Raw genomic sequence first — 55893 nt, forward strand, 5'->3', positions numbered from 1 at the left:
GTCGCCGAAACAGGAGACCATGTTGACCGCGTTCGGCAGGGGTTCGGCCGACCGGCCGGTCACGTCTTTCACCTCGTAGAAACCCAGATCGAACTCGGCCCACTCGACCTCCTCCGCGTTGCGCGTGACGACCCCGTACATGACCTGCGGTACGTGTCGGTCGTGGGTAAGTGGTGCGGTCTCGGCGCTCTGTCGGTGGTGTGGGACCCGGCGGTGTTCTCGGTGCTGTCGCTCTCCGGTGCGACCGTCACGGAAAACGGGAAGGGCGGCGGGTACCCGCCGTGGTTCGGTTACTCTTCGACTTCGACTTCGATGGCGTCGTTGCCACCGGAGACGGCGATGTAGGCGACTGCGACGAGGGCCAGTACGAGCAGGAGTTTCGCTTTACCGGACATATCAGTCAACTACGCCCAGCAGGTACAAAGTGATTTCGACGGACTTCGGTCGGCGGTAGCCGAGTGTGGTCGGCGGGATCGGCGTTCGGCGGTCTGGCGCGAGAGTCCCCCGCGCTCACTGACTCTCGATGTGCTCGGCGATCTGCTCGCGGACGATGGTGCCACAGTACTCACAGCGCACGCCGTCGGGGAGGACCTCGAAGCGTGACTCGACCGGTTCACTGCCGCTCGTGATGCAGTTCGTGTTCGGACACGCGAGGATGCCCGTCACCACGTCGGGGCGCTCGACGCGGAGTTTCTCGACGACCTCGTAGTCCCGGATGATGTTGATCGTCGCCTCGGGCGCGATCAGCGAGAGGACGTCCACCTCGGACTGGCTGAGTTCCCGGTCCTCGACCTTCACCACGTCCTTCCGGCCGAGTCGTCCGGAGGGGACGTTCATCCCCACGGAGACCTGCTCGCCGGCCGAGCCGTCGATGTCGAGGATGGTCAGGACGTTCAGTGCCTGCCCGCCCGTGACGTGGTCGATGACGGTTCCGTTGCGGATCTTGGAGACGCGGAGTTCTGTGTCGCTCATAGCAGTCGGTCCAGCAGGGCCATCCGTACCGGGACGCCGTTGTGTGCCTGTTCGAAGTAGTTCGCGTGAGTCGTCTCGTCGATGTCGGGCGCGATCTCGTCCACGCGCGGCAGGGGGTGCATGATCGACAGGTCCGCCTTCGCGTCGTCCAGCGTCTCGGCGTCGATCTGGTACTCGCCGGCGACCTTCCGGTACTCGTTCTCGTCGGGGAACCGCTCGCGCTGGATGCGGGTGACGTACAGCACGTCCAGTTCCGGCAGGATCGCCTCCAGGTCGGTGTGCTCTCTGACCTGTGCGCCGGCCTCGTGGAGGTCGTACCGGACACTGCGTGGGAGGCGCAGACTCTCGGGGCTGATGAAGTGCTGGCGGGCGTCGAAGTTCGTCAGCGCGGTCGAGAGCGAGTGAACGGTCCGGCCGTACTTCAGATCGCCCATGATCCCGATGGTGAGATCGTCCAGGCCGGCCGACTCGCGGATCGTGAACAGATCGAGCAGGGTCTGACTCGGGTGGTGGCCCGCGCCGTCGCCGGCGTTGATCAGTGGCACGTCCACGAACTCGGAGGCCATCTTCGCCGACCCCTCGCTCGGGTGCCGGAGGACGATGGCGTCGGCGTACCCCTCCACGACGCGCATCGTGTCGGCGAGGCTCTCGCCTTTCTTCACCGACGAGGACTCGACCGACCCCATGTCGACGGTCTCGCCGCCGAGGCGCTTTGCGGCCGCGTCGAAGCTCATCTTCGTGCGGGTGCTCGGCTCGAAGAAACACAGCGCGAGGAGCGTGTCGGCGTGGCGCTCGCGGAACGCTGATGGATCGTCGGCGATCTCGACCGCCCGGTCGAGGATCGCCTCGATGTCGTCCCGCGAGAGTTCTTTCGCGGTGACGAGGTGGTCCTGTGGCATCACGTGAGACAGGTGGCGGGGGCGTCTTGAATCTCCCGAGTCGGGGTGGCGGAGGAGCGAGATGCACGGCGAGACGCGCGACTCTCGACCGTGATCACAGGACCCGATCCACACCCGGCACCGTGTGGCGCAGGGTCTCCCGGAAGTGTCTGCTGATCGCCAGCAGGACCGTGAAGTAGACGCCGGCACCGATCCCGACGACGAGGACCAGCCAGACGATCGACTGGATCGAGACCACGTACTCCCGGAGGCCGACGACGATCCCGAGCATCGACAGTCCCGCGAGCGTCTGCTCGGCCATCGGCCGCGTGAGGACGACGCCGCCGTAGTCGGTGTGTGCGAGGTACTGGTAGACGACGACCCGGAGCGCCTCGGCGGTGATGGTGGCCGCGATCACACCCATCAGGCCGTAGGTGTACCCCAGCGCGACTGCGAGGGGGACGTGAACCAGCAGGACCAGCACGTTCACCCGGAAGATCGTTCGCGGGCGGTCGGTCCCCTCCAGCACCGCCTCGAAGGGGAGCCGGAAGGTGTTGAACACCTGGAACAGCGCCATCCCGGTGATCGCCAGCGCTGGCCCGTCGGCGTACGACTCGTCGAAGAAGAGCAGGAGCGCGTCGTCGATGGCGAGCGCGCCGAAGAACAGTGGAATCGCGATCAGTCCGGTGTACGACAGCGAGTTGGCGAGGTCGGCACGCACGTCGCCGCCCGCCGAGTCGACGCCGGAGGACTTCACCGACAGCGCGTCGCGGATGCTCCCGGCGAACATCGCGGCCGGCATCGCCAGGCGCTTGGCGAGTCCGTACATCCCCGCGCCGGACGCGCCGACCGGTCCCGCCAGCGCGACGCCGGCCAGCCCCTTGATGATCAGCACGTCGGCACTGCTGTAGAGGTTCGTCAGCATCGAGGTCGGGACGCTCCAGCGCGCGAAGTCGTAGACGGTCCGGGCGGTCTCGGCGGTCGGAATCGCCGGCGTCACCTTGCTGGCGACCGCCGAGACGACGCCCGTGAGGAACGTCGCGGCGACGAGACCGACCACGAGGCCGAACGTCTCCAACCCCCACCAGATCAGGAGAATCTGTGCGACGAACGTCAGCACGCTCCGGAGGGCGTCGGCCCACGACGAGGCCGCCGGGTGGCCCGTGCCGGAGTAGAAGCGGTTCGTGACGTTGAACAGACCGAGGCTGAAGACCACCAGCACGACCCCCAAGGCGAGGTCGCTACTGCCGAAGTAGTCGGCGGCCCACGGTTCGACGAGGAGGTAAACGACGACGAGGATCACGGTGAAGACACCGTGGGCGAGGATGCCGACGCCGAGGAACTCCGGTGGGTCGATGTCGACCTCGCTGACGCGCTTCTTGATCGCGGTGCCGATGCCGGCGGGAATCTGCGCGAGGACGAACGCCGCCGCCAGCACCGCCTCGTAGTTTCCCATCCCCTCCCGGCCGATGAGGAAGGTAAAGAGGAGGTAGCCGCCGAAGCCGATGGCGGCCATCAGGACCTTCGACCCGAGCGCGAGCAGTGCCTCGCGTCCGACCGACAGCGTCGGCGTGTCCTTCATCTCACTCCATGTACCCCAGGTCGGCGAGTCGCTGTTCGACCTCGTCCTCGCGGTCGTCGTCGCCCACGTCGTCCTCGCGGGTCAGTGCCGGCGGAATCTCGTCGCGCGTCAGGACGGTGGGGTCGGGGGTACCGTCTGCCAGCAGATCGGTCCGGACCTCGCCGTCGAAGCCGGGCGATATCGGATCGCCGAGCGCCGCGAGCAGGGTCGGGAGCATGTCGACGATGCTCATGCCCTCTATCTCCTCGGCGACGCCGTCCTCGCCGTCGGCGAACGCCGGGCCGTCCACCGCGACGATGCCCCGGTAGCGGTGCTCGTAGTTGTCGGTCCCGGAGGTCACACCGCCGGTCGGCGACCAGAGCGTGATCGGGAAACAGTGCTGGGCCGGCCGGCAGATCACGTCTGGAGCCTGCGGGCCGGGGTCTTCGTACACTTCTTGGGGCAAGAGCACGTCGCGGAATATCTCGTCGCCCTCGTCGTCGCGGACCTCCCGGAGACCGTCACGGATCTCCCGGCGGAGCGCGTCGGGGTCGTCCACAGTCGGGTGGTCGAACCGCTCGTCGTTGACGTAGATGCAGCCGTATCGCAACTGCCACGCGTCGCTGTTCGGGTAGTCGATCTGCGGGCTGGCGGCCGATTCGAGTTGGGAGCCGACCGACGTGCCCATGATGAGGTTGTGGACCTTCCGGATGACCGAGTAGAGCGCGTCCGAGCGCTTGGCGACCGCCTTCGCGCCACCGACCGCCACGTCGGTCCAGCCGGTGCCGGTGTCCGCCTCCACGAAGTAGCCCTCGTCGTGGAGCCACTCGCCGACGTGGAGGTTCGTGTCCTTGTGCTCGAACCCGTGGTCGGACATGAGCGCAACGTTGTCCGCCAGGTCCGCGAGGTCGGCGGTCTTCTCGTCGACGAGTTCCACGAGCGTCGAGTAGAACTCCTGTCGCTTCGCGTCCGAGGAGAGGTTCGAGAGGATGTGGCCACCCCAGTCTGGCGTGGAGAAGAGGACGAAACCGACCCGGGGGTCGTAGGTCTCGAACGCCTCGCGGGCGAAGCGGTGGCGCTGGGTCGTGATCTCCAGTACGTGTTCGAGGTACGCGTTCGGCCGCATCTTCAGACTGCGGTCGTGATCCAGAATGTAGTCGTCGTAGCTGTCGAGCGATTTCAGTTCGGCGGGCACCGCGTCGGCCTTGTCCTTCGCCAGAAACGCCGAGACGAGGTGGCTGTCGTCGCCGGCGGGCACGCGCCCCACCGAGGCGGGCAGATTGACGAAGACGCCGCTGTCGAGGAAGTCGTAGATGGCTGGCTGAGTGCGGTTCGGCCGGGCCGGGCCGGTGGAGTAGTCCGACTCCTGCCGGAGCATGTTCGTGATCCCGTGGGTGCCGGGGTCGGTGCCGGTGGCGAAGGAGGTCCACGCCGGGACCGTGGTCGGCGTGTCGACGCTCATCAGATCGCCGGAGACCCCCGACTCGCGGACCGAGTCGAGGTAGGGCGTGTCTACCTCGAACCGGTCCAGCATATTGTACGACAGGCCGTCGAGGCCGACGACGAGGAGGTCCATCTTGCTCCGTCGTTCCGGGGCGGTCGTAATGGGGTTTGTGGGTTCGGATCGGCGATCGGACTCGGCGGCGGCGGACGGCGGCGACGCCGGAACGCAACCCTTACCGACTGCCGCGCGGAACCCACGCCAAATGCGCGACAGCTTCGAGATCCGGGACGGCGACGCCCTCGGGCGGATCGGGCGACTCACCGTCCCCCGTGCCGGCGTCACCGTCGAGACGCCCGCACTCATGCCGGTCGTCAACCCGAACATCGTCACGGTCGAACCACGGCGACTGGCCGACGAGTTCGGTGCCGAGATTCTCATCACCAACTCCTACATCATCAAGTCGAACGACGACCTCCGCGAGCAGGCACTCGCCGAGGGGCTCCACGAGATGCTGGACTTCGACGGCGCCATCGTCACCGACTCGGGGTCGTTCCAGTTAGCGGAGTACGGCGACATCGACACGACGACCCGCGAGATCCTCCAGTTCCAGCACGACATCGGGTCGGACGTGGGGACGCCGGTCGACATCCCGACGCCGCCGGACGCGAGCAGAGAACAGGCCGAGGAGGACCTCGCCGTGACCGAACAGGCGCTGGCGGACGCGGAGTCGGTCGAAGTCGGCGAGATGCTCGTCAACGCGCCGGTGCAGGGATCGACCTACGCCGACCTCCGGGAGCAGGCCGCGGTCCACGCGAACGACACTGATCTGGACGTGTTCCCGGTCGGGGCCGTCGTCCCGCTGATGAACGACTATCGCTACGACGACATGGTGGACGTGATCGCGGCCGCGAAGCGCGGTCTCGGCCGGGACTGCCCGGTCCACCTGTTCGGCGCGGGCCACCCGATGATGTTCGCGCTGGCGGTGGCGATGGGCTGTGACCTGTTCGACTCCGCGGCCTACGCGCTGTACGCCCGCGACGACCGGTACCTCACGGTCCGGGGAACCGAACACCTCGCCGACCTGGACTACCTGCCCTGCTCGTGTCCGATCTGTGCGGAGCACTCCCCCGAGGACCTCCGGGCGGCGGGCGACGAGGAGCGGGAACGCCTGCTCGCGGAACACAACCTCCACGTCACCTACGAGGAGATGCGCCGGGTGAAGCAAGCCCTCAGAAGCGGGAACCTGCTGGAACTCGTCGAAGCCCGCGCCCGTGGCCACCCCCGGATGCTCGACGGGTACCGGGCCCTGCTCGACCACGCCGAGCAGTTGGAACGCGAGGACCCGGTGTCGAAAGGGGCGTTCTTCTCGCTGTCCCACGAGAGCGCGCGCCGCCCCGAGGTGCTGCGCTACCACGACCGACTCGCGCGACTTGACGCACCCGACAGCCTGCTGGCGACACAGGGTGGCACGCCCCGCGACCACGACTACGACGCCGTCTGGCGACTCGTGCCGCCCTTCGGTCCGGTTCCGCGTGCCCTGTCGGACACCTACCCGCTCACGGCGGAACTGCCGGAGCGCGTGGACAGAGCGACCTGTGAGGCCGGTGCAGACGGGGTAGCGGCGTTCGTCGAGAGCCATTCGGAAGTCGAGTTGACCGTCGCGCACCACGACTGGCCCGAGAGCGCGCTGGAGCGGCTTCCGGCGTCGGTCGCCGTGGAAGACCTGCTGGACGTGGAGTCGGGCGACCGGTAGCCCGCCCGAAGTGCCGTGGGTCGGCGAGTCGCCCCGGCAGGACCGCCGGTGGCGGCGTAGTGATCCTCGAAACCCGGCGTCGTCCCGCACGACATAAGTAGACGCACTCCTGACCGTGACGTAGCAACCATGAGCCGATTCTCCCTGCCGGACTGGCTCACGTTCCGGCGGTTCGCAGGTGTCACGACCGGGATGACGACGCTGCTCGTCATGCTCGGCGTCTACACCTCCGCGACCGGGGCTGGCCTGGCCTGTATGGCCCAGTGGCCGCTGTGTGACAACGGACTGCTCCCGCAGACCATCCCGAGTTTCATCGAGTGGTTCCACCGCCTGTGGGCGATGATCACCGGCTTCTTCATCGCCGGCACCGCGCTGTGGGCGCTCCGGAGTGCGGTCCAGCGCCGCGTGAAGGTCGCCTTCACCGCCGCCGTGGTCCTGCTCCCCCTCCAGATCAGTATCGGCGCGGTGACGGTCACGCTGAACGGCCTGCTCCCCGGCGGCTACACGCCGCTCACCCACGGCGCACACCTGTTCACGGCGCTGTCGATCTTCACGGCGCTGACGCTCGGGACCGTCTTCGCGTACGACGGCCGGTTCCGGACCGACCCGACGACGCGGGCGAAGAAGGCACTCGGCGTCGCACTGGCCGCGCTGGTCGTCTCGCTGCTGTCGAGTCGGATGGTGACGCTCGTCGCCTACGATCCGACGATGCAGGCGGTGTTCTACGGCGCGACCCTGCTGGCGTACGCCGGCCTGTTGACCGCCGCCGTCTGGGTCGGCCGGACCGCGCGGGCGACCCTGCGGTACGCGACGCTGCCGGCGGTGGCACTCGTCTTCCTGCACCTCGCGCTCGGCCGCGACCTGGTGTACTACGACGACACCGTCCTGCTGGTCAACCTCGCGGTCGTCGGCCTCGCGGGCCTGCTGACGGCGGGGCTGGCGGTCGTGGTCGGCCGGAGCGAGACGGACGCGAGTCGGACACGCGGCGTCACGAGCGGCGACTGACGAGGCGGATCGGTCCCGGACGGCGTCGCTCTCCCCCGATCTGTGTCGGTCGTCGGCCGACCGGAGACGACCAACCGAACGGTCACTCGCGACGCTCCGTGGGGGCCGATTCGTTCGTCTCCCACGGATTATAATCGAGATACGACGCCCGGATCGGAGAGAAAGCTTCAAACCCGATGTTCTCCATTGTCGTTCGTATGCGCAAGTTTACCACATCGCGTCGTGGCTACCTCGCGGCAGTCGGAACCAGTAGTCTCGTCGGTCTGGCAGGCTGTACGACCGGCGGTGGCGGCGGGACCGAGATCACGCCCGGAACCGCCCCCGGTTTCCCGCCGTTCGAGTTCAAGAACGACGACAACGAACTCGTCGGCTTCGACATCGACCTCCTCGAGGCGGTCGTGGGGGAGACCGACTACACCCTCGGGTCGTGGGAGGAACTGGAGTTCAGTTCGCTGATCCCTGGCCTCCAGAACGACCGCATCGACGTGATCGCGGCCGCGATGACGATCACCGAGGACCGCGACGAGACGATCGACTTCTCCGATCCGTACTACAACGCCGACCAGTCCATCCTCGTCGCCAGCGGCGGCGACTTCTCGCCGTCCTCGCTGGACGACCTCGAAGGCCGGCGCCTCGGCGCACAGGAGGGGACCACCGGCGAGTCGGTCATCCAGTCGGAACTGATCGAGAGCGGGCAGGTCTCCGAGTCGAACTACAACGCCTACGGGAGCTACGTCCTCGCCGTCGAGGACCTCATCAACGGCAACATCGACGCCATCGTCATCGACCAACCGGTCGCCCAGACGTTCGCCAGCCAGCGCGACGTGGACATCGCCTTCACCTACGAGACGGGCGAGCGCTACGGCTTCGGCGTCCGCACGGACGACGACGACCTGCAGGAAGCACTGAACAGCGGTCTCGCCACGGTACAGGACAACGGGACCTACGAGGAGATCCGCAACGAGTGGTTCAGTAGCGCCTGAGCCGATGGTCGCCGACTCGCTCGTCGCGCCGATGCTGGCAGGCAGCGGGAGTCCCGTCCCGCTCCAACTGAGTGACTGGGTCTTCGTCGCCGAGAACGCCGACTACCTGCTGGCTGGCACCGCGCTGACGATCCTGCTGTCGATCGTCTGTGTGCTCGTCGGCTTCCTCGTCGGCTTCCCCGGCGGCGCGGTGGCGGTGTACGGGGGGTCGGTGAGTCGCCGACTCGTCGAGAACGTGGGCGTCGTCCTGCGGGGGACGCCCATCGTCGTGATCTTCTTCTTCACGTACTTCGTCTTCGGGACGCCCGGTCTCGATCTCGGCTTCTTCGAGATCTCGCCGGAGTTCGTCGCGGCCGTCCTCGGTCTCGGTCTCAGGAGTGCAGCCTACCAGACCGAGATGTTCCGGGGCGCACTCCAGTCGGTCGACGACGGCCAACTGGAGGCCGCCCGGTCGCTCGGGATGGGCAAGTGGGAGTCGGTCGGCTACGTGGCCGTCCCGCAGGCGCTCCGGCGCTCTGTCCCCTCGTTCCAGAACGAGGCGACGATCGTCCTGAAGGACACCAGTGTCGTCTTCGCCATCGGTCTCTCCGAGTTGCTGACGCGGAGCTACGACCTGTTCACGCGGGAGACGACCGCGACGCTGGAAGTGATCCTGACGATCAGCGCGATCTACTTCGTGTTGACCTTCGTCACGAACCGCGGACTCGACTACGTGGAGTCCGTCTACCGGATTCCCGGCGGTGAGCGTGCATGACAGACGAACTTCTCCGCGTCGAGAGCGTGGACAAGAGCTACGGTGACGAACGGGTGTTGACCGACGTGAGCTTCGAGATGGATCGGGGGGACGTGACCGTCCTCATCGGGCCGTCCGGCAGTGGGAAGTCCACGATGCTCCGGTGTGTCAACCGACTGACCGAGATCGACGACGGGGCCATCTACCTCGACGGCGACTGCGTGACGGACGCCGACACGAACGTCAACGACCTCCGGCGGCAGGTCGGGATGGTGTTCCAGGACTTCAACCTGTTCTCACACCTCACGGCACTCGAAAACGTCTCCCTCGGCCCGCGCCGGGTGCTCGGGAAAGAGAAGGCCGAGGCCACGCAGTTGGCCCGCGAGCAGTTAGAACAGGTCGGACTCGGGAAGCAACTCGACTCGTACCCCGCCGAACTCTCCGGCGGCCAGCAACAGCGTGTCGGCATCGCGCGGGCGCTGGCGATGGACCCGAAACTGATGCTGTTCGACGAACCGACCAGCGCGCTGGACCCGGAACTGATCGGCGACGTGCTGGAGGTGATGCGCGACCTGGTCGACCAGGGGATGACGATGCTCGTCGTGACCCACGAGATGGGCTTCGCCCGCGAGGCGGCCGACGAACTCGTCTTCCTCGACGGCGGCAAGGTGGCGGAACGCGGACCGCCGGAACAGTTGTTCGAGAACCCACAGCACGACAGAACCGCGCAGTTCCTGCGCAGACTGACCGAACTCCATGGCTGACGATCCGACACCGGCCGGGAGTCCCGGCTTCGCCGAACGCTCCGCCCGGCGAGTCGACGGTGCCTCGGCCGGCGGGACACTGGCACTCCTCGCCGGCGTCGTCTTCTGGGGGTGGGTCCTCCTCCGGTGGACGAACGACTGGACCGGCGGTCTGCTGGTTCCGCCGGGGACACCCTTCGTCGCACCGAAAGTCGTGGAGTCGACGCTCCTCGGAGTTCCACTGCTCTCCGGTGCCGCCGAAATCGTCGCGCTGTCGGTGTCGTACCTGCCGCGACTCTCGACCGGCCTGTGGCTGACGGTCGTGTTGACCGTCGTGAGCATCCTGCTCGGGCTTCCCTTCGCCATCGCGCTGTCGGTCAGCCGGGTGTACGGGAACCTGACCAGTCACGTCTCGCTGGCGTACACGGAACTGTTCCGGGGGACGCCGCTGCTCGCGCAGTTGTTCGTCCTCTACTACGGGCTGAACCTCTCGGCGTTCGTGCCGGGGTTCGCGGAGGGTGTCTTCACTAACCGGGCGGTCTGGGTCGCCATCGTCGGGTTCACGCTGAACAGCGCGGCGTACCAGGCCGAGTACATCCGATCCGCGCTCCAGTCGGTCGAAGGCGGTCAGTTGACGGCCGGGCGAGCCATCGGTCTGCCGCGACTGGCCGCGATCCGGTACATCGTCCTCCCGCAGGGCCTCAGATACGCGATTCCGGGCTGGACGAACGAACTCATCTACCTGATCAAGTACTCCTCGTTGGCGGCGTTCATCACCGTGCCGGAACTGTTCAACCGGGCGAACGCCATCGCGTCCGGCAACTTCCGGTACCTCGGCGTCTTCACCGTGACGGCGCTGTTCTACCTGGGTCTCGTCATCACCGCCTCGCGGTTGATGAACCGCATCGAGGACCGGGTGGCGATCCCCGGTATCGGCCACAGCGACGGTCGGTGAGGGGCGACGGTCCCGGCGGTGGAGGCTAGAGGACGCCCGGCCACTTGGACCACGACCCTGATTCCTCGCGGGAGAGAACGGGAGCGACGAATTTCGCCGCCGCCGCCGTAGTCCCAACCGGTGAACGACGATGGCAACCGAACCACAGACCAGCGAACAGACGAGTGAGTACGTCGAGACCGAACGCCGCCTCGTCGAGGAGGTGTTCAACGAGGGGACCATCTCGGTGATCGACGAGATCCACACACCCGACTACGTGGGCCACTGGTTCCTGCCGCGTGGCGGCGAGGCGGGCATCCCCGAACTGAAGGAGTTCGTCGCCGGCATCCACGAGGGGTTCGACGACTTCCGGATGGACGAGGAGTTCGTCCTCGCCGACGGCGACATGGTGACACTCGGCTTCCGGACCAGTGGGACTCACGCCGGCGAGTTCATGGGCATCCCGGCCACCGACGAACGCGGCGAGTCGGTCGGGATCATGGTCCACCGGTACGAAGACGGTAAGATCGCAGAGGGTTGGGCGGTGTGGGACCAACTCGGCATGCTCCAGCGACTCGGTGTCGTCCCCGAGGAGTTCCACCTCTCGGACTTCCTCGAGACGGCACTGACCCTGACGAAACAGGACGTGCTCAAGCGCACCCGGAGAAAAGACCGAGGGTAGTGAACGAGTGCGTGCCACGCCCACACGGCACGCGTTTCCGTCCTCTGGCCGACAACGCTATCAGGTCAGCGGCCGCTACAGTACGCATGAACGCGATCCCCCGCTCACAGGAACCGCCCGATAGCCGCCAGCGTCCGCAGGACACCACCGACACGACGCCCCGGCACGCGAAGACGACGCTGTTCTGTCCGATCTGTGGCCACGAGAGCCCCGCAGACGGTGACTGGCTCCGGCGCGTCGGTCCGACGGTCGGCCGCGAGCAGACGCCCGTCAGCAACGGTGTCGTCGGACGTGGCGTCGCCCTCGTCTGCCCCGAGTGTGACACTGTGGTCACGGTCCGCCGGCGGTAGGTCGTTCCCCCTCTGGCGACCCCCGCCCACCTCCGCCTCGTGACGCAGACACACGGCTCGCCGGGCGTCGAGACCAGCTATCCGGTGCTTTTAAACGGCTGACCGACCGAGATTCTCCCAATGGCTTTTGAGGAGTTGCTGAACGACCCGGTGATTCAGAAGTACCTCCACGAGTTGGTCGGCCCGACGGGGATGCCCGTCGCGGCGGCACCCCCGGACGGCGAGGTGACGGACGAGGAACTCGCCGAGGAGTTGGGGCTGGAACTCAACGACGTGCGGCGTGCGCTGTTTATCCTCTACGAGAACGATCTCGCCACCTACCGCCGCGTGCGCGACGAGGACTCCGGCTGGCTGACCTATCTGTGGACCTTCGAGTACGACAACATCCCCGAGAATCTGGAAGAAGAGATGTACCGCCTGCTGGACGCACTGGAGGACAGACAGGAGTACGAGCGGACCCACGAGTTCTACCTCTGTGAGGTCGACTCCATCCGGTTCGAGTTCGGCGAGGCGATGGACTTCGGCTTCGAGTGTCCCGAGTGTGGCTCGCCGCTGGAGTCGATGGAGAACACCCGACTCGTGGACGCGATGGACGACCGCATCGCGGGACTCCGCGACGAACTCAACGTCGGCGTGACCGACTGATGGTCGTTCTCGCATCCAAGTGCTACGTCGAGGGCGACGCCCGCGACCGCGCACTCGACAGCCTGCGCTCCCAACTCGACGACGAACTCGGCGACCTCGACGTGACGTACACGGTCGGTGTCCGCGACGACGACTTCGTCTCGGTGACCATCTCGGGTGACGACGCGACCGTCGCCAGAAACGTCGTCCGCGAGTCGTGGGGCGAGGTGACGCCCCACTTCGAAGACGGCGAGACCTACGTCGGTACCCTCGAGTCGTGGGACGACGAGGGGTTCGTCCTCGACGCCGGCGAACCGATCCGCATCCCCGCCAGCGAGTTGGGACTCGGACAGGGGACCCCGAGCCAGATCCGCGACCGGTTCGGACTCGTCCAGCACCTCCCGCTCCGATTCGTCTACGGTGACACGCCCCGACTCGCCGACGAGACACGCGACCGACTCTACGACTGGACACGCGGCGACGGTCGCGTCAACGTCAACAGTGCGACCAGAAGCGAGGTGCGTGCGACGGTCAACCGGGCCGGTCACGCCCGCGACATCGTGACCGTCGAGCGACTCGGTCTGCTCGAACAGAGCATCGTCTGTGCCGAGGGGACGGACCCGCCGGGCTTGCTGTCGGCCATCGGGCAGTATCTCCCCGCCGAACTCAAGTGCGTCATCCCCTAAAGAGAGTCTACCCTGCATGAACAGACGCCTCCTCGCCGTCGCCGGACTGGTCTTCCTGATGCTCACGTCGGGCTGTCTCGGCTTCTTCGGTGCCTCGGACGTCCCCGACGAGCAGTTGAACGAACCGCCTGCGGAACCGTACGACTGGGACACCGACCGGGACGCCTACATCGTCGTCCACGAGAACACCACCTTCCAGGCCGTCTACCGGACGAACGAGTCCCGGATGGAACTGTTCCGCCGTGACGGCTTCGGCGGCCGGAACTCGATTCCGGTCTCCGCGCTCCGGGTCAGATACCCCAACGGGACCGTGCTCGAAGGGAGCGAGATCCGGACCCGTGGCGGGAACGTCACCTCCAGCAGAGACGAGGTGGTCGTCGAGCGACCGAACGACATCCCGAACGGGACCGTCTGGCAACTCGGTGTGACCTCCGAGAGCAGTCCGAAGCGGTTCGCGCTCCCGACGTTCGTGAAGGGCTCTTACGAGGTCGTGCTCCCACCGAACCGGCGGGTCGACTTCCCGATCTTCGGGACCGTCAGACCGCCGGGATCGGAGACGAGCATCGACGACCAGAGCCGGACCCACATCGTCTGGAGCGGCGAGAACGAGGTGTCTGCCGACAGCATCGCCGTGCAGTTCTACCTCCAACGTGACCTGACCATCTTCGCGGGCATCGCGCTCCTGTTGACGGTCGTCGGTGGCGGTGGCCTGCTGTACTACCGCCGGCAGATCCAGCAGTTGCGTGAACGCCGGGAGGAACTCGGACTCGACGTGGAGACCGGCGACGACGACCTCGACGACGGTCCGCCGCCGGGGATGGGCTGACTCGGCCGACTCACCTGCGTTCCTTCGATCTTTCAGTCCCCATCGAACGCGAGCAGTCCGGGGTAGTCCGCGATGATCCCGTCCACTCCTCGATCTGCGAGTAGCCGCGCCTCGTGCCACGTTCGAACTGTGTAGACGTTCACCTCACGACCTGCCTCGTGTGCGACTCTCACGAGGTTCCGACTCTGGCCCGACCGTCCAGCGTCCGTCTCGCGGGGGCAGTCGTGAATCGCGTCGAGAGGCGGATGAACCGCCTCGCAGTCGTACTCTCGAGCGATCGCCAGTCCGGCTTCCACGTCGGGACCGAACAGCGTCGCGAGTGGGATCGAGGCGTCGATCTCGCGGACGACCGCCAGGGCACCCTCGTAGAACGACGAGAACAGCAGGTCGTTGTCGTACTCGTCGGTGATCTCGATCACGCTGACGACGAACTCGTGCCACCTGTCTCTCGCCGCCGCCAACTCCGCGCCCGACAGTTTCTCGCCGAATCGCAGGTCGTCGGAGCCGGGATCTTTCAGTTCGACGTTGACGCCGACCGAGGGCGGGACCGCGTCCAGTACCTGCGCGAGGGTCGGGACTGTCTCGCCGCTTCCGAGGACTTCAGCGTCTCGCACGTCGGCCCACGGCGTCTCGTGGACGAGTCCGGATCGGTCGGTCAGGCCGCCATCACCGTGGCTGTCGTCGCGCTCCGAGAGTCCGTCGTCGTGGAAGACGACCACCTCGCCGTCGCTCGTCGGGCGCACGTCGACCTCGATCACGTCGGCACCCGCGTCTGCCGCGAACCGGGCCGCGCCGACGGTGTTCTCCGGGGCGACGCCGGCGAAGCCCCGGTGGGCGATCACCCTCGGTCGGTCGGTGTCGACAGTCTCCTCCGTCATGCTCGGAGCGACGACCGCCGGCGGTGTCAAGCCATCGTCCGCGCGCACTCGTGCCGACTGGCTTTTTACGCCCGACGGCCCTACGACGGGTATGCGCGTCGCCATCGTCACGGTCGGAGACGAACTGCTCGCCGGGGACACGGTGAACACCAACGCCGCGTGGCTCTGTACCGAACTCACCGAGCGCGGCGTCTCGGTCGAGCGCGTGACGACCCTCCCGGACCGCGTGGCCGACATCGCGCGAGTCGTCAACGAGTACCACGCGGAGTACGACGCCGTGATCGTCACCGGCGGTCTCGGCCCGACGCACGACGACCTGACGATGGAGGGGGTGGCGGCCGCCTTCGGTCGGGAGGTCGAGGAGAGCGAGGCGGCGCTGGCGTGGCTGACCGAGCAAGGGGGCTACGCGGCCGGCGACCTCGCCGAGGGGACGACCCACCTCCCGGCCGGCGCGCGGATGCTCCCGAACGACGAGGGTGTCGCCCCCGGCGCAGTCGTCGAGTCGGTGTACGTCCTGCCGGGCGTCCCGGCGGAGATGAAGGCGATGTTCGCGCGCGTCGCCGACGAGTTCGCGGGCGAGCCGACCTACTCGGAGACGGTGGCGACCCCGGAACCGGAGAGCACTCTGCTGGATCGCATCGCCGGGGTACAGGAGGCCTTCGACGTGACCGTGGGGAGTTATCCGGGCGAGCACGTCCGACTGAAGGTGACGGCGACCGATCCGGAGACGGCGCGGTCGGCCGCAGACTGGTTGTCGGAACGAGTTGAAGTGCTCGAAGAGTGAGGTGAATCGAGTGTTCTCGTTCGGGTCGTGACTGCTGTCGAGTACGTCGTAGAGAAATCGGTTGGATACAACTCGGTCGAGACGGTCGCAGACAACTCGGTCGAGACGGTCGCAGACAACTCGGTCGAGACGGTCGCAGACAACTCGGTCGAGACGGTCGCAGACAACGAGGGGTGAAAGCCCCCGGTGTCTCGATGGTCCGCGACTCGTTGCGCGCTTCCCTCACGAGAGCGCGTCGCGTTGCTCCGCGCTCTCGTTCAGTCCAGTGTTGTCGGGCGACCCGAGAGTCGCCCGACTGCTGGCGAGAGCTTCGCTCTCGCTCTGCTTACGTCGTCGGGGACCAGTCGAGACGCCGGCCCCTTTCAGTCCCACCCGAGATGTGCGACCCATCGTGTCGCTACTGGTGGCCACCCGGCGTGGCATCTATCGATCTGGAACCCGGCAGTCGCAGTAGTCCCCACTCCTCCCCGACTGCTGGCGACTCGGACTGCGAGCAGGCCCTCGCTGTCGCTCGGACACTGCTCAGTTCCGGTCGCCACCAGCTCGCGTCCTGACTGGGTTCCCGGCTGTCGTCGTGTGATCGGGTGGCGAGTGTGGCGTGCGCTTTCACCGAAAAACCGGCGCGTGCGAGGAACGCGCGCGAGGGAGGCTGGCGCGTTTATGCGCCAGCCGAGGTTGGGGAGGACCGAGGTGCGGTGGCGGAGCTGTTGCGGTTGCGGTGCGGGTGCGGTGCTGTGGCGGTCGCGGATACGGTCGAATATTCCGTTTGCACCGGATCGAGTAGCAGTGCTGTCGCGGTCTACTGTGCTGTTGAGGTCGCGGTTCGCGGTGCTGGTGCGGCCGAGAGTACAGTCGAAGTCACAACCACCACCCACTCAGAGAACACGCACGCCGAACACCCCAGCACGAACACCACGAAAATCGCCGACCGGAACAACCGAATCGACCGCTACCGAAACCTACTCCTTCGATTCGGGCGCTTTCCCCGCGACCAGCGACTCGTCGGCGTACTCCTCGCGCAGGTCCTTCTTCGAGAACTTCCCGGTCGCCGTCTTCGGGATCTCCTCGATGAAGAGCACGTCGTCCGGTGCCCACCACTTCGGGAACTCGTCTTTCACCATCGCCAGTAACTCATCCGTCAGCACATCCTGATCCACACCCTGCTTCGGGACGACGAACGCGACCGGTCGCTCCTGCCAGCGCTCGTGGGGCACACCGACCACGGTGGCCTCCGACACGTCGTCGTGGGCCATCAGCGCGTTCTCCAACTCGACCGAGGAGATCCACTCCCCACCCGACTTGATCACGTCCTTCGCGCGATCCACGATCTGGATGTACCCCTCCGGATCGACCGTCACCACGTCACCGGTCTTGAGCCAACCCTCCTCGAAGTCCTCCTCGTTCGCCTCCGGGCGCTGGAAGTAGTCGGTCGTGACCCACGGGCCGCGCACCCACAGTTCGCCGAACGCCTCGCCGTCCCACTCGATCTCGGAGCCGTCCTCGCCGACCACTGTGAACTCCAGGCCGGGCACGAACAGGCCCTGTTTCGCGCGCTTGGCGTACTGCTCCTCGGCCGGGAGGTCCTCCATGCCCGGTTTGAGATGCGAGACGGTCCCGATGGGCGACATCTCGGTCATCCCCCACGCGTGGAGCACGTCAACGTCGTACTCCTCGTCGAACCGCCGGATGACCGACTGCGGGGCGGCAGAGCCACCGATCACGATGCGCTCCAGCGAGGAGATGTCCGCGTCGTTCTCCTCCAGATACTCCAGCAGGCCCAGCCAGACGGTCGGGACGCCCGCCGTGAGCGTGACGCCCTCCTCCTCGATCAGTGTGGCGAGGTCGGCCGGGTCCGGCGCGGGACCGGGGTAGACGTGCTTTGCGCCCGCCGCCGTCGTGGAGAAGGGCATCCCCCACGCGTTGACGTGGAACATCGGCACCACCGGCATCAGCACGTCGTCCGCGCCGATGTCCAGCCCGGCCTGGGGCAGTGTCGCCATCGTGTGCGCCCAGAGCATCTGCTGGGTGTACTCGACGCCCTTCGGCGCGCCGGTCGTCCCCGAGGTGTAACACATCCCGGCGGGCGCGTCTTCCGACACGTCGGGCCAGTCGTACTCTGTCGACTCGTCGGCGATGAACGACTCGTAGTCCGTCAGGGGTTCGAGTGGTGACTCGTCGGGGAGCACCGACTCGTCGCCCATCAGCACGAACTGCTCGACGCTCTCGAAGGCTTCTTCGCCGCCCTCCGCCGCGACCGCCGAGGCCAGTTTCTCGGCGAGCGAGGGGTCGACGAAGACGACCACGTCCTCGGCGTCCGAGACGATGTGCTGGATGTGGTGGTCCGGCAGGAGTGGGTTGATCGTGTGCAGTTGCGCGCCGATGCTCGGGATGCCGAAGTACGTCTCGAAGTGACGGTGGTGGTTCCAGCAGAAGGTCGCCACCCGGTCACCGGCCTCGACGCCGGCACCGTCGAGTGCGCCCGCCAACTGGGCGACACGGTCGCCGTACTCGGCGTAGTCGTAGCGCGTGATGCCCTCGTGAGTGCGAGAGACGATCTCCCGGTCCGAGAAGAGTTTCTCCGCTCGCCACAGGAACGGTCGCAGGGTCTGGTCGGTAGCGCCTACCATGACAGAGACGAACGACCCATCGCTAATGGTTCTTGCTGATACTTCCGCGAGAAGGCGGTGATGCTGGCCGGTTCGCCCGCAGTCGCGTCGGTCGATACCACGAGCGAGTCGAGCGAGTCGGGTCTCTCAGGCCATCGGCTGGCCCTCGGAGGGACCCTCCTCGGTCGTGCCGAGTCCCTCGTCGCCCTCGTCGCCGCCCTCACCACGGATGGCCAGCGCGAACGCGCCCAGTCCGAGGAGGAGAACGACGAAGCTGACGATGCCGCCGAGACCGTAGGGGATCGCCGACAGAATCGCCACGACGGCGAGTCCGAGCACCAGCGCGCCCCAGCGGTTCTCGCGCTCTGCGAGTCGGAGCAGGTACGTCCCGACGACGTACGCGCCGAAGACGCTCCCGATCCACAGCACGATGGCGAACAGGAGCACGCCGACCAGCGACAGCGGGATGCCGACGATGGTCAGCGCGATCAACACCAGCAGCAGGGGGACGCCGACGAACGTCAGCAGGCCCGCCCCGCCACTGCGGAGTGTCTTGGTCGTCCCGAGGCTGGTCACGCGACCCGCGAAGGCCGGGGCGACCAGCAGGAGGACCGCACCGAGCGCGAGGTTCACGAGGAAGCCGTACGCTTGGCCGACCCACCACGGGATGACGGGGGCCTCGAAGCCGCCGAACTCGGTGCCGACGGTCAGGTCGGGGTTCCGGACGACCTGTCCGGCGACCTGCGAGCCGTCTTGGCGGTCGAAGGTCCCCGCGTCGTACTCTAAGCCGCCGGAGAGGACCGCAGTCGACCCGAGCGTCAGGGTCTCGGCACCGACAGTCGTGTCGCCGGTGACCGCGCCGTCGAGTCGCACGTCGCCGGCACCGCCTTCGAGGGTGCCGCCGACAGAGCCAGCCTCACGGAGCAGGAAGCTCCCGCCCGCGAAGGTCACGTCGCCGCCGACCGCGCCGGCCACGACGATGGAACCGCCGGTCAGCTCGGCGTTGCCGGTGACGGTGCCGGTCTCCTCGACGACGACCGAGCCACCGACGGCTTGGAGGTCGCCTTCGACGGTTCCGTGGATCACCACGCTGCCGGCGACGACCTCCAGGCCGCCGATTATGGTTTCGTCCGGACCGACGACGACGGTGCCGCCGGTCTGGCTCGTCTGTGCAATCGCGACTGTCGGGCCTGCCCCGAGGAGGACGAGGAGGGCGACCGACAGCGCGAGTAGTTGCCGCAGTCCGAATGATTGCATGATCGTTCAGGCGAGGGGTGTCCTCGTCGGTCGAGAGTACGACGGACGAGGAGATAAAGCGAGATTGCCACTTTCACCCGGTGAGAACCGTAAATCGGTGGACTGAGTCCGATCTCTGCATCGATTTCGGTCTCGCGCTACTCGACCGCCCGGCTACGACCGGCGGTCATTCCACCGCCCGGATGCGGCCGGCGATCACTCCACTGCCCGAATCCGACCGGCAGTCACGTCCAGTGGTTCGGCGTAGTGGAGTCGCGGGTCGCCAGCCGGCTGGTCGAACGACGACGCGGCGAAGAGCGTGTTCGACCGGATCTCGGCCTCGGCGGGGCGGAGCGTCCACGGGTCGTGGTCGATGTCGCCCCGGTAGAGGCGATTGCCCTGCGTGTAGAACCGGTAGTTCTCGACGAGGAACGCCTCCAGCGAGCCGGGGTCGGGCTCGAAGGCGTCGCCCGCCGGGCGGTACGTCGCGTCGAACCGGGCCGGTGGAACGCCTCGGTGGTCGCGTCGGCTGGTGAACGTGATCGCCTCCTCGGGGCCGCTCTCGGGGTCACCGGGCCACGCGCCGCGCCGGACCTGCATCTCGGCGCGGTAGTAGGGAAGTCGGAACAGGCTCCGGGCGACCCGGACGCCGATCCGGTCGTCGGCGTCGAGGTTGTAGAAGTAGACGCCCTTCGCGCCGTCGTGTTCGACGTAGGTCCGGAGGTTCAGTTCGGGGAACGTCAGCCCGACCGGCGAGCCACGCGGGCGGATGTCCTCCATGACGAACGGGACGACGCCGAGCCACGCCTGCCCGTCGTAGGTCGCCACGTCGAGTTGCTCGGGGAGCGTCGGTGCTATCGTCGCCGGGTCGACCGGCCAGTGGGCGAACAAACCGTCTCGCCAGCGCATCTCCAGCAACCGAGGTCCGTCCATATCCGTGGTTGGGTTTGCGGGTACTTTCGACTGACGGCTTGGAGGTTTGTGAATGTGTGAAGACTATCGTTTTGTATTCGTGAATCGGTGATGTTGGCGACTCGGGAGGACATCCCTCGTCAGATGGTGTCTCGGTCGGGGGAGTCGTGGACGACGAGCGGTGAAAGCCCTCGATCGCTCGACCCGCCGCGTCTGGCGAGAGCGAAGCTCTCGCTGAGTCTCGTTCGCTTCGCTCACGAGACACTCGGTGCGCGCCTCAGTCGGTCGAGCCAGCAAGCTGGCTCTCCCTCCCTGCGGTGCTGACGGGCGAGCCACGCCTCCTCGCCCGTCTGCTGGCGAGACCTCCGGTCTCGCTCTGTCACCGGCGCGGCGCGCCGGTTTCCAGCGGGACCTCCGGTCCCGCCCGGCTTACGTCGCCCGGGAGGGGTCGAGCGGTCGGCCCCTTTCAGTCCCGCCCGAAGTTTGCGAAAGCGCACGCACCACCCGGAGGACCAGTCGGATCAGCGTGTGCACCTACCTGAAACCGTCGGCGCGACACAGAGGTCGCGCCCGCCCGTCTGACTGGTGGGTACGACGTGAATCGGGGTTTCAGTTCGGTGTCGCGGTGCGGTTGGCGCGCGAGAAACGCGCGAGGGAGGGGTCGCGGGCGGTGCGGAGAGCGACCCCGAGGTTGGGGAGGACCGAGGTGCGGTGCTGTGTCGTCGCGGTCGCGGTTCCGTTTGTAGGTGCGCTAGACCGAGTAGTGTTGCTGTTGCGGGTGCGTTGAGGTGCTGTGCTGTCGCGGTGCGGTTGCGGTTCCGCTGGTAGCCGCGCTAGCACGAGTAGCGGTGTTGTCGTGGTTTGCGGTCGCGGTTGCTGGTGTTGTCGCTGTCGCGGATTCGGTCGCTGTCGCAGTCACAGTCGCCTCAGCGAATCATCGCCAATCCCCACAGTCACAGCTCCAGAAGTCCGAAGCCACATCCACGACCGAGACACACCAACCAACTCGAAAAACCCGGAAACGCCGAAGCCCCGACCTTACTCTTCGTCGCCGTCCTCGACCGACCCAGCACCGGCGTCCTCTGCACCGATCAGCGCGTCCACGTCCGTGTGGTCGAACAGCAGGTCACGCATGATCTCCACGGTGCGCTCGTCGCGGGTCCGGCCGCCGCGCACGAGGTCCTCGGCGCGTTCGATTGCCGAGAGCGTGTCCGAGTTGACCAGCAGGACCGGGATGCCCTTCTGTTCGGCCTTGCCGATCACGGCCCCCGGCGGGCGGTGCCCCCCGGTCAGGATCAGACACTTCACGCCCGGGGCTTCGAGCGCGGCGGTGTGGATCTCCGAGCGGTCACCGCCGGTGATGACCGCCGCGTCCTTCGTCCGCCGGAAGTAGCGTAGCGCCTCGTCGCCGCCCATCGCGCCGACGAGGAACCGCTCCACGAAGGCGTCGGTGGGCGCGTCGGTGACGACCTCCGCGCCGAGTTCGCTGGCGAGGCCCTCGACGGTGATGCCGGCGAGTTCCTGCACGCGCGGGAGGACGCCCAGCACGGGCACACCCTGACGTTCGAGGAACGGCACCACGTCGGTCTCCAGTTCGTCGTAGTTCGTGTCCGCGACGCGGTTGAACAGCACACCCGCGAGGCGGTCGCCGATGTCGTCCGCCGCGGCCAGTACCTCGTCGACGTCGCCGGGTTGGCTGTAGTCGGCGACGAGGACCACCTGCGCGTCCAGCAACTCGGCGACCTGCGGGTCGGTCAGGCCGACGATGCCGCCGGTCGAGAGTTTGCCGCCGCCCTCCACGAGCATCAGGTCGCGGTCCACGGCCAGATCGTCGAAGTTCGACTTCACCTGCTCGCGGAGTTCGTCGGTCTGCTCGCGGCCCCGGATGGCCCCCTCGACGAACGTCGGCGAGTAGACGATGGGCTCCATCTGGTGCATCTCCGCGTCGGTCTCGAACAGTTCGCGGGCGAGCATCGGGTCCTGATCGAGCGTCTTGCCGACGTTCGACTGGAGCCGAGTGCCCTTCGGCTTCATGTAGCCGACCGACTGGCCGCGTTCTTTCGCCAGCAGTCCGAGCGCGAGCGTGACTGCCGTCTTGCCGGTGCTTTCGTGGGTCGAGGTGACGAGTAACGTGTTCATAGCTGGTCTGGGTCGACGGTGAGTCGCACGTCCACGGCCTGCACGCCGTCGGGCGTGGCGACGAGTGGGTTGATGTCCAGTTCGAGGATGGCGGGGAAGTCGGTCACGAGCTGTGACAGCCGCTGGATCGTCTCCACGACGGCCGGCACGTCGGCGGGGTCACGACCGCGCGCCCCCCGCAGGAGCGGCGCGGAATCGATCTCTTCTGTCATCTCTTTCGCCTCGGACTCCGCGACCGGAGCCACCCGGAAGGTCGTGTCCTCCAAGATCTCGACGAAGATGCCGCCGAGACCGAAGAGGAGCAGCGGCCCGAACTGCGGGTCGCGGTTCATGCCGACGATGGTCTCGACGCCGCTGTCGAGGTCCACCATCTCCTGGACCTGCACGCCGATGATCTCGGCGTCCGGCTGGTAGTTGCGGGCGCGAGTGATGAGGTCCTCGTAGGCGTCGTACACGTCGTCGTCGGAGACGCCGACCTTCACGCCGCCGATGTCGGACTTGTGGAGGATGTCCGGGCTGACGATTTTCATCACCACGTCGCCCTCGATGTCGGCCGCGATCGCCTCGGCGTCGGTCGCCGAGTCGACGATCTCGCCGTGGGGCGTCGGGATGCCGTAGGCGTCGAGTAAGTCCATCGCCTCCACGCCGAGGCGGTTGTCGCCTCTGCCCTTCACGGCCGAGAGTATCTCGTGGGCCGCCTCCCGGTCCACGTCGAACTCGGTCGGTTCGTCGTACTCGCGGGCGGAGATGTCGGCGTACTCCGACAGCGCGTCGAGGCTGTCGACGGCGCGGGCCGGGTCGAAGTAGTTCGGGATGCCCGCGTCCTTCAGCACCTCGGCGGCCGGTTCGACGCGCTGACCTCCCATGAAGCAGGCCGCGACCGGCTTGTCGAACTCCTCGGAGAGTTCGACCGTGTCCCGTGCGAGTTGGGCGTAGTCGAGCACGGCGGTCGGTGCCGAGAGGACGACCGCACAGCCGACGTTCTCGTCGTCGAGTGCGATCTCCAGTGCGTTCCGGAACCGATCGTTGCCGGCGTCGCCGACCACGTCGACCGGGTTGTAGATGTTCCCTTCTGCCGGCAGGTTCTCGGAGAACGTGTCCAGCGTCTCGTCAGAGAACGAGGCCATCGACAGCCCCGAGTCGCCGACCGCGTCGGTCGCCATCACGCCGGGGCCGCCGGCGTTCGTGATGATCGCCACGTCGTCTTGTTCCGGGAGCGGTTGGCTCCCGAGCATCTGTGCCGAGTCGAACAACTCCTGTACCGACTCGGCCCGGATGACGCCCGCCTGCTCTAATCCCGTCTCGTAGGCCTCGTCGGACCCGGCGATGGTGCCGGTGTGACTGGAGGCGGCCTGCGCACCGGCGTCGGTCCGGCCGGACTTCACGAGGACGATCGGCGTGTCCTGTGTCACCTCGCGCGCGGCGTCGATGAACTCGCGGCCCTCCTCGATCCCTTCGAGGTAGCCGATCACCACGTCCGTCTCGGGGTCGTCACCCCACTCCCGGACGAAGTCGGCCTCGTCGAGGACGGCCTTGTTGCCCAGCGACACCACGTCGCGGAAGCCGATGTCCTGGTCGTTGGCCCAGTCGAGGACGGCCGTGATGAACGCCCCGGACTGGGACATGAAGGACATCCCGCCGGGTTGGGCGTTCTCGGGGCCGAACGTCGCGTTCATGTCGACACCGGTCGACATGATCCCGAGGCTGTTCGGCCCGACGAGGTTCAGGTCGTACTGTTCGGCTACCTCGCGCAGTTCGCGTTCGCGTGCGGCCCCCTCACTGCCGGTCTCGCCGAAGCCGGCCGTGATGACGACCACGTTCCGGACGCCCGACTCGCCGGCCTGTCGTACGGCTTCCACCGCGATCTTGGGTGGGACGACGACGACCGCGAGGTCCGCGTCTGCCGCGCCGATGTCGGACACACACGGGATGCCCAACACCTCGTCGTAGTTCGGATTGACGGGGACCACCGTCCCGTCGAAGTCCGCGACGAGGTTATCCATGATGGCGCGGCCTACGGAGCCTTCGCGCTCGGTCGCGCCGACGACGGCCACTGTCTCGGGCGCGAACAACTCGGATAACTCTCCCATCGCGCAGGGGTACACGGACTGCGCGCATAAAACCGACTGTGTGTGGTTCCTCACGGGTCGTGGCACCGTCTCACCCGATTCTCGACACGTGTCCACTCGACGGTTCGACCGCTGTCGGACTCCCCGACCGGCCCACCCGACAGCGTGTCCGACTCGGCAACTGGCTCTCGATCACGGGACACCAAGTTAGAAGGCGACGGACCACGGCGGTCGGAGTATGTTGGACGAACTGCTCGGCCGGGCCGAACTCAAGGACCGGATCGAGGAGTTAGAAGAGGAGAAGGAGCACCTCCGGCGGCGCGCCGAGGCCGAGGAGGAGCGGCGCTCGGAGGCCGCCGCGAAACGACAGGCGGCCGAGGAGCGCGTCAACCGCCTCGAAGACCGGATCACCGAACTGGAAGACCGCGTGGAACGCGCCGGCGGCGACGAGAGAGCCGTCGACTTCCGGGGCGTCGAACGCCTGTCGGGCCGCCGGCTGGACGAGGTACTCGCCAGACTCGGCTCGGTCGAGACCGACGCGGAGGGCGCGCTGACCGCGATGGTCGACGACGACGCGGTGCCGGAGACGGTGGGCGAGGCGTTCGGCGACCACACCGCACTGGTCCGGCGGGCGAGTCCCTGTCTCGTCGTCGCGGACGACGCCGGTCTCGTCAGTGCCGCACTCGCACCGCCGGTCGAACCCGACCCCTTCACCGAGTGGAGCGACGGCTTCGAACTCAGAGACGAGTGGCTCCGGCCGACCGGCGCGTTCGGCTTCGCGGTCGTCCGGTCCGACCTGTTCGCCTACGGGAGCTACGAGGGCCGGGACCTGGTCGACAGCGAGGGGTTCACCTCCGAGGTGAAAGAACAGCACTCGAAGGGGGGCTTCTCCCAACAGCGGTTCGAGCGCCTGCGCGACGAACAGATCGACGAACACCTCGACGAGTGCGAGGCGCGACTGGACGCCCGCGACCCCGACCGCCTGTTCGTCGTCGGCGAGCGCACCGTCCTCGGCCGGTTTCGGGAGCGGGCCGACGTGACCGCGACGGTGGACGCGACCGGCGACCCCGACGACGCGCTGGCGTCCGCCTTCCGCGACTTCTGGACGGCGCAGTTGTACCGGATCTGAGAAGTAGCCGTCGGCGAGGCGACGGTCGCGGTTACCAGGATACTACACGCCGCAGGACGCTTTTGGTGTCGGCCGTGCTACAGGCGGTATGACACTCGCGCCGGAGCACGCGTGGCGACTGGAGTTGGGCGGCGTCAACGCGTACCTCGTGGACGACGGGGAAGTGACCCTGATCGACGCGGGGATGCCGTGGCACACCGAGCAGGTGCGACAGTACCTCGCCGACGGCGGCTACGACGCCGGCGACGTGGACCGCGTTCTCCTGACGCACTTCGATCTGGACCACGTCGGCACCCTCGCCGAACTGGGGCTGGACTGCAAGGTGTACGCTCGCCAGCCGGACGCCGGGATGCTCGCCGGGACGGTCTCCCCGCCGGCGACGAACCACAAGGGCCTGCTCCAGCGCGTGACCCTGCCACTGCTGACGCGCCCGGACCTCCCGATCACCGCGATCAAGGACGGCGAGGAGGTCGCCGGGTTCCGGGCGTACGCCACGCCGGGACACACGCCCGGTCACACCGCCTGGGTCCACCACGAGTTCGGTCTCGGATTCGTCGGCGACACGGTGCGGGAGTCCGGCGGCGACCTCGCACCCTCGCCGTGGGCCATCTGCTACGACGCCGCCGAGAACCGCGAGAGCATCCGCGACGTCGCCGACCGCGTCGCCGACTGCGAGGTGGTGGCGATGGGCCACGGCGACCCGATCCGGACCCACGGCGGCGCGCAGTTCGCGGCGCTGGCCGACGATCTGTGAGCGCCCTCGCGTCGTCTACTCCGCCTCCCGACCGTGCGACCTGACAGCACACACGGCTTTTTGACCGATCACGCCGTAGAACTCTCCATGACTCCGACACGACGACGCCTCCTCGCCACCACAGGTGCCCTCGGTGCCGCCGCCCTCGCGGGCTGTACCGACGGACTGAGTGAGAGCCAGCAGGAGGTCACGACCGTCTCGGCCGGCGGCGCAGAGCGGTTCGAGGCCATCAACCGGAACGGCCGACTGGACGTCCAGGCGTGGAACCGGCCCCGCGTCGAACTCGACGTGACCAAGCGTCGGTTCCCCGGCAGTGCGCCCTTCGAGGCGGTGTCTGTCGAGACCAGCGTCTCGGACGGGACGCTCCGCATCGAGTCCCGCTACGACACGAACCCGACGAACGCCGGGATCCTCGTCGACCTCGTCGTCAAGGTCCCCTCGACACTGCTCGCCGAACGTGTCGAGACGGCCAACGGCGAGGCCATCCTGCGCGGGAGCCCCGGCAACCCGGTCGTGCGGTCGGACAACGGCCGCGCGGTCGCGCGCAACGTCGGTGGCTACGTCACCCTGGAGACCAGCAACGGCGCGATCGAGTCCACCGGCTGTGACGGTATCGACGGCGCGCGGACCTCGAACGGCTCTATCGACGTGGAGGTGTTGGCGCTCCGACAGGACGCCGACCTGCAGGTCAGCAACGGCCGCGTCACGATCCGCGCGTCGGACGACCTGGACGCCGAGGTGTTGCTGGAGACGAACAACGGCACCATCGACACCAGCGGCGTAGACCTCCGGAACGTCTCGACCTCGCGGAACAGAGTCGAAGGCCGACTGGGGAACGGCGGGTTCCAACTCTACGCCCGGAGCACGAACGGCGCGGTCGAACTCAGGGGGATCGACGGGAGCCTCGGTCTGGAGTGAGCGCTCGGTCGAGGCGGCCGACGGTGCGGCCGTCGGTCAGGGAACGTAGCGGACGCTGACGACGCCGTCGTCCGATCGAACCTCGACGCGGTTCACGCCGAGTCTCGCGGCCCGCGAGCGCAGACCGTCCTCGTCGTCCAGCACGTCCGCGACGGCCTGCTCCACGCCGTCCTCGGGGACCGTGATGACGTGGAGTTCGCCCGCGCCGGCGCGTTCCTGTCTCGTCAGTTCACCGACCGCCTGGCCGCTCGCGATCTCCCGTTCCTGCTGGGTCGGCGCGAGGTCGCTGTCCTCGACGCCGATCGCCCACTGCTCGTCGAGGTCGCCGACCTCCCACGAGACGCCCATCGGCGGGACCGGAGTGAGCGTCCCCGTGATCGCCTCGGCGGCCGCGAGTCCGGGGTTCTCGGCGAGCGTGTGAACCTGTCCGTCGTGGACGTCGGTCAGCACGGCCGACTCGTCGTCGGCGTGCGTGACGAGGAAGGTGCCCGTCTTCGCGTCCTGTGACGCCGTGTCGGGCGTCGCCCCACTGTCCTGGTCGTCGGTCATGCACGGGGATAGAACGCTGTGGCTTTTCCGGGTTTCGTCACGAGTCGAGCGAACGGTGTGGAGTGAGTGGTCTCCCCTGCGGGGTGCCCGCCGGGATCAGTCCAGCAACTGCTGAGCGATGGTGTTCCGCAGCACCTCGCTGGTCCCCTCGTAGATCTCGTTCAGTTTCGCGTCGCGGTAGAACCGCTCGACCGGGAAGTCCTTCGTGTAGCCGTAGCCGCCGTGGACCTGGATCGCCTCGTTGGCGACCTCACGCGACACTTCCGAGGCGTGGAGCTTCGCCTGTGCGGCCTCCTTGATGAACGACTCGCCGCGAATCTTCTTGTCGGCCGCCTTGTGCATCAGCAGTTTCGCACACTGGACTTTCGTGTCCATGTCGGCGAGTTTGTGCTGGATGGCCTGGAAGTCCGAGATGGGCTGGTCGAACTGCTCGCGGTCCTGTGCGTAGTCGAGGGCCTCCTCCAGTGCGGCGCGTGCGAGACCGACCCCGCGTGCCGCGATGGTGATGCGCCCGCCGTTGAGCGTCTTCAGCGCGTGGACGAAGCCGTCCCCCTCCTCGCCGAGCAGGCGGTCTTCTGGGATGCGCATCGCGTCGAACCGGAGTTCGGCGGTCGGACAGCCCTTGTCGCCGAGTTTGTCCTCCGTGCCCTCCACGACGAAGCCGTCGTCCTCCTCGGGGCGGACGACGAACGAGGAGATGCCTTTTCGGCCGGCGTCCGGGTCGGTCTTGGCGAAGACGGTGACGGTGTCGGCGACCGACCCGTTCGAGATCCAGAGTTTCCCGCCGTCGATCACGTACTCGTCGCCGTCTCGCTCGGCGGTGGTGGTCATCGCCGGCACGTCGCTGCCGGCTTGCGGTTCCGAGAGCGCGAACGCGCCGATGTCGTCGCCGCGGTTCAGGGGCGTGAGGTACGCCTGTTTCTGGCCTTCGTCACCGAACGCGTAGAGCATGTTGCCCGCGAGACTGGTGTGGGCCGCGACGACCGTGCCGAGACCGCCGGAGGCGCGCGAGATCTCCTCGAGGCCGATGGCGTAGGAGTGGTAGTCGAGGCCCGCGCCGCCGTACTCCTCGGGGAACGGCATCCCCATCAGGCCGAGTTCGCCCATCTCGGCCACGAGGTCGGCCGGGAACTCGTCGGTCTCGTCGATCTCGGCCGCGCGAGGCGCGATCTCCTCGTCGGCGAACTCCGCGACCATGTCGCGGATCTGCTTCTGCTCGGGAGAGAGACTGAAGTCCATACCGGAATCTGTGACCGTCGATGCTTTAGGTTTTCCACATCGCCACCGACGGGACCGCCACCCCGGCCTCGATCCGTGATCGACAGTTGTCACGTTCGGGCGAGTCGGCCGTTATCGACCCCGACAAAAGCGTCCGTCGGGCACGACACTTTTTATGCCCCCCTTCATAGGACGGTACAGTTGAATGTCTCGACACGCCGACGACCCCCTTCCCGACCACCCGGATCTCGGGTGGTGCCACGAGGCAGTGCAGGGTGTCTCACGAACGTTCGCGCTCACCGTCGACGTGCTGGAGGAACCGATGTCGTCGTACATCTGCGTCGGCTACCTCCTCTGTCGCGTCGCCGACACGGTGGAGGACGCCGACCACATCTCTCCCGACGAGCAGGCCCGCCTCCTCCGCAGTTACGACGCCGCACTGGACCCCGAAGACGACACCGACATCGACGCCTTCGCCGAGGCCGTCGAGCCACATCTCCCGCCGGAAGCGGAGCGAAACGACGACTGGCGGGTCGTCGCCGAGGCGGACCGCGTCGTCGGCGTCTTCGAGGCACTCCCCGAGGACGTGCGCGAGGCGGTCACCCCGCCCGCGCGTGAACTCGTGCAGGGGATGGCGATGTTCGTCGAACGCTACGCCGACGACGGCGGCCTCCGCATCCAGAGCCGCGAGGAACTGGAGGAGTACTGCTACTACGCCGCCGGCACGGTCGGCAACCTCATCACGAACCTCGTCACGCGCGGCGACGTCGGCGGCGAACGCGCGCGCCGCCTCTACGACACCGCCGAGGAGTTCGGGCTGTTGCTTCAACTGGTCAACATCTCGAAGGACGTGTACGACGACTACACCGAGGAGAACAACGTCTACCTCCCCGCCGTCTGGCTCGAATCCGAGGGCGTCCCGCAGGAGGAGGTCGTCGACCCGCGCCACGAGCACGGTGCCTCGTCGGTCGTCCGGCGGACCGCAGAGCACGCCAAGTCGTTCGTCGACGACGCCCAGACCTACCTCGAACTGGTGCCGACTCACGACGGGAACACGCTCGCGGCGTGGGCCATCCCGTACCTGCTGGCGGTCGGCACGCTCCGTGAACTGCTCTCCCGGCCAGAGGACGCCCTGCGCGAGGGCGACGTGAAGATCTCCCGCCAGGAGGTGTTCGCGGTCGTCTCGGCGATGTCGGACACCGACGACCGGTCGATGCTCGGGGAACTACGCGGGATCATCTCGCGGAAGCCGTACCATCGGGTCGCGACCAGCGCGGACTGAACGGGCCGGGTCGAGACACGCCGCGTCGGGGACGTCCCGCACGCCGACGACCGAAAGCTTGGGGTTTTCGCAGGCCAAGGAACTGTCGTGAGCGACATCGACGCCGACTACGAGGAGACGGACGGCGAGCGCCTGCTGACCTTCCGGCGTGACGGCCGGACCGCGACGGTCGCACAGAACAGCGAGGGGTACGCGATGCTGAAGGTGCGGGACGCAGGCGGCGACGAACTGGAACGCTACTACGGCTTCGACATGGCACTGGACCACGCCGCCGAACTGCTGGGCGTGGCTGTTCACGATCTCCCGGTGCCCGAGGACGCCAGCGACATGGGGATGTAGGTCACCGGCGTCGGCTGTCGGGTTCGATGTTCAGTTCTCGGCTGACTCGCCCGATCCCGGTGTGGAGCCGACTCGCCCAGCAAGCCAGTTACCGACCCGCCCGGCTACCGATCCGACGAGCCAGAACACGACGAGCAGGCCGCTCGCGGTGAACAGCGAGACACCGACGCCGACCGCGACTGCCCCGACAGACTCGCCGACCGCGTCGGTCACGACCGGATGTGCCGACCAGTCGCCGTAGACGAACAGGCTCTGCCAGCCTGCGACCGGCACACCGCCGACGAGTCCCGTGATCGCGCCGGCGCGACTACTCGGTGCCGACCGAGACCGGAAGACAGAGCCGGCGACGAGGCAGGCGAACACGAGAGGCAACACTTCGCTCGTCTCGGGGAGCGTCCCCGACGCGAGGAGCCAGTTCACGGCGACCGTCGCGGGGATCGACGCGAGACCGAGAAAGACTGCCGGTCGGTAGTCGTCGCCGGTCAGGTCGGCGACGAGGTGTCGGAGGAGGAGCATGTCGTCGCAACCGACGGGCGTCCGGGGCAAGAAACTACTGTCCCACCGGTTCGTCCGCGTACCGACCGTTGTAGTAGAGCATCACGCCCGCGAGAGAGACGACGACGCCGAGTCCGGCAGAGCCCAGCAGGACCGCACCGAGTGGGTCCGGGATCACGAGACTGGCGAGGACACCGCCGAGAAAGACGAGACCGCCGGCTGTGAGCAGGAGTCGCGCTCGGTCTGTTCGTGTCACATCCGACCCACTCGCGGGCGACGGTTCAAGCTTCCTGCCGACTACCGACCCGAACAACCGTCCTGCCGAGTGCCGACCCGAACGCTTCTCGGTCCCGGCCCCGAAGGACGGCCATGCCCCGACTGATCGACACCCACATCGAGAACCGGATGCGCGTCCAACCGAACCACGCCAACAACTACGAGACGGCCCACGGGGGCATCGTGATGAAGTGGATGGACGAGGTGGGCGCGATGTCCGCGATGCGCTTCGCGGGCGAGACCTGCGTCACCGCCGGCGTGGACGACCTCTCGTTTCTGCGACCGATTCCGGTCGGCGACACCACGCTGATCGAGGCCTACGTCTTCGACGCCGGGCGAACCAGCGTCCGGGTGCGCCTCTCGGCGGCCCGCGAGAACCCCCGCACCGGCGAGACCGAGGCGACAACCGACTCCTGTTTCACGTTCGTCGCCATCGACCAAGACGGGAACCCGACCGCAGTCCCCGAGTTGACCGTCGAGAGCGAGGAGGAGGAGCGACTCCAGGCGCAGGCCCACGAGATCGAATCGTCACCGGAATAGGTGTGGCCGAGCGAGAGAGGGACATGAGCGACACCGACGACCTCGATTCGACCGGGGGCGACGACTTCGACCCCGAGGCGTGGGCCGACGAACTCGAACGCCAGCGCGACGCGAAAGACGAGCACCTCGCCGAGCATCCCCAGTCGCCGATTCCGCAGGCGGCCCGCGAGGAGTTCGACGGGCTGGACTACTTCGACCCCGACCCGGACTACCGCGTCGAAGCGACGGTGACGGTCCACGACGACCCCGAGACCGTCGAACTGGAGACGACGCGCGGCCCGAACGTCGAGTACCAGCGCGTTGCGACCTTCACCTTCGACGTCGACGGCGAGCGCGAACTGGCGGTCTACAGCCACGAGGACGGCCCGCTGTTCGTCCCCTTCCGCGACAAGACGACCGGCCAGCAGAGCTACGAGCAGGGTCGCTACATGGAGTTCGACCCCGAACGCGATCTGGCGACGGGCGACAGCTTCCCGCTGGACTTCAACCTCGCGTACACGCCCTTCTGTGCCTTCTCGGAGACGTTCGCCTGCCCGCTTCCCCCGGAAGAGAACTGGCTCGAAGTCGCGATCCCGGCCGGCGAGCGCGCTCCCTGACGAGCGACTCGGTCGTCTCGGCACTCGGCGAGGTAGTTTCGACTCCTCCGACACTCGAATTCACATATTAACACACGATCTTTAGTGACACTGCGTGGGACGTGCCGACATGCTCCACGGACTGATCGAAGCGGGACGCGACGTACTGGGACTCGACGCCGGCGAGGACGGGAGTGGGACGACCGAAGCCGTCGACAGCGCACCACGGCGACAGTTTCTCAGACGCACCGGCGAGGCGTCGGCGGTGGGGGTCGTCGGCGCGGCGACACTCTCCGGCGGGGCGACCGCCGCCGGGACACTCTGTGACCGCGCTCGGACCGACGACTCCGCCCTCCCGTGGGATGCCGGCGGTGCCTACGGCGGGTGGGGCGGCGCGGACTACTTCGGCACCGGCGGAGGTATCTCCCGAGCACCGACCGTCTTCGTCCACGGGAACACCGGCGACGCCTGCAACTTCTCCGGACACGCCGACTACCTCCGGGCGCGGGGCTGGTCCGGCGACGAACTGTGGTCGATCACCTTCCGCGAGGCGACCAGCAGTCACGCCGACATGGCAGAGCAGTTGGACGACTTCGTGGCGAACGTCCGGGCCGAGACCGGCGCGTCACGGGTCAACCTCGTCTCACACAGTCTCGGCGTGACCGGCACGCGCGTCTGGATGGAGGCCTACGACCGGTTCGACTGGGTCGACGAGTGGGTCGGCTTGGCGGGCGCGAACCACGGCGTCTGCAACTGTCCAGGCTGTGTCGACACGACCGTCTTCGGGTCGGACCTCGGCGAACCGTGTCAGTTCATCGCGGTCCAGTGTTTCGGCGTCCCCGGCCACCCCCTGTACGACATCAACCTGCCGACCGAGACACCCGGCGGCGTGACGTACCGCACGGTGCGAGGGTACTACGACGCACTCTACTACTGCAACGTCTACAGTCCGTACCTCTCCGGAGCCGACAACAACCTGGTGTTCGCCGACCACCTCGGCGTGTTGGAGTCCAGCGAGACGAAGGAGATGGTGGCGAACTGGGTCGCCTGAGCACGGGGCACGGGCGGCGCGGATCCCGGCGGCGGACGCTGGGCCCGGAAGCGAGGCGACTGCCTCGCCGACGCACGCAGTTACTTGTCGGTCCCGACGCGACGACCACGTATGCCGTTCGAACCAGCGGACGTGGAGACGGTCACCTTCGACTCCTACAGCACCATCGTCGACGTGGACGCCGCAGAGCAAGCACTCGCGGATCGCGTTCCCGACCCGGAACCGGTCTCCCGTCACTGGCGCGCCCGTTCGCTGGAGTACACGTTCGTCGCGGACGACGTGGACGCCTACCGGCCGTTCTACGAACTGAACCGCACAGCCCTCCAGCACGCACTGGAGACGTTCGGCGTCGACCTCTCGTCCGACGAACGCGACGAGATTCTCGCGGTCTACCACGAACTGGACGTGTTCGACGACGTGCGCGAGGGACTGACGGCGCTGACCGACGCGGGCTACGACTGCTACGTCGTCTCGAACGGGAACCCCGAGATGCTCGATTCGATGGTGAGCCACGCCGACATCGACGATCTGTTGGTCGACACGATCAGCGCCGACGAGGTCGAGACGTTCAAACCGAACGCCGAACTCTACCGCCACGCCGCCGCCCGAACCGGCACCGGAATCGACCGGATCGCCCACGTCTCTGCGGCGTGGTTCGACGTACTCGGGGCACAGCACGCCGGGATGCAGACCGTCTGGGTGGATCGCGGGAAGGCCCCGTGGGACGGCTTCGCCGGCGATCCGGACCTGACGGTCGCGTCGTTCCACGAGTTGGTCGACGTCCTGACCGGGTGACAGATTGGAGTCACCTCCTGAGAGTTTCACGAACGTTCGCGTGAGTCGGTGTTTCAGACGCTCTCGCTCGGAAGCTACCGAGACGTTTACGCGACTGTCGCCCGTAGCGCGCGTATGGTCGAACGCCCCCCGCGTCCCTCGCTCGGATCGCTCCGCGGATTCGGATCGCCTCGCTGGTTCGCTCTCGCCCTCGGGTTCGTCGTCTTCCTCGCCGTCCCCCAGTTCGTCGGGCGGGCGACTGCTCACGTCCGGTACGTCACCCCCGGCGCGGACCCACAGGACGCGGTCGCGTTCCTGCTGTCGGCACTCACCGACCCGGTGAACGTCGCACTGCTCGGAGCGGGCGGTGTCGGACTCCTCGGTGGGTTGCTGGCGTACCTCCGGGTGCGGCCGTTCCGGCGAGACGTGACACTCCTCCGTCGGTCGCTCGCCGAGTACCGCGACCTGCTCCCGTGGCTGCTGCGACTCGCGGTCGGGTTGCCGCTGGTCGGGGCCGGCTTCGCGGGCTACTTCTTCAGCCCGCTGTTTCAGCCGGCGTTCCCGACCGTCGCCCGTCTGTTCGGCATCGCGGTGGGCTTCCTGCTCCTGTTCGGACTGGCGACGCGACTGACCGCCGCAGTCGGACTGACGGGCTACCTGCTCGGACTCGTCGCCAACCCGGACCTCCTGCTGGCGGTCGAGTACGTGCCGGGCTTCCTGGCGATCATCCTCGTCGGTGGCGGCCGACCCTCGGCGGACGGCGTGATCGCGAGACTGGCCGACGACGACCGGACGTTCTACTCCCGGATCGACCCCTTCTACCGGGCGGTCGCGGTCCCCTTCGCGGAGCGCGTGGCCGACTACGAGCGACTGGTGCCGGTCGTTCTGCGGGTCGGGCTGGGCGTCTCCTTCGCGTACCTCGGCGTGGTCCAGAAGCTGGCGAATCCCGGTGACTCGCTGGCGGTCGTGGCGAAGTACGACCTGACGAGCGTCGTCCCGGTCGCGCCGGAACTGTGGGTCGTCGGTGCCGGCGTGACCGAACTCGCGGTCGGCGTGGCGCTGTTCGTCGGCCTGTTCACGCGGTTCTTCTCGGGAGTCGCGTTCTTCCTCCTGACGACGACGCTGTTCGGCCTGCCGGACGATCCGGTGCTGGCGCACATCTCGGTGTTCGGACTCGTCTCGGCACTGCTGGTGACGGGTGCCGGGCGCTACTCGGTGGACCGCTGGATCGCCAACGAGGTCGGGAGCGACTGGGACCGCGAGTCCGGGGAAGTGGTCGTCGCGGACTGATAGCCCCCACGAGACTTATTCCGGGCGACGAGGTAGCGTCGCGTATGGATCGCCGCTCGTTTCTCGCTACCGGCGTCTCCCTCGCCGGTGTGCTCTCCGCCGGCTGTGCCGGCTGTGCCGGCCGGTCCCGCACCAGCCTCTCGATGGTCCCCGTCTCCGACGCGGACATCGCCGACCGCGTCACCCCGCGTCTCGTCCCCCGCGAGGGCGCGGCGGCCGACCAACCCGACGAGGAGGTTCGGCTGGTCGAGTCGGCGCTGGCGGGCGACCGTCCGACTGCGCAGGGGACCTCGCCGCCGGTGCCGGAGACCGAGGCGTTCGTCGCCGACGGCCGGGTCTACAGCCTCGCACACGAAGTGATCGAGTCGGTGCCGGCGACGACGTTCCCGTTCACGCTGAACCCGGTCGACGGCTCGGGTGCCGACAGCGAGTCGATCCCGATCGGCGAGTTGCCGGAGGTCGACCGCGAGCAGTTGGCCGAGTTCGGCCTGCTGGACGAGTCCGATCCCTTCCTCGGGTTCGGCTCGACGATGCTGTATCTCGACAGTGAGCTTCCGGCGTCGATGCTCGTGCCGGAGCCAGCGTTTCCGGTGCTCGTCTGGCCCGAGGCGGCGGGCCGGATCGAGGTCGACGAAGGGTACGACAGCGAACTGAAGACGTACCGGTACACGACCTCGGTGGTCGCCGAGTCCGCGGGCGAGTACGGGCGTCGCATTCGAGCGGATCACGAGTTCCGACTGTCCGGACTCTCGGCCGAGGAGCGCGACATCGTTCTGGAGGCGATGCGCCGGCCGAGAGAGCGATACCGGGATCGGGACACGGGTGGGAACGACAGTACGACCGAGGGTGGCGGACTGGACGACGAGGGCTACGTCGTCGGCGAGGACGAGACCGCACCGCCGGCACTGCGGTCGCTGTTCCGGCGGTTCGAGTCCGAGCGTGGGTTACACGACGACCCGGGCGAGCAGGAGAGACAGGGGACGTATCTCGTCCGATTCGAGGGGCAGGTGTACTGGACCGAGGTCCGGATCGGTGCGGGATACACGCCGACCGGGTCAGAGTGACAGGGAGTACGAGCGAAACGCGGTCCGAATGCCGGGCGTGGTCGGGTCCACGGCCGGCGGTGTGACCGGGCAGACCCAGTGTATGCTGGTGCACGCCCGGCGAAGGAATGCAAGGACTGTTCCGTCAAAAAACTGACTCCGAAATATCGGGGGTGTTCGGCTGTGAGCCGCTACGGCCGAAGACGGATTTCTCTATCGCTTGCTACCAGTCTACTGTCGTCGCACGAACGGGAGAACGGCGTCACGGCTCTTCAGTGAGACGATACAGAGTGTGACATGCCCGGGGTGGGCTCCGAACCCACGATCTCCGCATGTCCCAGGTCAGAGGCTCGGCAGGCCCCGTTGGGGCGGAGGCTTCCAAGGCGTACCGCACCGAATCTCAGAACCCTATGAGTGCGGCGCTATGTCCAGCTAAGCCACCCGGGCTCACTTCCACGTAGCGTCAAGACCGACTTAAACCTTCTCAACTGTCCCCGCCACGTCACCCGGTTGCAAACGCGGGCGGGCCACCTCCCCCCGCAGACCGACCGGACTTCCATCCACGCCGGACCCACCGGGTTTATACCGGCTCACACAGTGGGTCTCGGCATGGACCTGCCGGAAATCGTACAGACCGCGCTGGACGGCGAGGGCGTCGCGGCGCGGGTCGATCTGGGCGGCGAGGACGACCTGCTCGTCACCCCGACGCGGACGCTGATCTACCGGGCCGAAGGCCTGCTGTCCGACGAGTCGGTCGAGGAGTACCCCCACGACGCCGAACGCATCGAGGTCTCCGAAGGCCGCCGGAAGTCGAAGATCACACTCGACTACGGCCTCGACGGCGAGGAGACGTTCGCGGTCCCCTCCAAACGACTGCAGGACGCGCTCCACCCCGTCATCGCGGGCGTGATGAACGCCGCCGGAATCACCGACCCCGGCGAGACCGTCAAGCAGACCTTCCGCTTCTCCGAGTTGACGCTGGTCGTCACCAGCGCCCGCGTCGTCAAGCACATCGGCACGGCCGTCTGGGACGAGGACTACGAGGAGTACCACTACGACGACGTGACCGACCTCACCTTCGAGGACGGGTCCGTGGCGACCTCCATCGTCCTCGAGGTCGGCGGCCGACAGGAGCGCATCAAGGCCCCGAACGACGCCGCACGCGAGGTGCGCGAGGGACTCGAATCCGCCCTGCTCGCCTACTACGACGTGGGGAGCTTGGAGGAGTTCCGCGTCGCGGTCGCCCCCGAGGAGGACGACGAGGAGACCGACGACGAGAACGTCTCCTTCGGCGACGGACCGACACCCCTCGACGCCGACCCCGCAGACCTCTCGGAGGAACCGCAGAACGCCACCCGATCCGCCGACGCGGACGCGGACGCCGAGAGCGCCGGAGAGACAGACGCGCTGGCGGGTGGCTCCACGGACACCGGGGCGAACGCACAGGCCGTCACGCAGACGGCGACCGACGCGGAGTCGGCCGACGACGACACCTTCGCCTCGGCGGGCTTCGAGCCAGCGACCGACGACGCGGGCGACGACACCGCCGACACGACCGCCTCGGCGGCGGAACTCCAGCGACTCTCCGCGCAGGTGTCTGAACTGACCGAGACCGTCGAACACCAGTCGGAACTGATCGAGCGCCAACAGCAGACCATCGAGACGCTCATCGCGGAACTGCGGCAGGGCCGGTAACGTCGGTCCCGTCGCTGTCCTCGGGGGCCCGTCGCTCGCTGTTCTCTCCGCTCACCTCACTCTCGGCCGGTCACCTTCCGAACGCACGACGACCCGAACGGCCCCAACTCGCCCGACTCGAACCGCACGAAGTGACCCGTAGAGATCGACGCCCCACAGCGCCGGCAGTCGAACTCGCCCTCGCGGGTCACTACCTGACTCTCGAACCGGACGAAGGTTCCCCCGGTCCGCGTCCGCACTCGCGCCCCGTCGCGGTCGATCAGGCCGCGCATCTCCGCGGTGTCCAGAATCTCCCGCGTGAGTGCCGGATCGCTCGTCACCGTCTCGATCCGATCCACGACCGCCGACAGCGCCAACTCCTCGTGTTCGAGGTGTGCGATCAGATCGAGTGCGACCTCGATGCGTTCTTCGCGGGTCTCGGGTGTGTCGGGCGTGTCGGCCACGTCCGGCACCTCGGCGTCACCGGACACGTCCGACTCGGGGGCAGACTCGGAGTCGGGAGGCGGTGCGTCCTCGTCGGCCATCGTCTGCGTCTCGCACGCCGGGGTAGAAAACGTGTCGCAGTGGGTCGGTTCGGCGCGACCGCCCACCGACGAGAACCCCGATCAGAAGGAGTTCTTGATCTTCTCGAAGAAGCCTTCCTTCACCTCGACCTCCTCGCCGCCGGCCTCGGCGAACTCCTTCAGCGCCTCCTTCTGCTCGCCGTTGAGTTCCGAGGGCGTCACGATCTGCACCTGCACGTAGAGGTCGCCGTGGCCCCGACCGCGCAGGCGCGGCATCCCCTTGTTCTTCAGGCGGAAGCGCTCGCCCGACTGGGTCCCCTCGGGCACGTCCATCTCGACGGTGCCGCCGAACGTCTCGATCTCGACGGTGTCGCCGAAGACGGCCTGCGGGAACGAGATCGGATACTGGTAGAACAGGTCGTCGCCGTCGCGCTCGAAGTCGTCGTGCGAGTCGACCGACACCTCGATCAGGAGATCACCCTTCGGGCCGCCGTTCTCGCCCGGCGCACCCTCACGTTCCATCCGGAGGGTCTGCCCGTCGCGGATACCGGCCGGCACCTCGACGGTCAGCGTGACCTCCTCGCGGGTGATGCCCGCGCCGTCACAGGTCGCACACGTCTCGTCTGCCAACTGGCCGTCGCCGCCACAGCGCCGACAGGTCGAGGTCTGTTGCATCCGGCCGAAGGGGGTCTGCTGGACGCGTGTCACCTGTCCCTGTCCGTCACACTCGGGGCAGGTCTCCACGTCGGCGTCCGGCGGGTGCCCCTCGCCGTCGCAGTCGGCGCACCTCTCCGGTCGTCGGATCGTCACCTGTTTCTCGATGCCCTCGTAGGCGTCCTCGAGGTCGATACTCAGGCGCGTCCGGAGGTCCTGTCCCTGCCGGGGTCGGTTGCTCTGCCGGCCGCGACCGCCGCGACCGCCGCCGCCGAAGACTTCGTTGAACAGGTCCTCGAAGCCGCCGAAGCCGGCCCCGTTCCCGCCCATCCCGCCGAACGGGTTGCCCTGGCCGGCACCGCCGCCGACGCCGCCGCGTTTCTGGGCTTGCTTGAACTGTTCGTGACCCATCTGGTCGTACTGGCGGCGCTTCTCCTCGTCGGTGAGGACCTCCTTGGCCGTCTTTATCTGCTTGAACTTCTCCTCGGCGTCCGGGTCGTCGCTCACGTCGGGGTGATACTCGGTCGCCTTGGTGCGGTACGCCTGTTTGATCTCCTCTTCGTCGGCGTCCCGCGAGACTCCGAGCACGTCGTAGAAGTCCTCGCTCATCAGTTGTCCGTCGGTAGACGGTGCGGATACTTCAACGGAACGGGTCGGCTACGACGGTGGACCTTCCGGCCGTCGTCGTCGCGGGGTCTCGCGGCTACACCCCGACGAAGTCACCTCACTCTGCCCCGCGAACCACCACTCCGACCGCCGCGAGGCCGCCGACACCCAGCGGGAACCAGAACGCGACGAGTCGGTAGAGGAGGACGCCACCGGCCGCCGTCGCCGCCGCAGTGTCGGTCGTGACCACCAGCAACCAGACGAGCATCGACTCGACCCCGCCGGTCCCACCCGGTGTCGGGAGAACCGCGGCGACACGTGCGATCGGGAGGATCACGACCGCGAGCGACAGCGGAACCGGCGCACCGACGGCCGACAGCGCGATCCACAGCGCCCCGGCGACCGCGACCTCGCCGAGACAGCCGAGAAGCGCGACCAGGGCGAGGTGCCGCGGTGCGTCCGCGAGTCGCTCCAGCGAGGCGACGAAGGAGTCGACGCGCGCCCGAACCGACTCGCGGTCGGGTACCGGGACGCGCGGGACGACTCGGCCGACTGCCCGCGCGACCGGCGTGAGCGCCGAGGCGAGCAACCCGACGAGGACGACACGCCGCCACCACGCGAGGAGCGCGACCCCGAGGACGACCGTGATGCCGAGTACGACCGCCCCGGCGGTCGGTAGAATCGCAGCACCGGCACCGTCCCGCAGGAGGAGGACGCCGACCCCGACGAGGCCGACTGCGACACTGACGAGGCGGATCACGGCGTTCGTCGCGCCGATGGCCGCCAGTCCGACTTCGTACTCGACCCGCGTCGCTCGGGCGATCAGCCCGGCGGTCAGTGGGTCGCCGCCGACCTGTCCGAAGGGGGTCACCGCGTTCAGCGCGGTGCCGGCCAGCGACAGCGCGATCGACGGGCCGACGCCGACCGGTCTCTCTATCGCGTCGAACACGACCCACAGACCGAGTCCCCACAGGAGGAGGCCGCACGCGACGAGAGCGACCGTCACGACGACCGCCGAGAGCGGGACGCTCGTCGCCGTGGCGACCGCCTGCCGGCCGACGACCGCGATCAGTCCGGCGACGAGGCCGACGCCCGCGAGGAACCCGAGCAGTGCCCTGCGCACGCCGAGACGTGTTCGCATCGTCGGTCCGGTTCACGAAGAGCCGACGAGTATCTGTCGGCGGCGTCGGTGACAGCAGAAACGGAGAAACCGCGGGAGTACAGGCGGTTACTTCTCGTCGTCGTCGACGTCCTCGAAGTCGGCGTCGACGTACTCCTCGTCGTCGCCTGCGGGACCACCAGCGCCACCGGGGCCGGCACCGCCCGGTCCTGCGCCGCCCGCGCCGCCGGGTCCTGCAGCGCCAGCACCGCCGGCACCGCCTGCGGCGGCCTGCTGCTGGTACATCTGCTTGCCGATCTCCTGCAGTTCCTCGGTCAGCGCCTCGGTCGTCGACTCGATCTCGTCGGTGTCGGCGTCCTCGTCGTCGAGGACGTCCTCCACGTCGTCCATCTTCGCGCGGATGTCGGACTCGAGGTCGTCGTCGACGTTCTCCTCGTTCTCCTCTAAGAGTTTCTCGGCGCGCTGGACCGTCGCCTCGGCCTCGTTGCGGGCCTCGATGCGGCGACGACGCTCCTCGTCCTCCTCGGCGTGCTGTTCGGCCTCGTCCTGCATCTGCTCGATCTGCTCGTCGGACAGCCCCGCACCGCCCTCGATGGTGATCGACTCGGCGTTGCCGGAGCCTTTGTCCTCGGCCTCGACGTTGACGATGCCGTTCTCGTCGATGTTGAACGTCACTTCGATCTGCGGGGTGCCGGCCGGTGCCGGCGGGATGCCCGAGAGGTGGAACTCGCCGAGCAGTTCGTTCTCGTCGGCGATCTCACGCTCGCCCTGGAAGACGCGGACCTGCACCGAGGTCTGGCTGTCGGCGGCCGTGGTGAAGATCTTCGACTCCTCGGTCGGGATGGTGGTGTTCTTCTCGATCAGGCGCTCGAACAGACCGCCCTTGACCTCGATCCCCAGCGAGAGGGGCGTCACGTCCAGCAGGACGATGTCGTCGACCTCGCCGCCGAGCACGCCACCCTGGATCGCCGCGCCGAGCGCGACGGCCTCGTCGGGGTTGACGTTCTTCTTCGGCGGCTTGCCGATCAGTTCCTCGACCTTCTCCTGGACCTGCGGCATCCGGGTCGAGCCACCGACCAGCAACACCTCGTCGATGTCGTCTTTCGTGTAGCCGGCGTCGTCGAGCGCCTGCTGGGTCGGACCGACGGTCCGCTCGATCAGGTCCTCGGTGAGACTCTCGAACTTCGCGCGAGTGATCGAGTTCTCCAGGTGGACCGGGCCGGAGTCGGTCGCCGTGACGAACGGGAGGTTGATGTCGGCCTCCTTCCGGCTGGAGAGTTCGATCTTCGCCTCCTCGGCGGCGTCTTTCAGTCGCTGGAGCGCCTGCCGGTCCTCGCGGAGGTCGATCCCGTGGTCGTTCTGGAACTCCTCGGCGAGGTAGTCGATGATCGCCTGGTCCCAGTCGTCGCCGCCGAGGTCGTTGTCCCCGTTCGTGGCGACGACCTCGTAGACGCCGCCGCCGAGATCGAGGACGGACACGTCGAAGGTGCCGCCACCGAGGTCGTACACGAGGATCGTCTGGTCGGAGTCGTCTTCGAGCCCGTAGGCCATCGAGGCGGCCGTCGGCTCGTTGATGATGCGTTCGACCTCGAAGCCGGCGATCTCGCCGGCGTCCTTCGTGGCCTGTCGCTGGCTGTCGGAGAAGTACGCCGGGACCGTGATGACGGCCTTCTCGACCTCGTCACCGAGGTACTCCTCGGCGTCCCGCTTGATCTTCTGGAGGATCATCGCCGAGATCTGTTCGGGCGTGTACTCCTCGCCGTCGATCTCGACGGTGTACCCCTCTTCGCCCATGTGGCGCTTGATCGACTGGATCGTACGCTCGGGGTTCTGGATCGCCTGGTTCTTCGCGGGCTTGCCGACGAGACGCTCGTCGTCGTCGGTGAACGCGACCGCAGACGGTGTCGTTCGATCACCTTCCGCGTTCACGATGATCTCCGGGTCGCCCCCTTCCATCACCGCGAACGCACTGTTCGTGGTGCCGAGGTCGATTCCCAGAATCTTGTTGCTCGCCATCTTGGGAGGTTGTACCCGTTTCGTTCGGTTAAAGGTTACTAGACGTTCGCGTCGGGCGTGCACGGCAACCCCGTCGCTTGCTGTCGGTTTTCGATTTGGCGGCAGACGCCGGACGAGCGATTTATGTCGAACCGCAGACTGCCCGTAGCTCCCTCGGGTCACCCCGTCTCGGTCGAGTGCCCTCCGTCGGCGTCACCGACCCACCTCCGGCCGGCGTCACCGACCCACCTCCAGTCGGCGTCATCGACCCACCTCCGGCCGGCGTCACCGAAGTGCGTCGGGCCCGTCTTCCAGTGCGACCAGCAGGTCGTCGAACACGTCCTCGCGCCCGGACGACGCGAAGAACTCGTGGCCGCCGTCGTACGGGCGGATGTTCTCGGCCGGGGCGTGCCGCCCGATCGCCCGGACGCCGACCACCTCGTCGGTCAGCGTGCAGAAGACGACGTCGTCGGTGTCGAACGCGGGGAGTCGGGACTGCGCGTCGAGAATCGTCCGGAGGAAGGCGGGCGAGACACCGGTCGGTCCCTCGTCGTACTCGTCGGGGTCTTTGAGGTCGCCGATGGCCGACACGTCGCGCTCGACGGTGAAGAATGGGTTCGCAGTCGGTAGGCGGAGGAAGAGTGGCATCACCAGTGCCTCGACGCCGGGGCTGGGTGTCGTCCCCCACCAGGGACTACAGTAGACGATCCGGGCGTCGAGGTCGAGGTGTGCCGCGATCAGGCCGCCGGTGCTGTGCGCGACGACGCCAGCGAAGTCGCGGTCCTCGGCGTAGTCGGCCACCGGCGCGAGATACTGCCGGTCGAAGTCCCAGACGTTCGTCGGCAGAGTGACGGCGTGGACGTGGTACTCCGACTCGATCAGTCGGTCGAGTAGCCACGCCACCGGGTCGTGCTGTGGTTCGTTCCCCCAGCCGAGCACGAGGAGGAGGTCGTCGTCGGTCGGGTCGCCGTGGCGGGTGAACCGCATTCGCGGTGTCTCGCGGACGCTCTCGCGGAGTCGCCGGACGAGACCGAGGGTGGGCATAGCGGAGGATGTGGCGGCGAGAGGAAAAGTGTCGGGGCGGTCGGCGGTCGGTGGTCGGCGGTCGGCGGTCGGTGGTCAGTGCGGCGGTTCCCGGCGGATCAGTTCACTCGGCGTCCGCGTCGGTGGTCTCCTCGGCCGGGCCGTCGTCACCGGTCTCGCCCTCGGCCGGGCCGTCGCTGACGGTGATCTTCGCGGCGCGGATCACACTGCCGCCCATCTCGTAGCCGGCCTCGAAGGTCGAGGCGACCGTGTCTTCCGGTTGGTCGGACCCGGTCCGCATCATCACCTCGTGGCGCTGGGGGTCGACGTCTTCGCCGGGTTGGGGGTCGATCACCTCGACGCCCTCCTCCTCGAGGACGCGGTCGAACTCCGCCAGTGTGGACTCCACACCGCCCCGGATGTCGGCACCCTCTGGCTGATCTAACGCCCGGACGAGGTTGTCACGGACCGGCACCACGCGCTCTACGAAGTCCTCGGTCGCGGTGTCGCGGATCTGGTCCTGTCGCTTCTTCGCGCGCTTCTTGTAGTTCTGGAAGTCGGCCTGCTTGCGCTTCAGGCGGCCTTCGAGGTCCTCGATCTCCTCGTCGCGGTCGGCCAGTTCGGACTCCAACTCGGCGACACGGTCGACCAGTTCGCGCACGTCGTCCGCGAGGGCGGGGTCGGCGTCCTCGGCGCGGGCGATCACGTCGTCCGGATCGACCGCGAGTTCCGTCGCACCGCCGTCGCTGGCGGGGTCGGCGTCCGTCTCGGTGTCGGCCGTCTCCGCTGTGCCGGCGGTCTCGTCGGCGTCCTCGGTCATGCTCGAGAGGAACAGCCCTGCGGGTATAAGCGTTGTAGAATCGGCGCGTCGGATGGAGGGTAGTCTACCGGTCTCCGGCCCGACGCTCGGGGTTGATCACTCGATCCGTTCGGCCGTCTCGGTCGGCGACTCCAGGTCCTCCGTCGTCGTCTCCGCGCCGGTCGCCGCCTCGGTCTCGGACTCGTCGGTGTCGCCACTCGCGTCCATCCCGGCCAGTTTCACGGCGGTCCCGTAGGCCAGAATCTCGGCGGCACCCTGCGTCACCTCGGCGGTGACGAACCGCACCGAGACCACGGCGTCCGCGCCGAGGTCCTCGGCCTGGGCCTCCATCCGGACGATGGCCTCCTCGCGGGCGTCGGAGAGGAGTCCGGTGTACGACTTCAGTTCGCCGCCGACCACGTTCCGGAGACCCTGCGTGATGTCCCGGCCGATGTTCCGGGCGCGGACCGTGTTCCCGCGAACGACACCGAGAGTCTCGCTGATCTCGTACCCTGCGACGGTGTCTGTGGTGCTGATGAGCATGAGTAGAGAGACGCTGGCTCGGCATATCTTCGTAGCGAGAGCCGAGATAGCACGTGTTCAGTGTCGAATTCACTCGGGTCACGTGCCGGCGACGGAGTTTTGCCGCCCCCGACAGAAGCGCGGCACATGGAGTTTCACCACGCCGGTATCGCCACCGACGACGCGGCGCACCTGCGAGAGTTGTTCGGCGGTCTGTTCGACGCGCCGGTCGCCCACGAGGAGCGGTTCGACGGGATGGACGTGCTGTTTCTCGAACTCGACGACGGCTACTTCGAACTGCTCGAACCGCACGAAGACGGCGCTATCGGTCGGTATCTCGACAGTCACGGCCCCGGCATCCACCACCTCGCGCTGGCCACGGACGACATCGAATCTGCACTGGCGACCGCCGACGAGATGGGTGTCGCGGCTATCGACAAGGAACCGCGCCCCGGCGCGTGGGGCCACGAGGTCGCCTTCCTCCACCCCAAATCTACGGGGGGTGTGCTGATCGAGTTCGTCCAGCACTGAGGATACTGTGGCCGATTCGAGGACAGCAAAGGGTGATCACGCGAGAACTGCGACGCACCGACGATCACTCCGGACGTGGTAGTTTGACGACGTATCCGGTAGTTGAGATAGCCGCGAGGAGAGCAAATTACCGGCACGTCGACCGATAGACTTTCGCCGGAACAGCCGACGACGTGTGTATGCGGAGACGCACCCTACTGAAGTCCGTCGCCGGCGTCCCCCTCGCGGGTGGACTCGCCGCCAGCGCGACACGACGCATCGTCTCGGCCGCAGAGCGCATCCCGGCGCTCGCGTTCGACTCCACCGCCTCGTTGCTCGCCGCGGATCTGACGCCACTCACCGACGATTCGGTGGCCGTCGTCTGGGCCGAACCGACCGCCTTCGTCGTGGACGAGGACGGCGACGGTGACGCCGTCCCGTACCCCGACGGGACCGACATCCCGCTGGTCGCACAGGACGGGAACGTCGTCGGCTTCGGCGCACCCATCGTCCAGAACGACACCGACTTCGAGCGCGGCAACGAGGAGTTCGTCCTGAACGTCCTCGACGCGACCGCCGGCTCCGGCACCGTGCTGTGGGACGAGAGCCACTTCCAGTTCTACGACCTCGACGCCCACACCGCCTTCGAGGGCTACGCCGAGGCGAACGGGTACGACGTGCGACCGACCGACGACATCGTCGCCGATCTGTCGAGCGCCGACACGCTGGTCGTCACCTCGCCGTCTGCCGCCTTCTCGTCGGCCGAACTCGACGCCGTCGCGTCGTTCGTCGCGGACGGCGGAACTTTGCTCCTGTTCGACCAGTCCGACTTCCGGAACTTCGACGCGACCGACAACCTGAACGCCATCGCCGACCGCCTCGATCTGGCCTTCCGGTTCAACGACGACCAGGTGTTAGACGAGTCGAACAACGCCGGTATCGGCTTCGTCCCGACGACCGAGAACCTCAACACCCGGTTCGACTACTTCCACGACCGCGAGGGACTCGGCTTCGAGATCGATCCCGCGCAGACCTACACGGTCGACGTCGTGGACGTGACCGACGGCGACACCGTGGACGTGCGCTTCGCGGGCGGCAACGAGGAGACGATCCGACTGCTCGGCATCGACACGCCCGAAGTCGCCGCCGCCTCACAGTTCGAGCGGCCCGAGGAGTGGGAGGGCATCGAGTCCCTCGACTACCTCGGCACACAGGGTGACGTCGCCAGCGAGTTCGCGCGGGGTGAACTCGCAGACGAGACGCTGGACGTCGAGTTCGACAGCAACGAACCGGTACGGGATCCCTTCGGTCGCCTGCTGGCGTACGTCTCCTACGACGCCGACGGGACCGGGAGTCGAGACACACTCTACAACGAGGAGGTGATCCGCGCCGGTCGCGCGCGACTGTACGACTCCTCGTTCGCCCGGCACGACCAGTTCTTCGACGTGGAGATCGACGCCCGCGAATCGGGCCGAGGGCTGTGGGCCGAGAGCGCCCCCGAGAACACGCGCGAGATTCGCAACGGACCGGTCGAGTCGGTCTTCGCACCGACGCCCGCACCGGTCGTCTCCGCGGCCGGGACGCTCGACGCTCGGCGCGTCCCGCTCTCGGCAGAGCCGTCGGCGAGCGTCGAGGGCGGTTCGGCCGGATCCCGCGACTCGGACGGCGACCTGCCGTTCGTCGGCGTCGACGGACAGGTCCGGACTGCAGTGGTCGGCTCCCTGCTGATCGACGAGAGTTACGAGCAGGCCGAGGACTACCCGGTCGACACCTCGGAGTTCGGCAACTTCGCGTTCCTGACGAACCTGATCGACAAGCTCTCCGACCGTACCGGCGACGTGCTGATCGACGGCGGCCACGGTCAGTTCGGCGTGGACTACGGCCTGTCGGCCGAAGACGCGGCCTACTACCTCCGGTATCTGGAGGGTGTCGGGATCGGCTTCGAGGGCGTCAACACGATCACCCGCGAGCGACTCGACCGGGGTCGCGCACTGCTCGTCACCGCGCCGGTCTCGGCGTACACCGAGGCCGAACTCGACGCGCTCCGGCAGTTCCGCGACGACGGCGGCGCTGTCGTCCTGCTGGCCGGTGACGCGCCGAGCGCGGCACGCGAGAACCTGAACGCGGTCGCCGACGCGCTGTGTTCGGACCTCCGAGTCGGTGCCGGTGCGGTCGTGGACACCGAGAACAACGTGAACGACGACCCGGCGGTGCCGACGACTGCGAACGTCGACGACTGGTTCCGCCTGTTCGACGCCTACACCGGCGAGACGACTTACAAGCGGACACGCGGCGGGCCGGGGCGACCGGGCTGTGTTGGTCGGCGGACTGCGGCCGGAAACGGGGAGTCGGGCGAGTAAGCGGCGAGCACCTCGTCCAGCAACCCGAGGCTCGTGTCCGGTCGTGGTCGTTCACTTCCGGCGAGACGGAAAGACTGTAACCCCTGCTGGCGCAAGTCGGGACGATGAACGACTGGCTCTTCCACCGGGCGCGGGCGACGCCCGACGCGACCGCGCTCGTGTCGGCCGACTCGGGGACGGCGTGGTCCTACGAGGGACTCGACGAGGAGGTCGAGCGCCTCGCGGGCCAACTGGCCTCGCTCGGACTGACGACCGGGGACCACCTCGGCGTCCTCATGGAGACCTCCGTCGAGTTCGTCCGACTGGTCCACGCCGCCGGCCGACTCGGTCTGGTCCTCGTCCCCCTGAACGCCCGCCTCACCGCCGACGAACTCGCGGTCCAGGCCGAACGCGCCGACCTGACGGCGCTGGTCTGTACCGCCGACACCGAACCGCAGGCGGTGGAGGCCGCCGACTGGGTCCCCGTCGCGTCCGTCGACGACCCGCAGTGGGAGGGCGTCACGCACCTCCAGCAGACCGCCGTGGCAGACTTCGAGCGCGGGGAGTGGGACGAAGACGACACGCAACTCCTGCTCTTCACCTCCGGCACGACCGGGCAACCGAAGGCGGTGCGACTGACCGCCGGCAACCTGCAGGCGAGTGCGGTCGCCTCGGCGTTCCGACTCGGCGTCGTCCCCGACGACCGGTGGCTGGTGACGCTCCCGATGTACCACATGGGCGGGTTGGCACCCGTTCTGCGGTGTGCGCTGTACGGGACCACCGTCGTCGTCCGCGAGGGGTTCGATCCCGGCCCGACCGCCGACGACATCGGCGAGTTCGACGTGACCGGGGTCTCGCTCGTCCCGACGATGCTCACCCGGATGCTCGACGCGCGCGGGACGCTCTCGGACTCCCTGCGGTTCGTCCTCTTGGGTGGTGCGCCAGCGCCCGCCACGCTGATCGACCGGTGTCGGGACTACTCGGTGCCGGTCCACCCGACCTACGGGATGACCGAGACCGCCTCGCAGATCGCGACGGCGGCACCGACGGACGCCTTCGACTTCGCGGGGACGGTCGGCCGCCCGCTCATGTGGACCGAGGTGACGGTCGTGGACGACGACGGCACGCCCCTGCCGCCGGGTGAGACCGGCGAGTTGATCGTCTCCGGGCCGACGGTGACGCCGGGGTACTACGACGACCGGGAGACGACCGAGGCGGCGTTCTGTGAGCACGGTCTCCGAACCGGCGACGTCGGGACGCGCGACGAGTCCGGGCGGCTCTGGGTCCTGAACCGGAAGGACGACACGATCATCACCGGCGGGGAGAACGTCCAACCGGGCGAGGTGGCGGGCGTGCTCCGGGACCACCGGGACGTGCGGGAGGTCGCGGTCGTCGGCGTCCCGGACGAGGAGTGGGGCGAGCGCGTCGGTGCGCTGATCGTCCCGCGCTCGGAGGACGTGACGGTCGAAGACATCGAGGCGCACTGCGAGGAGTCGCTGGCGGGGTTCAAACGACCCCGACTGATCGTCTTCGCGGAGGAACTCCCACGGACGCCCTCCGGGACGGTGAAGCGTGACGCGGTACGGGAACTGCTTCTCGACAGCGAACGCGTGGACGTGGCGGACGCCGAGGCGGCCGCAGACGCCTCGCGCGAGGACGTGGCAGACTCGCCGGAGCACCCGGAGTCGGACGAATCGAGTGGAGATACGGACTCGACCGGCACCGACGAGGTGGGCGACACGGCCGATGCCGACGAAGCAGACGACACTGCTGACAGGGCCGATACCGCCGACAGAGCCGAGGAGTCGGTCGAGACAGACGAGACGAGCGACGAGCAGCGAGACGTCGACAGCGACGAGGAGGGGTTCGAGTTCGGGGCCGAGCCGGCAGCAGGCGACGGAGAAGCCGATTCCGAGACGGATGAGGACGCCGATCACGAGAACGTGGACGAGGTGATTCCAGACGCCGACGAGGAGAGTGAGGAGCCTGATGACAGGCGGGTCGACACCGAGGGTGGCGACGAATCAGCAGACGCACCCGGCGACGACTCCGAGACCTGAGCAGAACGAGGCGAGTCGAGTGTCCCTGCCAGTGGTGACGTTCACACGCGATTCTGCGACGTGATTCGACACTCGGTTCGCCGACCAAGACCGGACCCCCGACTGGACGTGATCTGCTGGCGACCCGACCCGAATCGTGTCCGAGCGACGGCGAGGACCGATTCGCCGTCCGCGTCGCCAGCAGTCGGGGAGGCCAGGGGCGGGTACTGCACGAGACCGGGGTCCCGGCCGGGGCTCAGAACTCTCCGAGACTCGTCTGGTCCGACCGACTCTGCTCGTCGTCACTACTCGCCTCTCGACGTCGACGCCGCGAGAGCGACGCCCGGGCCAAGAGTTCTGCGTCCGAGTACAGCGCCTCCTGTGCGCGGTCGTGGTGCCGAGCCATCAGCTCCCGCGCCTCGCTCGCCCGACGTTCGTAGTCCACGACCGGGTAGGGGTAGTCCTCGCCGATCTCGACGCCGGACTCCTGCTGGACCGCGAGTGGCGTCTTCTCCGGGCGCGGCAGGTGATCGTCCGGGAGGGGCGCGAGTTCCGGGACGTAGCGCCGGACGAACTCCCCTTCGGCGTCGTACTCCCGCGCCTGTTTGGCCGGGTTGTACACCCGGATGGGGTGGACGCCGACCAATCCCGCTTGTGCCTGCCACTGCTCGTAGTTGATCCCCGGATCGGCGTCGATCAGATGCGAGTAGAGGAAGTCCGCGCCCGGTTTCCACCACTCCCGGAGGACGTACGAGTAGAACGTCGCCACCAGCGAGCGCATCCGGAAGTTGATGAACCCGGTCTCGACCAGCGCGCGCATCGCGGCGTCGACCATCGGGAAGCCGGTTCGGCCCTCCCGCCACGCGGCGACGAGGTCCGGGTCGTGGTCCTGCCGGTGGAGCGACCGGAAGACGGGGTTGATCGACCGCTCCGTGGCCTCGGGCCAGTCGGCGAGTTTCTGCCGGTAGTGGCGGTTCCAGAACAGCCGCGAGGTGAACATCTCCCGCCCCCGGCCGTCGACCGCCTCGGACTGGACGCGCTGGTACACCTCCCGGATGGACAGCGCGCCGAACTTCAGGTACGCCGAGAGGCGCGAGCAGTGCTGTTCGGCCTTCGCCGGCCGGGAGACCGCCGAGGGGTACTCGTGGATCGTGTCCACGAACCGGTCCAGGCGGCGCAGACCGGGCGTCCGGCCGCCCCGTGGGACGCGCTCCTTGGCGGACTCGATGTCGTACTCCGCCCGGAGGTCGTCGAGCGTGCAGTCGCTCGGGATCGGGTTCGTCGGGAGGGAGTCGGGCGTGGGGTGCCGGTCGGCCTCGAAGTACGCCTCGCACTGGTCGCTCCAGCCGTCTCGACTCCGGCCCTCGCGGACGATGCCGTCCTCGCCGAACGCCTCTGTCCCGCGCCAGCCGAGTACCGTCTCGTCGCGGGCGAGTCCGTCGGCGGTCGGGACACCGCGGTTGACGTACAGGCGAGTGTGGTCGGTGGCCGAACCGCGCGCACCGGGTGTGAGGAGTTCGCGGAGTCGCTCGACGCTGTGCCCGTGGAGGATCGCGAGGTCCGACCCGAGGTCGCGGTACTGCTCGCGGAGGTCCGCGAGACACTCGAAGAGGAACTCGATCCGGGCGTCACACGCCAGGCCGCGCTCGTCGTAGAACGCGGGGTCGGCGACGAACACCGGGCAGGGCGTCCCGTCGCGACTCGCGGCGGCGAGGGCGGCGTTGTCGGCGGTCCGGAGGTCGTCCCGGTGCCAGACGACGATCCGCTCTGTCATCGTCGGTCACGGTGGGCAGTCTGCGTCACCGAAGCGGGGTGAGTCACGACCGAAATGAGGGACGGCGGTCGCATAAAACCACCCGCGCCGTATGGGTCGCTGGACTTTTCCGGCGACAGGTCGGCGTCGCCGGCATGGACGCACAGGAGACCGTCGCCGACTTCCTCGACACCCACGACCTGCACACCGACCCGGCCTACCGACTGCTCGATCTGACCGCCGAAGTCGGTGAACTCGCGGCGGACGCGACCGCGTCGACCGACTACGGTGCCAGTCCGGCGGAGATCGATCTCTCGCGGGACGAACTCGGTGACGCGCTGTTCGCGCTGTTGGCGCTCGCCGAGGAGACGGACACGGACGCGGACGCGGCACTCGCCGAGTCACTGGCGAAGTACGACGCACGGATCGACAGCGAGGGCTCACCCGGCTCTGGCGACTGACACCCAGTAGAGGTGGTCGGGGACCGGCGAATGACTCTTGTCGGAGGCTGTCGAATCCGGTGGCGTGCATCCACGCGCCGAGGAGTTCGCGGCACAGGCCCGCGACCGATACGAGTTCGATCCGGCGATCCGGGAGTTCCCGGAAGGGACGAAGACGGCCGCAGACGCCGCCGAGGCGATCGGCTGTGCGGTCGGGCAGATCGCCAGCAGTCTCGTCTTCGCGGTCGACGACAGGTTCGTGGTGGTCGTCACCAGCGGCGCGAACCGCGTCTCCGAGGCGCGTGTCGCGGCGGAGACGGGCGTCGCTGCCGACGATGTTCGGATGGCGGACGCGGACCGCATCCGTGAGGTGGTCGGCTGGAGTATCGGCGGCGTCCCGCCGTTCTGCCACGCGAGCGACCTGGCGATGCTGTTGGATCGTGACCTGACCGACTACGAGACCGTCTGGGCCGCCGGCGGGACGCCGACTGCGGTCTTCCCGGTCACGCCCGACGAACTGGTCTCGCTGACCGGTGCGACCGTGACGGAGGTGGCCGAGTGAGCGACGAGTCGTCGGGGTCGGGTGAGTCCGGAGGGGCGGACCCGACCGGCGAGTCGGCCGAGTCGGTACGCGTCTGGCTGGTGGAGCGGACGTACTCCGACGACGAGCAGAACATCGTGATCCTCGTCTACGCGACGCCGGACGGGGGTCGGTACTTCCGGAAGGAGCGTGCGCTGACGAGTTTCACCGACGTCCGGGATACCACGGCCGCAGTCGACGCGCGGCCGGAGAACCTCGGAACGGTCGACGACCCCGACGAGCGCGAGCGCTACGCCACCGAGGCTGCCCGGATGCGCGAGGCTCACGACCCGGAGGATCTAGTCTGAGGTGCCGGCGGTCTCGAACGTGCGTCTCAGACAGCGTCGGCGTCGACCCAGATCATGAAGTCGTTCTCGGCGACCCGGACTAACCCCCGGATGCCGCGCCCCTCGCCTTCGAAGGACTCGTCGACGTCGGCCAACTCGACCCGGTGGACGTCTCGCACGTCGTCGACGAGCCAGCCGCGTGGGTCGTCGATCGTGTCGAGCATGACGACCCGGTCGCCGGAGTCGGGACCGGGGTCGCCCACGTCGAAGACGGCGCGTGGATCGAGGACGCGTGCGGTCTGGCCCCGGAGGTCGGTCACACCCGCGACTCTGTCCGGGGTGTTCGGCAGGGGTGTGACCTCGGCGTCGACGATCTCGGTCACGGCGTCGATGCCGAGACAGTACCTGTCGCCGCCGAGACTGAACTCGACGACGCCTACTTGATCCGCCATCGTTCCCGGCGACGGGACCATCCGGTATAAACCCTCGCGGAACTGGAACGTTAGGTGAGTGGTCGGGTTGGTGTCTGGTCCGACCGAGACCGTGTTTTCGACCGCGACAACATCACAGACCGCGACAACGTCGCAGGCCGCGACAACATCACAGACCGCGACAACATCGCAGGCCGCGACAGCACCGCTACTCGATCCGGGACAACCGGAATATTCGACCGCACCCGCGACAGCACCCGCCACAGCACAGCAACAGCATCCGCGACTGCACAGCGCCGCACCTCGTCCTCCCCAGCCTCGGCCACCTCTCCGCACCGCCCGCGACCCTCCCTCGCGCGCGTGAGTCGCGCGCGCCAGCGCGCCACGCTCCGACACCCGACCACGCTTCGACAGTCGAGAACCCGAGCGGACGCGCTCAGCAGTCGGGGAGGAGTGGGGAGGACCGCGACTGCCGGGTTCCAAACCGACAGACGACTCGCCTGAGGGAAGCGCGTGGTTCGAGAGACGCCGGGGGCTTTCACACCTCGTCGGCTGGGACCGATTCGACTGAGCTCCATCCAACCCATTCGACCGAGTTCACCGATCCAGTCGAATCCTCGAACTCCCGAGCTACTTCGCGTCGCTGATGCGCTCGAACTGCTCGGCGGTCAGCGAGACCTCGGCCGCAGAGATGTTCTCCTCCAACTGCTCGACGGTCCGGGCACCGATGATCGGCGCAGTCACCTGCTCGTGGTGCAGGAGCCACGCGAGCGACACTTGGCCCGGGGAGGCGTCCACCTCGTCGGCGACCGCCTCGACGACCTCCAGCGCGTCGAAGTTCTCGGGCGTGAGGTACGAGTCCACGAACTGCTGGTCGGTCGCGGCCCGCGAGTCCGCCGGCGGTTCCTCGTTCCGACTGTACTTGCCCGTCAGGAACCCCCCTGCGAGTGGCGACCACGGGACGACGCCGATGTCGTAGTCTGCACACATGTCGAGGTAGTTGCCCTCGATCTCGCGGTTGACGGCGTTGTAGCGCGGTTGCGCGATCGAGAACGGTTCGTAGCCGCGTCTGTCGGCGAGTTCGTTCGCCTTCACGACCTTCCAGGCGTTCGGTTCGAAGGTCGAGGTGCCGAGGTAGTTCACCTTCCCGGCCCGGACGAACTCGTCCAAGGTGCGCATGAACTCCTCGACCGGCGTGTCGTCGTCCCAGCGGTGGATGTAGAGCAGGTCCACGTAGTCCGTGCCGAGACGCTCCAGGATCAGGTCGATCTGTCGTCGGAGGTGTTTGCGGCTGAGTCCCGATCCGTTCGGGTCGTCGCGGGTCGGCCAGTAGATCTTCGAGGCGACGACGTAGTCCTCCCGGTCGCGGGTCGCGAGCCAATCGCCGATGTACTCCTCCGACCGGCCGTCGCCGTACATGTCGGCCGTGTCGATGAACCGACCGCCGTGGTCGGCGTAGGCGTCGAGCAGGTCGTGTGCCCGATCGCGGCCGACCTCGATGTCGCCCTCGTCGTTCTCCCTGCCGAAGCGCCACGTCCCGAAGGCGATCTCGGAGACCTTCGTGCC

Annotated in this window: 55 protein-coding genes, 1 tRNA gene and 1 pseudogene (2 of these 57 only partly in view); 31 read left to right on the forward strand and 26 right to left on the reverse strand. The window is 67.8% G+C overall.

What is annotated here, in order from left to right:
- The 5 genes from LI337_RS04450 to LI337_RS04470 form a co-directional block, all read right to left on the reverse strand.
- A protein-coding gene (locus tag LI337_RS04450) for a hypothetical protein (protein ID WP_227228513.1) crosses the window boundary here: on the reverse strand, positions 1-141 show its 5' portion. 696 nt of this gene lie to the left of the window's left edge; only the first 141 of its 837 coding nucleotides appear in the window; the start codon lies at positions 139-141; its stop codon lies beyond the left edge, outside the window.
- Between the two features lie 369 nt (positions 142-510).
- A complete protein-coding gene (gene pyrI, locus LI337_RS04455; protein ID WP_227228514.1) occupies positions 511-972 on the reverse strand; it encodes an aspartate carbamoyltransferase regulatory subunit in 462 nt (153 codons plus the stop codon).
- A complete protein-coding gene (gene pyrB / locus LI337_RS04460; protein ID WP_227228515.1) occupies positions 969-1871 on the reverse strand; it encodes an aspartate carbamoyltransferase in 903 nt (300 codons plus the stop codon). Before pyrB ends, pyrI begins: the two co-directional genes overlap by 4 nt.
- A 94-nt stretch (positions 1872-1965) precedes the next feature.
- A complete protein-coding gene (locus tag LI337_RS04465) occupies positions 1966-3432 on the reverse strand; it encodes a lipopolysaccharide biosynthesis protein (RefSeq protein WP_227228516.1) in 1467 nt (488 codons plus the stop codon).
- A 1-nt stretch (position 3433) separates the two neighbouring features.
- The gene (locus tag LI337_RS04470; protein WP_227228517.1) at positions 3434-4987 is read right to left on the reverse strand and encodes an alkaline phosphatase family protein; all 1554 of its coding nucleotides are present in this window, start codon (positions 4985-4987) and stop codon (positions 3434-3436) included.
- A 130-nt stretch (positions 4988-5117) separates the two neighbouring features.
- Here LI337_RS04470 and tgtA point away from each other — a divergent pair, with 130 nt between their 5' ends.
- The 11 genes from tgtA (at position 5118) to LI337_RS04525 (ending at position 14174) form a co-directional block, all read left to right on the forward strand.
- Positions 5118-6608 carry a tRNA guanosine(15) transglycosylase TgtA gene (tgtA, locus tag LI337_RS04475; RefSeq protein WP_227228518.1) on the forward strand — a complete coding sequence of 497 codons (1491 nt, stop codon included), beginning with the start codon at positions 5118-5120 and terminating at the stop codon, positions 6606-6608.
- A gap of 129 nt (positions 6609-6737) precedes the next feature.
- Entirely contained in the window at positions 6738-7613 is an 876-nt protein-coding gene (locus tag LI337_RS04480; RefSeq protein ID WP_227228519.1) for a COX15/CtaA family protein, read from the forward strand.
- A 197-nt stretch (positions 7614-7810) separates the two neighbouring features.
- Positions 7811-8596 carry a basic amino acid ABC transporter substrate-binding protein gene (locus LI337_RS04485; RefSeq protein WP_227228520.1) on the forward strand — a complete coding sequence of 262 codons (786 nt, stop codon included), beginning with the start codon at positions 7811-7813 and terminating at the stop codon, positions 8594-8596.
- A gap of 31 nt (positions 8597-8627) precedes the next feature.
- On the forward strand, positions 8628-9350 hold the full coding sequence (locus tag LI337_RS04490; RefSeq protein WP_227229421.1) for an amino acid ABC transporter permease: 723 nt from the start codon (positions 8628-8630) through the stop codon (positions 9348-9350).
- Positions 9347-10093, forward strand: a complete 747-nt coding sequence (locus LI337_RS04495; RefSeq protein WP_227228521.1) for an amino acid ABC transporter ATP-binding protein — start codon at positions 9347-9349, stop codon at positions 10091-10093. Before LI337_RS04490 ends, LI337_RS04495 begins: the two co-directional genes overlap by 4 nt.
- Positions 10086-11027, forward strand: a complete 942-nt coding sequence (locus LI337_RS04500; RefSeq protein WP_227228522.1) for an amino acid ABC transporter permease — start codon at positions 10086-10088, stop codon at positions 11025-11027. Before LI337_RS04495 ends, LI337_RS04500 begins: the two co-directional genes overlap by 8 nt.
- A 130-nt stretch (positions 11028-11157) precedes the next feature.
- Positions 11158-11688 (forward strand): ester cyclase, encoded by a 531-nt coding sequence (locus tag LI337_RS04505; RefSeq protein WP_227228523.1) that lies wholly within the window; start codon positions 11158-11160, stop codon positions 11686-11688.
- Between the two features lie 86 nt (positions 11689-11774).
- Positions 11775-12038, forward strand: a complete 264-nt coding sequence (locus LI337_RS04510) for a DUF8106 domain-containing protein (RefSeq protein WP_227228524.1) — start codon at positions 11775-11777, stop codon at positions 12036-12038.
- Positions 12039-12158: 120 nt separating this feature from the next.
- Positions 12159-12683, forward strand: coding sequence for a transcription factor (locus LI337_RS04515; RefSeq protein ID WP_227228525.1), 525 nt, complete (start codon positions 12159-12161; stop codon positions 12681-12683).
- Positions 12683-13348 (forward strand): DUF2110 family protein, encoded by a 666-nt coding sequence (locus LI337_RS04520; RefSeq protein ID WP_227228526.1) that lies wholly within the window; start codon positions 12683-12685, stop codon positions 13346-13348. Before LI337_RS04515 ends, LI337_RS04520 begins: the two co-directional genes overlap by 1 nt.
- Before the next feature lie 16 nt (positions 13349-13364).
- Positions 13365-14174 (forward strand): DUF5803 family protein, encoded by an 810-nt coding sequence (locus LI337_RS04525; protein ID WP_227228527.1) that lies wholly within the window; start codon positions 13365-13367, stop codon positions 14172-14174.
- A gap of 32 nt (positions 14175-14206) precedes the next feature.
- Here the strand turns inward: LI337_RS04525 and LI337_RS04530 are convergent, their stop codons facing one another.
- Positions 14207-15052 (reverse strand): glycerophosphodiester phosphodiesterase, encoded by an 846-nt coding sequence (locus tag LI337_RS04530; protein ID WP_227228528.1) that lies wholly within the window; start codon positions 15050-15052, stop codon positions 14207-14209.
- Between the two features lie 91 nt (positions 15053-15143).
- On the opposite strand from LI337_RS04530, the gene LI337_RS04535 reads away from it, so the two are divergent.
- A complete protein-coding gene (locus LI337_RS04535) occupies positions 15144-15836 on the forward strand; it encodes a competence/damage-inducible protein A (RefSeq protein ID WP_227228529.1) in 693 nt (230 codons plus the stop codon).
- Positions 15837-15863: 27 nt separating this feature from the next.
- Positions 15864-16013, forward strand: a complete 150-nt coding sequence (locus LI337_RS04540) for a hypothetical protein (protein ID WP_227228530.1) — start codon at positions 15864-15866, stop codon at positions 16011-16013.
- Positions 16014-16795: 782 nt separating this feature from the next.
- Here the strand turns inward: LI337_RS04540 and LI337_RS04545 are convergent.
- The 5 genes from LI337_RS04545 to LI337_RS04565 form a co-directional block, all read right to left on the reverse strand.
- Positions 16796-18463, reverse strand: coding sequence for a long-chain fatty acid--CoA ligase (locus tag LI337_RS04545; RefSeq protein ID WP_227228531.1), 1668 nt, complete (start codon positions 18461-18463; stop codon positions 16796-16798).
- 126 nt (positions 18464-18589) lie between these two features.
- On the reverse strand, positions 18590-19699 hold the full coding sequence (locus LI337_RS04550; RefSeq protein WP_227228532.1) for a bactofilin family protein: 1110 nt from the start codon (positions 19697-19699) through the stop codon (positions 18590-18592).
- A gap of 195 nt (positions 19700-19894) precedes the next feature.
- Complete coding sequence (locus LI337_RS04555) at positions 19895-20611, reverse strand: YqjF family protein (RefSeq protein ID WP_227228533.1); 717 nt, start codon at positions 20609-20611, stop codon at positions 19895-19897.
- Positions 20612-21628: 1017 nt separating this feature from the next.
- Entirely contained in the window at positions 21629-22729 is a 1101-nt protein-coding gene (locus LI337_RS04560) for a phosphotransacetylase family protein (protein ID WP_227228534.1), read from the reverse strand.
- On the reverse strand, positions 22726-24819 hold the full coding sequence (locus LI337_RS04565) for an acetate--CoA ligase family protein (RefSeq protein WP_227228535.1): 2094 nt from the start codon (positions 24817-24819) through the stop codon (positions 22726-22728). The genes LI337_RS04560 and LI337_RS04565 overlap by 4 nt, the downstream gene beginning before the upstream one ends.
- 217 nt (positions 24820-25036) lie before the next feature.
- On the opposite strand from LI337_RS04565, the gene LI337_RS04570 reads away from it, so the two are divergent.
- From LI337_RS04570 to LI337_RS04580, 3 genes are all read left to right on the forward strand, one after another.
- Positions 25037-25927, forward strand: coding sequence for a Vms1/Ankzf1 family peptidyl-tRNA hydrolase (locus tag LI337_RS04570; protein WP_227228536.1), 891 nt, complete (start codon positions 25037-25039; stop codon positions 25925-25927).
- Between the two features lie 88 nt (positions 25928-26015).
- A complete protein-coding gene (locus LI337_RS04575; protein ID WP_227228537.1) occupies positions 26016-26681 on the forward strand; it encodes an MBL fold metallo-hydrolase in 666 nt (221 codons plus the stop codon).
- Positions 26682-26768: 87 nt separating this feature from the next.
- Positions 26769-27599 carry a DUF4097 family beta strand repeat-containing protein gene (locus LI337_RS04580; protein WP_227228538.1) on the forward strand — a complete coding sequence of 277 codons (831 nt, stop codon included), beginning with the start codon at positions 26769-26771 and terminating at the stop codon, positions 27597-27599.
- 36 nt (positions 27600-27635) lie between these two features.
- Here the strand turns inward: LI337_RS04580 and LI337_RS04585 are convergent, their stop codons facing one another.
- Both LI337_RS04585 and LI337_RS04590 read right to left on the reverse strand, forming a co-directional pair.
- Positions 27636-28148, reverse strand: coding sequence for a DUF5812 family protein (locus LI337_RS04585; protein ID WP_227228539.1), 513 nt, complete (start codon positions 28146-28148; stop codon positions 27636-27638).
- A gap of 96 nt (positions 28149-28244) precedes the next feature.
- On the reverse strand, positions 28245-29387 hold the full coding sequence (locus LI337_RS04590; protein WP_227228540.1) for an acyl-CoA dehydrogenase: 1143 nt from the start codon (positions 29385-29387) through the stop codon (positions 28245-28247).
- Between the two features lie 184 nt (positions 29388-29571).
- Here LI337_RS04590 and LI337_RS04595 point away from each other — a divergent pair, with 184 nt between their 5' ends.
- Positions 29572-30648 carry a phytoene/squalene synthase family protein gene (locus tag LI337_RS04595; RefSeq protein WP_227228541.1) on the forward strand — a complete coding sequence of 359 codons (1077 nt, stop codon included), beginning with the start codon at positions 29572-29574 and terminating at the stop codon, positions 30646-30648.
- A gap of 87 nt (positions 30649-30735) precedes the next feature.
- On the forward strand, positions 30736-30987 hold the full coding sequence (locus LI337_RS04600; protein WP_227228542.1) for a DUF7111 family protein: 252 nt from the start codon (positions 30736-30738) through the stop codon (positions 30985-30987).
- A gap of 30 nt (positions 30988-31017) precedes the next feature.
- On the opposite strand, the gene LI337_RS04605 is transcribed toward LI337_RS04600, so the two are convergent.
- Both LI337_RS04605 and LI337_RS04610 read right to left on the reverse strand, forming a co-directional pair.
- The gene (locus tag LI337_RS04605) at positions 31018-31503 is read right to left on the reverse strand and encodes a DUF5518 domain-containing protein (RefSeq protein ID WP_227228543.1); all 486 of its coding nucleotides are present in this window, start codon (positions 31501-31503) and stop codon (positions 31018-31020) included.
- 34 nt (positions 31504-31537) lie between these two features.
- Positions 31538-31738 carry a hypothetical protein gene (locus tag LI337_RS04610; protein WP_227228544.1) on the reverse strand — a complete coding sequence of 67 codons (201 nt, stop codon included), beginning with the start codon at positions 31736-31738 and terminating at the stop codon, positions 31538-31540.
- A gap of 113 nt (positions 31739-31851) precedes the next feature.
- On the opposite strand from LI337_RS04610, the gene LI337_RS04615 reads away from it, so the two are divergent.
- The 6 genes from LI337_RS04615 (at position 31852) to LI337_RS04640 (ending at position 37052) form a co-directional block, all read left to right on the forward strand.
- Positions 31852-32298 carry an acyl-CoA thioesterase gene (locus tag LI337_RS04615; protein WP_227228545.1) on the forward strand — a complete coding sequence of 149 codons (447 nt, stop codon included), beginning with the start codon at positions 31852-31854 and terminating at the stop codon, positions 32296-32298.
- 23 nt (positions 32299-32321) lie between these two features.
- Positions 32322-32894 carry a DUF1684 domain-containing protein gene (locus tag LI337_RS04620; protein WP_227228546.1) on the forward strand — a complete coding sequence of 191 codons (573 nt, stop codon included), beginning with the start codon at positions 32322-32324 and terminating at the stop codon, positions 32892-32894.
- A 94-nt stretch (positions 32895-32988) separates the two neighbouring features.
- Positions 32989-33924 carry an esterase/lipase family protein gene (locus LI337_RS04625; protein WP_227228547.1) on the forward strand — a complete coding sequence of 312 codons (936 nt, stop codon included), beginning with the start codon at positions 32989-32991 and terminating at the stop codon, positions 33922-33924.
- A 111-nt stretch (positions 33925-34035) separates the two neighbouring features.
- Positions 34036-34719: a haloacid dehalogenase type II gene (locus LI337_RS04630; RefSeq protein WP_227228548.1), complete on the forward strand. Its 684-nt coding sequence runs from the start codon at positions 34036-34038 to the stop codon at positions 34717-34719.
- 114 nt (positions 34720-34833) lie between these two features.
- Entirely contained in the window at positions 34834-35988 is a 1155-nt protein-coding gene (locus LI337_RS04635; RefSeq protein ID WP_227228549.1) for a DoxX family protein, read from the forward strand.
- Positions 35989-36032: 44 nt separating this feature from the next.
- On the forward strand, positions 36033-37052 hold the full coding sequence (locus LI337_RS04640; RefSeq protein WP_227228550.1) for a hypothetical protein: 1020 nt from the start codon (positions 36033-36035) through the stop codon (positions 37050-37052).
- 277 nt (positions 37053-37329) lie between these two features.
- Here LI337_RS04640 and LI337_RS04645 read toward each other — a convergent pair.
- Positions 37330-37478 (reverse strand) — tRNA-Met (locus LI337_RS04645).
- Between the two features lie 162 nt (positions 37479-37640).
- On the opposite strand from LI337_RS04645, the gene LI337_RS04650 reads away from it, so the two are divergent.
- Complete coding sequence (locus LI337_RS04650) at positions 37641-38726, forward strand: DUF7115 domain-containing protein (protein ID WP_227228551.1); 1086 nt, start codon at positions 37641-37643, stop codon at positions 38724-38726.
- 56 nt (positions 38727-38782) lie between these two features.
- Here LI337_RS04650 and LI337_RS04655 read toward each other — a convergent pair whose 3' ends face one another.
- The 7 genes and pseudogenes from LI337_RS04655 to LI337_RS04685 form a co-directional block, all read right to left on the reverse strand.
- Entirely contained in the window at positions 38783-39169 is a 387-nt protein-coding gene (locus LI337_RS04655; protein WP_227229422.1) for a DUF5830 family protein, read from the reverse strand.
- Positions 39170-39331: 162 nt separating this feature from the next.
- Complete coding sequence (dnaJ, locus tag LI337_RS04660; protein ID WP_227228552.1) at positions 39332-40492, reverse strand: molecular chaperone DnaJ; 1161 nt, start codon at positions 40490-40492, stop codon at positions 39332-39334.
- Positions 40493-40607: 115 nt separating this feature from the next.
- Positions 40608-41630 (reverse strand): lysylphosphatidylglycerol synthase domain-containing protein, encoded by a 1023-nt coding sequence (locus LI337_RS04665; RefSeq protein WP_227228553.1) that lies wholly within the window; start codon positions 41628-41630, stop codon positions 40608-40610.
- Between the two features lie 87 nt (positions 41631-41717).
- Entirely contained in the window at positions 41718-43625 is a 1908-nt protein-coding gene (gene dnaK / locus LI337_RS04670) for a molecular chaperone DnaK (RefSeq protein ID WP_227228554.1), read from the reverse strand.
- Positions 43626-43889: 264 nt separating this feature from the next.
- Complete coding sequence (locus tag LI337_RS04675) at positions 43890-44648, reverse strand: alpha/beta hydrolase (RefSeq protein WP_227228555.1); 759 nt, start codon at positions 44646-44648, stop codon at positions 43890-43892.
- 103 nt (positions 44649-44751) lie between these two features.
- Entirely contained in the window at positions 44752-45447 is a 696-nt protein-coding gene (locus LI337_RS04680; protein ID WP_227228556.1) for a nucleotide exchange factor GrpE, read from the reverse strand.
- Between the two features lie 213 nt (positions 45448-45660).
- Positions 45661-45969: pseudogene (locus LI337_RS04685) on the reverse strand (YbjQ family protein); the annotation flags it as partial.
- 126 nt (positions 45970-46095) lie between these two features.
- Between LI337_RS04685 and mce the strand changes: the two are divergent.
- From mce to menE, 3 genes are all read left to right on the forward strand, one after another.
- Positions 46096-46479, forward strand: a complete 384-nt coding sequence (gene mce, locus LI337_RS04690; protein ID WP_227228557.1) for a methylmalonyl-CoA epimerase — start codon at positions 46096-46098, stop codon at positions 46477-46479.
- A gap of 179 nt (positions 46480-46658) precedes the next feature.
- Entirely contained in the window at positions 46659-48818 is a 2160-nt protein-coding gene (locus tag LI337_RS04695) for a DUF4350 domain-containing protein (RefSeq protein ID WP_227228558.1), read from the forward strand.
- Positions 48819-48922: 104 nt separating this feature from the next.
- Positions 48923-50857, forward strand: a complete 1935-nt coding sequence (gene menE / locus LI337_RS04700; protein ID WP_303645200.1) for an o-succinylbenzoate--CoA ligase — start codon at positions 48923-48925, stop codon at positions 50855-50857.
- Between the two features lie 235 nt (positions 50858-51092).
- Here the strand turns inward: menE and LI337_RS04705 are convergent, their stop codons facing one another.
- Positions 51093-52610 (reverse strand): FAD-binding domain-containing protein, encoded by a 1518-nt coding sequence (locus tag LI337_RS04705; protein WP_227228559.1) that lies wholly within the window; start codon positions 52608-52610, stop codon positions 51093-51095.
- 134 nt (positions 52611-52744) lie between these two features.
- Between LI337_RS04705 and LI337_RS04710 the strand changes: the two genes are divergently transcribed.
- The 3 genes from LI337_RS04710 (at position 52745) to LI337_RS04720 (ending at position 53917) form a co-directional block, all read left to right on the forward strand.
- On the forward strand, positions 52745-53050 hold the full coding sequence (locus LI337_RS04710; RefSeq protein ID WP_227228560.1) for a MazG-like family protein: 306 nt from the start codon (positions 52745-52747) through the stop codon (positions 53048-53050).
- A gap of 64 nt (positions 53051-53114) precedes the next feature.
- Positions 53115-53591, forward strand: coding sequence for a YbaK/EbsC family protein (locus LI337_RS04715; RefSeq protein ID WP_227228561.1), 477 nt, complete (start codon positions 53115-53117; stop codon positions 53589-53591).
- Positions 53588-53917, forward strand: coding sequence for a DUF7967 family protein (locus tag LI337_RS04720; RefSeq protein ID WP_465269956.1), 330 nt, complete (start codon positions 53588-53590; stop codon positions 53915-53917). Before LI337_RS04715 ends, LI337_RS04720 begins: the two co-directional genes overlap by 4 nt.
- 26 nt (positions 53918-53943) lie before the next feature.
- On the opposite strand, the gene LI337_RS04725 is transcribed toward LI337_RS04720, so the two are convergent.
- Together LI337_RS04725 and LI337_RS04730 are read right to left on the reverse strand one after the other, a co-directional pair.
- Complete coding sequence (locus LI337_RS04725; protein WP_227228562.1) at positions 53944-54348, reverse strand: chemotaxis protein CheW; 405 nt, start codon at positions 54346-54348, stop codon at positions 53944-53946.
- Positions 54349-54957: 609 nt separating this feature from the next.
- Positions 54958-55893 carry the 3' portion of an aldo/keto reductase gene (locus LI337_RS04730; RefSeq protein ID WP_227228563.1) on the reverse strand. It continues 33 nt past the right edge of the window, so only the last 936 of its 969 coding nucleotides appear in the window; its start codon lies off the right edge, out of view; it ends in the stop codon at positions 54958-54960.

This window comes from Salinirubrum litoreum, from assembly GCF_020567425.1.
GTDB lineage: Archaea > Halobacteriota > Halobacteria > Halobacteriales > Haloferacaceae > Salinirubrum > Salinirubrum litoreum.

What these genes read in the sequence shown, in the direction of transcription:
- menE (WP_303645200.1), top strand. Translation starts at nt 48,923, where the DNA reads ATGAACGACTGGCTCTTCCACCGGGCGCGGGCGACGCCCGACGCGACC.
- LI337_RS04570 (WP_227228536.1), top strand. Translation starts at nt 25,037, where the DNA reads ATGTTGGACGAACTGCTCGGCCGGGCCGAACTCAAGGACCGGATCGAG.
- LI337_RS04590 (WP_227228540.1), bottom strand. Translation starts at nt 29,387, where the DNA reads ATGGACTTCAGTCTCTCTCCCGAGCAGAAGCAGATCCGCGACATGGTC.
- LI337_RS04490 (WP_227229421.1), top strand. Translation starts at nt 8,628, where the DNA reads ATGCTGGCAGGCAGCGGGAGTCCCGTCCCGCTCCAACTGAGTGACTGG.
- LI337_RS04470 (WP_227228517.1), bottom strand. Translation starts at nt 4,987, where the DNA reads ATGGACCTCCTCGTCGTCGGCCTCGACGGCCTGTCGTACAATATGCTG.
- LI337_RS04585 (WP_227228539.1), bottom strand. Translation starts at nt 28,148, where the DNA reads ATGACCGACGACCAGGACAGTGGGGCGACGCCCGACACGGCGTCACAG.
- LI337_RS04500 (WP_227228522.1), top strand. Translation starts at nt 10,086, where the DNA reads ATGGCTGACGATCCGACACCGGCCGGGAGTCCCGGCTTCGCCGAACGC.
- LI337_RS04465 (WP_227228516.1), bottom strand. Translation starts at nt 3,432, where the DNA reads ATGAAGGACACGCCGACGCTGTCGGTCGGACGCGAGGCACTGCTCGCG.
- LI337_RS04575 (WP_227228537.1), top strand. Translation starts at nt 26,016, where the DNA reads ATGACACTCGCGCCGGAGCACGCGTGGCGACTGGAGTTGGGCGGCGTC.
- LI337_RS04485 (WP_227228520.1), top strand. Translation starts at nt 7,811, where the DNA reads ATGCGCAAGTTTACCACATCGCGTCGTGGCTACCTCGCGGCAGTCGGA.
- LI337_RS04675 (WP_227228555.1), bottom strand. Translation starts at nt 44,648, where the DNA reads ATGCCCACCCTCGGTCTCGTCCGGCGACTCCGCGAGAGCGTCCGCGAG.
- dnaK (WP_227228554.1), bottom strand. Translation starts at nt 43,625, where the DNA reads ATGGCGAGCAACAAGATTCTGGGAATCGACCTCGGCACCACGAACAGT.
- LI337_RS04710 (WP_227228560.1), top strand. Translation starts at nt 52,745, where the DNA reads ATGGACGCACAGGAGACCGTCGCCGACTTCCTCGACACCCACGACCTG.
- mce (WP_227228557.1), top strand. Translation starts at nt 46,096, where the DNA reads ATGGAGTTTCACCACGCCGGTATCGCCACCGACGACGCGGCGCACCTG.
- LI337_RS04495 (WP_227228521.1), top strand. Translation starts at nt 9,347, where the DNA reads ATGACAGACGAACTTCTCCGCGTCGAGAGCGTGGACAAGAGCTACGGT.
- LI337_RS04545 (WP_227228531.1), bottom strand. Translation starts at nt 18,463, where the DNA reads ATGGTAGGCGCTACCGACCAGACCCTGCGACCGTTCCTGTGGCGAGCG.
- tgtA (WP_227228518.1), top strand. Translation starts at nt 5,118, where the DNA reads ATGCGCGACAGCTTCGAGATCCGGGACGGCGACGCCCTCGGGCGGATC.
- LI337_RS04560 (WP_227228534.1), bottom strand. Translation starts at nt 22,729, where the DNA reads ATGAACACGTTACTCGTCACCTCGACCCACGAAAGCACCGGCAAGACG.
- LI337_RS04665 (WP_227228553.1), bottom strand. Translation starts at nt 41,630, where the DNA reads ATGCGAACACGTCTCGGCGTGCGCAGGGCACTGCTCGGGTTCCTCGCG.
- LI337_RS04525 (WP_227228527.1), top strand. Translation starts at nt 13,365, where the DNA reads ATGAACAGACGCCTCCTCGCCGTCGCCGGACTGGTCTTCCTGATGCTC.
- pyrI (WP_227228514.1), bottom strand. Translation starts at nt 972, where the DNA reads ATGAGCGACACAGAACTCCGCGTCTCCAAGATCCGCAACGGAACCGTC.
- LI337_RS04630 (WP_227228548.1), top strand. Translation starts at nt 34,036, where the DNA reads ATGCCGTTCGAACCAGCGGACGTGGAGACGGTCACCTTCGACTCCTAC.
- LI337_RS04705 (WP_227228559.1), bottom strand. Translation starts at nt 52,610, where the DNA reads ATGACAGAGCGGATCGTCGTCTGGCACCGGGACGACCTCCGGACCGCC.
- LI337_RS04530 (WP_227228528.1), bottom strand. Translation starts at nt 15,052, where the DNA reads ATGACGGAGGAGACTGTCGACACCGACCGACCGAGGGTGATCGCCCAC.
- LI337_RS04555 (WP_227228533.1), bottom strand. Translation starts at nt 20,611, where the DNA reads ATGGACGGACCTCGGTTGCTGGAGATGCGCTGGCGAGACGGTTTGTTC.
- LI337_RS04535 (WP_227228529.1), top strand. Translation starts at nt 15,144, where the DNA reads ATGCGCGTCGCCATCGTCACGGTCGGAGACGAACTGCTCGCCGGGGAC.
- LI337_RS04505 (WP_227228523.1), top strand. Translation starts at nt 11,158, where the DNA reads ATGGCAACCGAACCACAGACCAGCGAACAGACGAGTGAGTACGTCGAG.
- LI337_RS04620 (WP_227228546.1), top strand. Translation starts at nt 32,322, where the DNA reads ATGAGCGACACCGACGACCTCGATTCGACCGGGGGCGACGACTTCGAC.
- LI337_RS04725 (WP_227228562.1), bottom strand. Translation starts at nt 54,348, where the DNA reads ATGGCGGATCAAGTAGGCGTCGTCGAGTTCAGTCTCGGCGGCGACAGG.
- dnaJ (WP_227228552.1), bottom strand. Translation starts at nt 40,492, where the DNA reads ATGAGCGAGGACTTCTACGACGTGCTCGGAGTCTCGCGGGACGCCGAC.
- LI337_RS04635 (WP_227228549.1), top strand. Translation starts at nt 34,834, where the DNA reads ATGGTCGAACGCCCCCCGCGTCCCTCGCTCGGATCGCTCCGCGGATTC.
- LI337_RS04510 (WP_227228524.1), top strand. Translation starts at nt 11,775, where the DNA reads ATGAACGCGATCCCCCGCTCACAGGAACCGCCCGATAGCCGCCAGCGT.
- LI337_RS04480 (WP_227228519.1), top strand. Translation starts at nt 6,738, where the DNA reads ATGAGCCGATTCTCCCTGCCGGACTGGCTCACGTTCCGGCGGTTCGCA.
- LI337_RS04640 (WP_227228550.1), top strand. Translation starts at nt 36,033, where the DNA reads ATGGATCGCCGCTCGTTTCTCGCTACCGGCGTCTCCCTCGCCGGTGTG.
- pyrB (WP_227228515.1), bottom strand. Translation starts at nt 1,871, where the DNA reads ATGCCACAGGACCACCTCGTCACCGCGAAAGAACTCTCGCGGGACGAC.
- LI337_RS04605 (WP_227228543.1), bottom strand. Translation starts at nt 31,503, where the DNA reads ATGCTCCTCCTCCGACACCTCGTCGCCGACCTGACCGGCGACGACTAC.
- LI337_RS04650 (WP_227228551.1), top strand. Translation starts at nt 37,641, where the DNA reads ATGGACCTGCCGGAAATCGTACAGACCGCGCTGGACGGCGAGGGCGTC.
- LI337_RS04595 (WP_227228541.1), top strand. Translation starts at nt 29,572, where the DNA reads ATGTCTCGACACGCCGACGACCCCCTTCCCGACCACCCGGATCTCGGG.
- LI337_RS04565 (WP_227228535.1), bottom strand. Translation starts at nt 24,819, where the DNA reads ATGGGAGAGTTATCCGAGTTGTTCGCGCCCGAGACAGTGGCCGTCGTC.
- LI337_RS04680 (WP_227228556.1), bottom strand. Translation starts at nt 45,447, where the DNA reads ATGACCGAGGACGCCGACGAGACCGCCGGCACAGCGGAGACGGCCGAC.
- LI337_RS04520 (WP_227228526.1), top strand. Translation starts at nt 12,683, where the DNA reads ATGGTCGTTCTCGCATCCAAGTGCTACGTCGAGGGCGACGCCCGCGAC.
- LI337_RS04515 (WP_227228525.1), top strand. Translation starts at nt 12,159, where the DNA reads ATGGCTTTTGAGGAGTTGCTGAACGACCCGGTGATTCAGAAGTACCTC.
- LI337_RS04615 (WP_227228545.1), top strand. Translation starts at nt 31,852, where the DNA reads ATGCCCCGACTGATCGACACCCACATCGAGAACCGGATGCGCGTCCAA.
- LI337_RS04580 (WP_227228538.1), top strand. Translation starts at nt 26,769, where the DNA reads ATGACTCCGACACGACGACGCCTCCTCGCCACCACAGGTGCCCTCGGT.
- LI337_RS04550 (WP_227228532.1), bottom strand. Translation starts at nt 19,699, where the DNA reads ATGCAATCATTCGGACTGCGGCAACTACTCGCGCTGTCGGTCGCCCTC.
- LI337_RS04695 (WP_227228558.1), top strand. Translation starts at nt 46,659, where the DNA reads ATGCGGAGACGCACCCTACTGAAGTCCGTCGCCGGCGTCCCCCTCGCG.